The sequence below is a fragment of the Frigoribacterium sp. Leaf164 genome (assembly GCF_001423665.1).
In the GTDB taxonomy this organism is placed as follows: Bacteria; Actinomycetota; Actinomycetes; order Actinomycetales; family Microbacteriaceae; genus Frigoribacterium; species Frigoribacterium endophyticum.
Map to the genome: position 1 here is coordinate 434,057 of NZ_LMOX01000001.1, position 55,245 is coordinate 489,301.

Genomic DNA, 55,245 nt, shown 5'->3' on the forward strand with positions numbered 1-55,245 from the left:
CCGCAGCGCGGCCTGACGTCGAGCGTTCAGGGGCGGGCCGCGCCGCGGGGCCGCTGTCGGCCCGGGCAGGCGCTGCGCCCTGAACCGTCGACGCGCGCCGCGGCCCGGCTCAGCCGTCGTACCGGTCGATCGTCGCCCAGTCGATCTCGACGTGCCCTGCGCCGTCCGGCGGCGTCTCGCCGGCCGCCTCGACCTGCATCACCCAGTGCATCGACGCCGTGGGCAGCGCCTCGCTCGTGGTCGCCCACACGCGGTCGTCGACGAGGTAGTCGATCCGGTCGGGCCGCCACTCGATCGTGTACGTGTGCCAGCCGTCGAAGGAGATGCCGGTGTCGCCGACGAACGAGTTCACCGACGGGTCGCCCGGCGTGTGGTTGTAGCCGTTGACCGTGCCGTCGAGGCGCCCCTCGGGGAAGTCGACCTCGCCGTCGTCCCAGTCGTTGTCGTCGCTCCAGAGCAGGAAGGCCGCGTAGAACCCGGGCACCGCGTCGGCCCGCATCCGCACGCTGAACCGCCCGTGCACCTGCCCGCCCCACTCGCCGCCGACGAGCGGCACCACGGCGGCGCTCGTGACGGCGCCGTCGCCGGCCGACACCGCGAGGTCGAGCACGCCGTCGCGCACCGACACCGCGTCGGCCCGGTAGTCGCCGATGCCCGACGTGTCGGTGAAGCCGTCGTAGGCGACCCAGCTGTCGTCGTACCGACCGGGGAAGCGCCCGGCCGCGACCGGGTGCGCGAAGTCGTCCGAGAAGGTGCGCGTCCAGCCGGGCCCCGAGCTGGCCGGCATCGCCTGGCCGCTGCCGGTCGGCGCGACCGCGCCGACCCCCGTCCCGTCCGCCCCCGTCGACGGCGCAGGCTCGGCCGCGGCCGAGCTCGTCGGCTCCGGGCTCGGCGTGCTGGAGGGGCGGTCGGTCACGTCGGGGTGCCTCCCGGGCGTCGAGGTCGAGGTCGAGGTGGGGCCGCCCGCGTCGTCCGCCTGCCGCGCCGTGCTCGTCGACACGGTGGCCGCGACGGCCACGGCGACGGCGGCGACGAGCAGCCCGACGGCCGCGACGACGCGCCTCGGGCGCGGGGGTCTGCGGGGCACGTCTCAGCTCTCCGGCCGTCCGCGTCGGGGTCGCCGCGAGCAGCTCGCGGCCGGGAGGGCCGTCGACAGCCTCGCCGCCGGGGGCTCCGTGGTCAAGCCGAGCGGCCGTCCTGCCCGCAGAAACGCCCTGATGCCACCCGTTCGAGGGTCGCGGGGCCTCCGGGGTGCCGGGCTACACTCACAGGACCGGCAGGCTACCCGCGCCCGCCGTACCCGAACGACGCCGGCCTCGACCGTGCGTGCCCGCGACCCCTCCGCCCCGCCCCACCCAGGCTCGGCGGGCGAGCACGTCCCTCCCCGCCGACGGCAACCCCTGGAGATCGCTCGTGCCCCGAGTCGTCCCCGTCACCGTGAGCGCGCGCCCCGACGGCGTGCACCCCGAGCTCCCGCGCGACGGAACCCCCCTGCCCGTCCCGACGATGGGCCCTGTGTCGCGCCTCGCGGCCGCCGCGCTCGTCGCCCTCACCCTGCTCGGCCTCGCGGTCGCGCTGGTCGCCGACCTCGTCGTGCTGCGCCAGGCGACCGCCACGGTCTTCCTGCTGCTCGAGCTCGGCGTCGCGCCGGCGCTCCTCGCGCGCCCGCTGCGCGCCTCCCGCTTCACCCTGGTGGCTCTGGTCGGCGGTCTCGTCGCCGCGGTGCTGACCGGCATCACGATGGCGACCCTGCACGTCTGGGTGCCCGTCCCCGCGGCCGTCGTCGTCGCGACCGCCACCGTCGTGATGCTGGTGGTCGCGGTGCGACGCGACCTCCGGGCACTCCGGGACGGGCGCCTCCCGGAGGCCCCGGCCGTCGAGGTGCCTCGGCCCGGCGACCAGGCCCCGGACCCCCGTGCCCTGGACCGACGGGCACTGGACCCCGAGGCCCCCGCCGAGGCGCGGGCCGCGTCGACCGCCCGCCTCCCGCTGGTGCCCCTCGCCACCGTCGCCGGGGTCGCCCTCGTGGTCGTGGCGTCGCTGCTCGTCCGGGGCGACCCGCCCCCCGGCGGCCTGCTCTCGATCGAGGGCCCGCTGTGGTGGGCCGGCCTCGTGCTGCTCGTGGCGGCCGCGGTCGTCGCCGTCGTGTCGCGACGCAGCCCGGCGCTGCCCCTGATGAGCCTGAGCGGCGCCGCGGTGCTGTCGCAGGCGATCGCCTACGGCACCCCGACGATGGTCTCGGCGGCGCGGCACGTCGGCGTGGTCGAGTCGATCCGGGCGAACGGCGGCACGTCGACCGGCGTCGACATCTTCCAGTCGTGGTCGGGGCTGTTCGCGGCCGTGGCCTGGGCCGCCGACGTCGCGGGCCTCCGCGACGTGATGGTGGTCGCGACCTGGTGGCCGGTGATGATCAGCCCGTTGATCACCCTCGCGGCGACCGTCCTCGCGGCGAGGTTCCTGACCGACGACGGCCGCGCCTGGATCGCCGGCGGGCTGTTCGGCCTGACGCTCACGCTCAACACGCTGTACTTCTCGCCCCAGTCGCTCGGCGTCGTGCTCTCGCTGTCGGTCTTCGCACTGGCCCTCAGCGGTCGCCCGCCGATCTCGGGCGCGCGACGTCGGTCGCGCCCCGCGTCGGTCGCGCCGTGGCGCCTCGCCGCCGTGCTGGTGCTGGGCTGTGCCCTCGCCGTCACGCACCAAATCTCGCCGTACCTCACCACGGCGGCGCTGGTCGTGTTCGTCGCGTTCCGGCTGGTCCGCCCGTGGTGGCTGCCGGCGCTGGTGCTGGTGCCCGCCGTGCTGTGGGCGCTGTCGAACGCGTCGGTGCTCGGGGCCTTCCTGCTGCCGACCGCCTTCGGCGACGTGGTGTCGAACGCCGCGCCGCCCGCGCACTCGGCCGCGACCCTGCCCGTGCCGGTCGTCAAGACCCTCGCCTTCGCGCTGCCCGCGGCCGTGCTCGTGCTGCTCGGCCTCGTCGCGCTCGTGACGGTCGTGCTGCGACGGGGCGACCGCCGTGCCTGGGCGCTCGCCGTCGCGGCGGTCAGCCCGGTCAGCCTGGTGGTCGCCACGAACTACGGCGCCGAGGGCATCTTCCGCGTCACGCTGTTCGCCGCGCCGTGGCTGAGCGTGCTCGCGGCGTCGCTGCCCTGGCACCGGCTGCTGCCGCGGCTGGCCCGGTCCTCCGCCCGTGCCCGCCGGCGGGCCGCGGTGGTCGTGACCTCGGTCGCCCTCGTCGTCGTGGTCGGCGTGAACGTCTTCGGCGCGACCGCCCTCGACTGGAACCGGGTCGCGAGCGCCGACACGACGCGCGTCACCTCCCGCTACGAGGAGACCGCGGCCGCCGGCGCCGCGCTGCTCGTGCCCGGCACCGGCAACGCCACCCCCGGGGCCCGCACCGCCCGCTACGACCAGGTGCAGTACCTCACCCGTGAGGCGCTCGGCGGCTGGCCCGACACGTCGTCGTACGACGCGGCCGCCGACGAGGCGCGCCTCACCTCGGGCCTCGAGGCGTGGGACGCGACCGAGCGGTGGGTCCTCGTCTCCGACGTGGTCGGCGCCTACGACGACCGCTACGGCTTCCAGTCGTACGACGACTACACCGAGCTCGCCGCGGCGTTCGCGGCCGACGACCGCTGGGAGGCCGTCATGACGACGCCCACCGCCACCCTCTACCGACTGAGCACGACAGGAGCCGGCGATGAGTGAGCCGACCAGCACGACGGCCCCGAGCCGGGGGGAGTCGCGGGTCGGCACCCGCAGGACGCCCCGGCGCCCGTCCCCCCGCGCCCTCCGCCTCGTGGCCGTCGCCGTCGCCGCGCTGGCCCTCGCGCCGCTGTTCGTCGGGCCGCTGGCCGCGCCGGCCGAGGCCGCGACCACCGGCACCGCCGCCCTGCCCGCCGCCCCGTCGCTGCGGCAGTCCGGCTGCGCGGCCGGCACCACGCTGTCGGTCGTCGCGCACCAGGACGACGACCTGCTCTTCCAGAGCACGGCCCTCGGCACCGACCTCCGTGCCGGGCGCTGCGTCACCACGGTCTACGTCACCGCGGGCGACGCGGGGCGTGCGTCGACCTACTGGCGCGGCCGCGAGGCCGGGGTCCGGGCGGCCTACGCGCAGACGCTCGGCGTGGCCGACACGTGGTCGTCGACGACCGTCTCGCTCGGCGGCCGAGCCGTCGGGCTCTCCCGCCTCGGCGGGTCGTCGAAGGTCCAGATGGTCTTCCTGCACCTCCCCGACGGCGGCCTCGACGGGAAGGGCTTCGCGGCCACCGGCCGGCAGAGCCTGCCCCAGCTGTGGGCGGGCACGCAGTCGCGCCTCAGCACCGTCGACGGGCTCACGAGCTACTCGCTGGGCGAGCTCCGCGCGCAGCTCGTCACGATCATGAAGGGCGTGGCCCCGACCAACGTCGACACCCTCGACCACGTCGGAGCGATCGACGACGGCGACCACCCCGACCACCACGTCGTCGCCTACCTCACCGACGCGGCGCGGCGGCAGCTCACCACCGCTCCCGGCTTCGCCGGCTGGCGGGGCTACGGCCTCTCTCAGCTCCCGGTGAACCTCACCGACGACCAGGTGCGGGCCAAGTCGCTGGCGTTCTTCCGGTACGCGGCCTCCGACGACGGCACCTGCGCGAGCTGGGACGCCTGCTGGGGCCGCCCGGAGTACTCCTGGCTGTCGCGCGAGCAGACGGTCGGCACGCCGACCACGACCGCCCCGGGCGGAGGGCCCGTCACCACGACGCCCGCCCCGACGACCCCGACGACGCCCGCCCCGACGACGCCGACCCCGACCGACCCGGCGACCGACGTGACCGCCGGCGCGGTCGCGACCGCCAGCTCGGAGAACGGCGCCGACGGCCAGACCGCCGCCGCCGCGATCGACGGCGTCGCCGACGGCTACCCGGGCGTCGCCACCGCCGAGTGGGCGACGGTCGGCGGCCGCGCCGGCTCGTGGCTCCAGCTCACCTGGGCCGCGGCCCGCAGCGTCGACTGCTTGGTGCTGAGCGACCGTCCGAACGCCGACGACCAGGTGACGGGCGCGACCCTGACGTTCTCCGACGGCTCGACCGTCACGGTGCCCGCGCTGGCGAACGGGGGAGGCGCCACCACGGTCTCGTTCCCGGCCCGCTCCGTCTCGTCGGTGCGCGTCACGGTGACGGCCGTGTCGTCGACCACCCGGAACGTCGGCCTGGCCGAGGTGCGGGTGCAGTCGACCGCCGCGGCGACCACGACGCCCGCCCCGGCCCCCGCCCCGACCCGTGTCGACGTCACGGCCGGCGCCGTCGCGACGGCGGCGTGGGACGACCCGTCGACGGGCCAGACCGCCGACAAGGCGATCGACGGCGTGGCCGACGGGTACCCGACCGCGCCGACCGCCGAGTGGGTCGCCCCCTGGGGGCGCACCGGCGTCACCCTGACGCTGACCTGGCCGACGGCGGTGACGACCGACCAGGTCGTGCTGCACGACCGGCCCAACGGCTCCGACCAGGTGACCGCCGGCACCCTGACCTTCTCCGACGGGTCGACCGTCGACGTGCCCGCCCTGGCGGACGACGGCTCGGCCACCACGGTGTCGTTCCCGAGCCGCAGCACCACGTCGGTGCGCTTCACCGTCACCGGGGTCAGCGCCAGCACGGGAAACGTGGGCCTGGCCGAGATCCGGGTGCGGGGCACGCGCTAGCCGAGCCGCGGGCGGCGCGGCGCGGCCGGCCGGCCGCCCGCCCGCCTGCCCGCATTCCTGCCCGCCTGCACGACGAGAGGCGCGGTGCCGACCGGCACCGCGCCTCCTCGCTGCCCCCGTCGACCGACGGGCGCCGCCTAGCGGCGGCCGAGCCGCCGCTCGCCGCCCGTGCCGAGCGTGTAGGGCAGGCTGTAGTAGGCGAACAGCTCCTGCTCGCGCTGGGCCTCGAGCTCGCCGTCGGTCTCGATCGACGGCGCCTCCTTCGCGAGCTTCTTGTCGAACTGCACCTTGAGGTGCTTCGGCGCGACCAGCGCGCCGTCGAGCGGCACGAAGACGAGGCGGGTGCGGCCGAGGATGCCGACCTGGACGGCGGCGAACGACGGCACGTCGCTCGACGTGTCGAAGTAGATGCTCTCGAGCGTGCCGATCTTGTCGCCGGTGGGGTCGACGACCGCGAGGCCGACCCAGTCTCGGAGGTTCTCCGGTTCGAACATGGCGTGACCTCTCTGCCGCCCCGGCGTGGTCCGGGGTCGTGCGCCTCCGACGGTACCGGCCCGGACCGCCGTGCGCCCTGCCGAGCGGCGGGTCGCGTCGAGCTCTCAGGAGACGGCGTGGCGTCGTGCCCCGGGTGGCACGATGGGCGCATGTCGCTCCTGAGCCCTCGACACGACGACGCCCGCCCCGACGAGGCCAGCCCCGCCGACGCCCGCCCCGCCGACGCCCACGGCGCCCGGCGCCTGCTCGTCGTCGACGTGGCCGACGGCGGCCGCGACGACCCCGCGTTCGAGGCCGAGCTGCAGCGGCTCACCGCCTCCGTCGTCGCCGCCGCCGAGGCGCTCGGCCTCGTGGTCGACCGCGTGGCCGCCGCGCAGGCCGGCGACGACGAGCTGGGGCGCCGGCTGGCCGCGGCCGACGCCGTCGTGCTCACCGGCGGCGAGGACGTCGACCCGTCGACCTACGACGGCGACGTCGCCGAGCCGCACGGCGGCCAGACCTTCCCCGACGCCGACCGGGCGCAGATCGCCCTGGTGCGCGCGGCCGTGGCGGCGCGCGTGCCGCTGGTCGGCATCTGCCGCGGCATGCAGCTCGTGAACGTCGCCCTCGGCGGCGACCTCGTGCAGCACCTCGACGGCCACGTCGCGGCCGACGTCGACGACAGCATGGTCGACCACGTCGTCAGCGTCGCCGACGACAGCAGCCTCGCCAGCGTGCTCGGGGCCACGACCCTCGACGTGCGCAGCTCGCACCACCAGGCCGTCGCCCGGCCGGGGCGGGGCCTCCGCGTGGTCGCCTGGGCCGCCGACGGCACGCCCGAGGCGATGGAGCACGAGGAGGCGCCCCTCTGGTGCGTGCAGTGGCACCCGGAGGACGCGGGGTCGCGCGGCACCGTCCTCACCGACCTGCTCGTCGCGGCGCGCGACGCCGCCGGGGCCCGCGTCGACCCGGGGCGCGCGCCGGGGGCCCCGCCGGTGCGTGCGCCCAGGGCGTAGCCCGGCCCGCTCGGGGGCCTTGCGGGCGGGGGAGGGGGCCGTGTCACACTGGACGGACAGCGCCCTCGTCGTGGAGCGGCAACACCCCCACACCCGTCAGACCTGACCCGCGACGAGTGCGCAGCGCCCCGGCCCCGGCCCCGGCGCGTCCCGACGCTCGTCGTCGTGCGCCTCCGTGCGGGAGAACGGAGGCCCTCGTGACCGACACCACCACCCGCCCCGCCGACCGGCCCGAGACCGAGCCCGTCCGCGTGCCCTCGACCTACACGGGCTCGATGCGCGTCAGCGACGTCGGCACCGCCGACCTCGCCGCCGAGGCCGCCGCCGCCCGCGGCACCGTCCACGTGCTGACCCCGTCGGCCGTGGTCGGCATCGCCGTGCTCGGCCTGTCGACCTTCCTCGCCATCACCACCGAGCTCATGCCGGTCGGCCTGCTGTCGACGATGAGCGTCGACCTCGGCGTCTCCGAGTCGCGCATGGGCGTCGTCGTCACGGTCTACGCGCTCGCCGTCGCCCTGCTCGCCCTGCCGCTCACCTGGGCCACGGCCCGCGTGCCGCGCAAGGCCGTGCTCGTGACCACGCTCGTCGGCTACACGGCGTCGAACCTCATCGTGGCGCTGGCTCCCTCCTTCGCCGTGGTGTGCGCCGGCCGGGTCGTCGGCGGCGTCGCGCACGCCCTCTTCTTCTCCGTCGCGTCGGCCTACGCGACGCGCATCGTTCCTCCCCGGCTGGCCGGCCGCGCGATCGCGTTCGTCTACTCGGGCAGCTCGCTCGGCTTCGTCATCGGGGTGCCGCTCGCGACGACGGTCGGCGACCACCTCGGCTGGCGGGCCGCCGTCGGGGCCGTGGCCGCCGCCTCCGCGCTGCTCGCCGTCGTCGCGGTGGCGTTCCTGCCCGCGGTGCGGGGCGAGTCGTACCCGCACGTCGGCTCGGTCCGGTCGTGGGCCCGCACCGGGCTGCTCGCCGTGGTCGTCGCCGACCTGCTGCTCTTCGCCGGGCACTACGTGGTCTACACGTACGTCGGGCCGTACCTGGTGACCGCGGGCCTCGGCGACGACGCGGTCGGCACGGCGCTGCTGGTGCTCGGGGCGACCGGCGTGGTCGGGCTGCTGACGGCGGGCGCCTTCGTCGACCGCGCCCCGCGGCAGACGCTGCTCGTCGCCGTGGCGACGATGGCCGTGGCCCTCGCGGCGCTGCCGCTGGTGCACGGCTCGCTCGTCGGCACCTTCGTCGTCGCGGGCGTGTGGGTCGCCGCGAACGGCACGACCGGCACGCTCTTCATGGCGGCGGCGATCCGCGCGGGCGGCGTCAGCCCCGACATCGCGGGCGCGCTCATCAACGCGGGCTCGAACGTCGGCATCGCCGGCGGCGCGGCGCTCGGCGCGCAGCTGACCGGGGTCACCGGCCTCGGCGCGCTGCCGTTCTCGGCGGCGGTGGTCGTCGCCGCGAGCTTCGTCGTGGTGGCGCTGGCCCGCCGCGGCTTCCCCCGTCACGGCCACGCGCAGGAGCAGCTGTCGACGTCGAGCCTCCGCACCATCACCTCGTCGGTCGCGGCCGTGACGGGGTCGGTGCCGGTGGTGCGCGGCACGGCGACGGGCTCCGGCCCGGCCGTCACGGGCGGCCGCCGCCGCTGAGCCCCGGCCCGACCCGCACCGACCCAGCGCAGGGCGACGCCCGCCCCGCCCCGGCCCCGGCCACCCGCCGCAACGGGCCGCAACGCGGCGCAACGCGCCCCCGGCCGGAGGCGCGGTGTGGCATCGTCGTCGACGTGACCGACACCGAGACCCGCCCCAAGCAGCTCATCCTCAACCTGTTCGAGATGAACTGCGTCGGGCACATCACGCACGGCCTCTGGCGCCTGCCCGGCAACCACCGGCGCGAGTACACCGACATGGCGTACTGGATCGAGCTGGCCCGCCTCGCCGAGAGCGGCGGCTTCGACGCCGTCTTCCTCGCCGACGTGCTGGGCACCTACGACGTGTACGGCGACAGCCCCGCCCCGGCGCTGCTCGAGGGCATCCAGGCGCCGGCGAACGACCCGATGCTGGTCGTGCCCGTCATGGCCGCCGTCACCGAGCACCTCGGCTTCGGCGTCACGGCGTCGACGAGCTACGAGCCGCCGTTCGCGTTCGCCCGCCGCATGTCGACCCTCGACCACCTCACCAAGGGGCGGGTCGGCTGGAACGTCGTCACCTCGTACCTGCCGAGCGCCGCCCGCAACTTCGGCCTCGACGACCAGATCCCCAAGGAAGAGAGGTACGCCCGCGCCGCGGAGTACCTCGAGGTGCTCTACGCCCTGTGGGAGGGCTCGTGGGAGGACGACGCCGTCGTCGCCGACCCCGCGGCCGACGGCCTGGCTCCCGGCTCGGGCGTCTACACCGACCCGTCGAAGGTGCACGCGATCGACCACGTGGGCCGGTTCTTCCGGGTCGCCGGCCCGCACCTCAGCGAGCCGTCGCCGCAGCGGACCCCGGTGCTCTTCCTCGCGACGGCGTCGCCCACCGGCGTCGCGCAGGCCGCCCAGCACGCCGAGGTGGTGTTCACCGGCGGCCGGGCCGTGCGTCAGGTGGCCGAGGCGACGCGCGCCGCGGCCGTCGACGCCGGCCGGTCGGCGGACGACGTGTCTTTCATCGTGCAGGCCGGCGTCATCACGGCCGAGACCGAGGAGGCGGTGGCCGAGAAGCTGGCCCTCTACCGGTCGTTCGCGAGCGAGCAGGGCGCGCTCGTGCACCGCAGCGTCCCGTTCGACGCCCCCTCGCACCCGCGCGACCGCACCGTGCGCGAGGCCCTCGAGGCGGAGGGGCGGCTCGACCACCCCGGGGCGGCGGCCCTGCCGCTCGACATCACCGTCGGCCAGCTGGTCGACAGCGTCGACGAGGCCTGGGGCGGCGCGTTCTTCGTGGCCGGCACCCCGACGGTCGTCGCCGACGAGATCGAGCGCTGGCTCGACGAGGAGGGCATCGACGGCATCAACCTCCGCCAGTACCACTCCTTCGACACGCTGCGCGACTTCGTCGAGCTCGTCGTGCCCGAGCTGCGGCGTCGAGGCAGGGTGCGTGAGGCGTACGTGCCGGGCCAGACCCTGCGTGAGCGGTACACCGGGGGCGGCCCGCGCCTCCCCGACTCCCACCCCGCGGCGTCGCACCGCCGCTGAGGGGGCCGTGCCGGAGGCGGTGGTCGCGCCCCGGGGGAGGGCTCGACCCATCGGGCGGGCGCGACCTAGCGGGCGGGCGTGGCCTAGCGGGCGGTCCCGGCCCGGTACCGCGCCGGGGTCGGCGGCACGCGCAGCCAGGCGGTGCGGGTGACGCCGTCGCGCGAGACCCACTCGACGAAGACGGTGCCGAGGGCGGCCAGCTCGTCGAGCTCGCCGGGCGTGGCGATGCCGACGGAGGCGCCGCGGCGGAGGGACGACGCGGTGCGGACGACGTCGTGCGGCAGCTCGACCGACACGCGGCGCGGCGTCTGGCCGCCGATCGCACGGAGCACGAGGCAGGTGCCGAGGGGCACCGCGGGGTCGCTGCCGTCGTTCGGCGACTGCAGGTACGTGAGGTAGAAGCGGGGGGCGCTGCGGCGGCGGAGGGCGACGACGCGCTCGGGCCGGACGGAGGCGGGGTCGACGCGGGGGCGGGTCCGGCCGCGGGCGCCGAGGCGCGCGCCGGTCGCGGTGACGCCGTCGGCGTCGGAGCTGGTGGTGCTCATGCTGGAGGGTCCCCTGGTCGTGGTGGTGCGGCGCCGTCCTGTCGGCGCATGCCAAGGCAACCGCACGGCCGGTGTCCGCGCAACGGAGGACACGGGCCCAGTTGGGGGGACACCTCGGCCCCAGAGAAGGGGGACCGGTCGCCCCGGGCGGACGGAGTGAGCGCTCACGTAGACTGGCCACCGCCATCCGAGCCGAAGGAGTCTCATGCACAACTGGGCCGCCAACGTCGAGTACTCGACGACCGACCTCCGCCGTCCGGCCACCGTCGACGAGCTGCGCGACGTCGTCGCCTCCAGCCGCCGCGTGAAGGCGCTCGGCTCGCGCCACTCGTTCAGCCGCATCGCCGACACCGACGGCGTGCTCGTCTCGACCGAGGCGCTGGGCGTGCCGATCGAGCTCGACGCCGACCGCGACGTCGTCCGCGTCGGCGCGGCCGCCACGCACGCCGTGCTGGCCCGCGAGCTGCAGCGCCACGGCCGGGCCCTGCCCAACCTGGCCTCGCTGCCGCACATCTCCGTCGCCGGCGCCGTCCAGACCGGCACCCACGGCTCGGGCGTCGGCAACCCCGCCCTCTCGGCCTCGGTCAGCGCGGTCGAGATCGTCCGCGCCGACGGCTCGCTCGACGTCGTCCGCCGCGGCGACGAGGCCTTCGAGGCGACGGTCGTCGGCCTCGGCGCCCTCGGCGTCGTGACGGCCCTCGAGCTCGACACCGTGCCGACGTTCGACGTCGTGCAGACCGTCCACCAGGGGCTGCCCTGGGCCGCCGCGCTCGAGCAGCTCGACGCCGTGCTCGCCCACGCCTACAGCGTCAGCCTGTTCACCCGCTACACCGGCGACGTCGTCGAGCAGGTCTGGAGCAAGGCCCGGGTCGACGGCGTCGGCTCGTCGGGCCTCGACCTCCGCGAGCTCGGCGGCCGTCCGGCCGAGGCCGCGCTGCACATGCTGCCCGACACGGCGGCCGACGCGGTGACGCCCCAGCTCGGCGAGCCCGGGCCGTGGCTCGACCGGCTGCCGCACTTCCGCGCGGAGTTCACGCCGAGCGCGGGGGAGGAGATCCAGAGCGAGTACCTGGTGCCCGCCGAGCACGCGGCCGCGGCCGTCGAGGCGCTCCGGGCGATCGGCGACCGGCTCGCGGATGTCATCTTCGTCAGCGAGATCCGCACGGTCGCGCCCGACGCGGCGTGGCTGAGCCCGAGCGGCGGCCGGCAGAGCGTCGCCTTCCACTTCACGTGGCGGCGTCAAGCGGAGGCGGTGCTGGCGGTGCTGCCGCTGGTCGAGGAGGCGCTGGCCGGCTTCGACGCACGACCGCACTGGGGCAAGGTGGCGACCCTCGACCACGAGACGCTGCGCGCCCGCTACCCTCGCCTCGACGACTTCGCGGCGCACGCCGCCGCCGTCGACCCGGAGGGTCGCTTCCGCAACGCCCACCTCGACACCGTCGCCCTCGGAGGACACCGTGCCTGACGTCACCACGACCACCCCCACCACGACCGGCACCACCTTGACCGGCCCCGCCGGCCCGCTGCCCGTCAGCGGCGCGCCCGTCTCGCTCGAGCACGGCCCGTACCGGGCCGAGCTCGCGGCCGTCGGCGCGACCCTCCGCAGCCTCACGCACGACGGCCGCGACCTGGTCGTCCCGTTCGCGGCCGACGTGGTCCGCCCGCTCTACCGCGGGGCGCTGCTCGCGCCGTGGCCGAACCGCATCGTCGACGGCGCCTACGACGAGGCGGGCGAGACCCTGCAGCTGCCGCTCAACGAGGTCGAGCGGGGGCACGCCCTGCACGGGCTGGTCGGCTGGGCCGAGTGGCGCGTGGAGTCGAGCGAGCCGCACCGCGCCTCCCTCGTGACGGAGCTCGCCCCGAGCGACGGCTACCCCTGGCGGCTGGCGCTCCGTGCGACCTACGAGCTCGGCGACGCCGGCCTCACCACGACCGTCGAGGCCACCAACGTCGGCGACGGCGAGGCGCCCTACGGCGTCGCGCCGCACCCGTACCTCGTCGCCGGCGAGGGCCGGGTCGACGACTGGACCCTCACCCTGCCGGCCGACAGCTACCTCGAGGTGACCGACGACCGCCTCGTGCCGACCGGCGTGCACGGGGTGACCGAGCGCGACGGCTTCGACTTCCGCGAGGGGCGCGTCGTCGGCGAGACCTTCGTCGACCACGCCTTCACCGAGCTGGCGCGCACCGGCGACGACCAGGTCGCGACGGCACGGCTGACGGCGGCCGACGGCGGGGGCGTCGAGATGACCTGGGGCCCCGAGCTGCCCTGGGTGCAGGTGCACACGGCCGACCGTCCGGAGCGCGAGAACGACCGCGTCGGCCTCGCCGTCGAGCCGATGACCTGCCCGCCCGACGCCTTCACGAGCGGCATCGACCTGGTGCGCCTCGCTCCGGGTGAGAGCCACGTCGCGAGCTGGACGATCACCGCGATCTGACGTCGGCGGCGCAGGCGCAGGCGCCCGGGCAGCCGGGCACCTGTGCCCGCCGCCCTAGGCGCTGAGCGCCTCGTGGCCGAGCGGCTCGGACTGCCAGGTGACCGCCGACACCGTCCCGGTCGACAGCCGCAGCAGGGCCGCCTCGAGCGCGCGGCGGGTGCGACGCCCGGCCAGCTCGTCGCGCACCACGACGTCGAAGCGGAGCAGGTCGGGCAGCTCCGTGAGCAGCACCGTGCCGGCGTCGGCGAGCTGCACGAGGTACTGCCCCTCGTCGACGCGGGCGGCCGCGTGCTCGGCCAGCAGGCGGCGTGACAGCCAGAACAGGCCGGCGCTGTCGTGCGCGGTGTGGACGGTGGCGGTCACGGCGAGCATGCAGTCATGGTGCCTCGTCATCCGCTCAGGGTCGTGAACGCCGTGTTGCGAACGTGTGAACCATGCCGGATGCGCGGACGACTTGACATCGGACGGATGCTCATTCAGTATTGCCCCGAACCACCCGATGTGAGCGCTCACATGACAGTGATCGAGCACGACGGTTCACTCCGAGACACGTTCTCTGACGAAGAGGTCACCGTGAACACCAGCACCCCTGACGGCTCGCGCGCCACCCCCGCGTCGACCGTCCGCCCCCGCCGCTCGCCCGCGGCGACCGCGCCCGACGCGTCCGCGTCGCCGACCCGCGGCACGGCTCGCCGCGCCTCCGTCACGGCGCTCGACGCCGTCTGACCCCCGACCCCCGACGGGCGCTCACGCACCCCGTCGGCCCGTCCCCGACGCGGCCCCGCCGCCGACCAGGACGCGCTCCACCGGCCAGCCCGGCACGCCCTCCCGCGTGCCTCCCCGGCCGTCCGCACCACCGAGCACCACGCACGAGCACCACCCTTCAGCACCACCTCCACAGCATCACCATCCGTCATCGACGACGCCGTCGAGATGACACGGACACGAAGGAATCACCGTGAAGAACAAGAAGCTCATCGTCGGCATCGTCGCCGCCGGTCTGGCAGTCTCCCTGGCCGGCTGCTCCGGCGGAGCGGGCGGCCGCGGCGCCGACAGCGGCAGCAGCGGCGGCGACACCTCCGGCGCCCTCGTCGGCGTCGCGATGCCGACCAAGGTCTCCGAGCGCTGGATCAAGGACGGCGACGCTGTCAAGAGCGCCCTCGAGGACAAGGGCTACAAGGTCGACCTCGAGTACGCCGACAACAAGATCCCGCAGCAGGTCCAGCAGGTCAGCAACATGATCACCAAGGGCGCCAAGGTGCTCATCGTCGCCTCGATCGACGGCGGCTCGCTGAGCGACCAGCTCGACTCGGCCGCCAAGGCCGGCATCAAGGTCATCTCGTACGACCGTCTGCTGACCGGCAACGAGAACGTCGACTACTACGTCTCGTTCGACAACTACAAGGTCGGCGTCGACCAGGGCACCAGCCTCCTCACGGGCCTCGGCCTCGCCGACGCCGACGGCAAGAAGGTCGACGGCGCCGAGCCCAAGACCATCGAGGTGTTCGCCGGCAGCTCCGACGACAACAACGCCACGTTCTTCTTCAACGGCGCCATGGACACCCTCAAGCCCTACATCGAGGACGGCTCGCTGACCATCGGCTCCGGCCAGGACCAGTTCACCCAGGCCGCCACGCAGCAGTGGGACCCGGCGACCGCCAAGGCCCGCATGCAGAACCTGATCGCGTCGACCTACTCGGGCGGCACCAAGCTCGACGGCGTGCTCTCGCCCTACGACGGCATCTCGATCGGCATCATCTCGGCCCTCGAGGGCGCCGGCTACAGCGACTCCGACCTGCCGATCGTGACCGGCCAGGACGCCGAGGCCGCCTCGGTCAAGTCGATCATCGCCGGCCAGCAGTACTCGACCATCTACAAGGACACCCGTCAGCTCGCTGACCAGTCCGTCACGATGGCCGACGACCTGCTCAAGGGCGACACGCCCGAGACCAACGACGACAAGACGTACGACAACGGCGAGAAGGTCGTCCCGACCTACCTCTTCCAGCCCGTCACCGTCACCAAGGACAACTACAAGGAAGTCCTCGTCGACAGCGGCTACTACACCGAGGCCGACCTCAAGTAGGTCCCTCACCGGAGCGGGGGAGGCGCGGTGCAGCCGCGCCGTGCCTCCCCCGCTCCACAGCCCTGCCCCACCCCATGCACGAAAGAAGGAACACGTGGCGAACACGATCCTCGAGATGCGCGGCATCACGAAGACGTTCCCCGGCGTCAAGGCGCTGCAGGACGTCACGCTGGAGGTCGAGCGCGGCCAGGTCCACGCGATCTGCGGCGAGAACGGCGCCGGCAAGTCGACGCTGATGAAGGTGCTGTCGGGCGTCTACCCGACGGGCTCCTTCGAGGGCCAGATCCTCCTCGACGGCCAGCCCGTCGAGTTCAAGAACATCAACGACTCCGAGGCCGCGGGCGTCGTCATCATCCACCAGGAGCTCGCCCTGAGCCCCTTCCTGTCGATCGCCGAGAACATCTTCCTCGGCAACGAGCAGTCCAAGGGCGGCTTCATCGACTGGAACAAGACCAACCTCGACGCCGCCGGGCTGCTCGCCCGGGTCGGCCTCCGTGACAACCCCATCACGAAGGTCACCGACATCGGCGTCGGCAAGCAGCAGCTCGTCGAGATCGCGAAGGCCCTCTCGAAGAAGGTCAAGCTGCTCATCCTGGACGAGCCCACGGCCGCCCTCAACGACGACGACTCCGCCCACCTGCTCGACCTCATCAAGAGCCTGCAGGGCCAGGGCATCACGTCGATCATCATCAGCCACAAGCTCAACGAGATCAAGGAGATCGCCGACAAGGTCACGATCATCCGCGACGGCAAGACGATCGAGACCCTCGACATGCACGCCGGCGAGGTCTCGGAGGACCGCATCATCAAGGGCATGGTCGGTCGCGACCTCGAGAGCCGCTACCCGGCGCACGAGTCGTCCATCGGCGAGGAGCTCCTCCGCATCGAGGACTGGACGGTGCACCACCCGCTCGACGCGTCGCGCGAGATCATCCACCAGGCGAACCTGAACGTCCGTGCGGGCGAGATCGTCGGCATCGCCGGCCTCATGGGCGCCGGGCGCACCGAGCTCGCGATGAGCGTCTTCGGCAGGAGCTACGGCACCGGCATCTCCGGCACGGTCTACAAGCGGGGCCAGAAGATCGACACGAGCACCGTGACCAAGGCCATCGCGGCCGGCATCGCCTACGCCACCGAGGACCGCAAGAAGTACGGCCTCAACCTGATCGACGACATCACCCGCAACGTCTCGGGGTCGGCCCTGCGCAAGCTCGCCACCGCCGGCTTCGTGAACAGCTCGGAAGAGAGCACCGTCGCCGAGGGGTACCGCAAGAGCATGAACATCAAGGCGCCGAGCGTGGCCGCCCTGACGGGCAAGCTCTCCGGCGGCAATCAGCAGAAGGTCGTGCTGTCGAAGTGGATGTACACCGACCCCGACGTGCTCATCCTCGACGAGCCCACCCGCGGCATCGACGTCGGTGCGAAGTACGAGATCTACTCGATCATCAACCAGCTCGCCGACTCCGGCAAGGGCGTGATCGTCATCTCGAGCGAGCTGCCCGAGCTGCTCGGCATCTGCGACCGCGTCTACACCCTCTCGGAGGGCCGCATCACGGCCGACGTGCCGATCGCCGAGGCGACCCCCGAGTTCCTCCTGAAGTACATGACCCTCGAACGAGAGAGCCCCGTCCATGAGCGCGCCTAGCCCCACCCAGGCCACCGACCCGAAGCCCACGGGCGGGTCGCCCTCCTCCCGTCAGCCGCAGTCCGGCTCCGGCGGCAACCCCCTCGTCGGTGCGGTCTCGTACCTCGGCGGGCAGCTGCGCCAGATCGGCCTGTTCATCGCGCTGATCGTGATCGTGCTGTTCTTCCAGATCACGACCAACGGCATCACCCTCGCGCCGATCAACGTCTCGAACCTGGTCGTCCAGAACAGCTACATCCTGATCCTCGCCATCGGCATGGTGATGGTGATCATCGCCGGCCACATCGACCTGTCGGTCGGCTCCATCGTCGCCTTCACGGGCGCCATGGCCGGGGTCATGATCACGCAGTGGGGCCTGCCCTGGCCCGTCGCCGTGGTGCTCTGCCTCGTGCTCGGCGCCCTCGTCGGCGCCTGGCAGGGCTTCTGGATCGCCTACTTCGGCATCCCGGCCTTCATCGTCACGCTGGCGGGCATGCTCGCCTTCCGCGGCGCGGCGCAGATCGCCCTGCAGACCAAGCAGATCTCGCCCTTCCCCCAGGGGTTCCGCGACATCGGCTCGGGCTTCCTGCCGGCCTTCGGCACGACGGGCTACGAGCCCCTGACGCTGATCCTCGGCGCCATCGCCGCCGTCGCCCTGATCGGCACGGGCCTCCGCGGTCGTGCCACGCGTCGCAAGTACCAGCTCGAGGACGAGCCCTTCCTGTGGTTCGTCACGAAGATGGTCTTCACCGTCGCCCTCGTCATGTACATCGGGTTCCTCCTCGCCAGCTACTCGGGCACCCCGATCGTGCTGGTCGTGCTCGCCGTCCTGGTCGTCGTCTACTCGACGGTGATGAAGAACTCGGTCTTCGGCCGCCACGTCTACGCCATCGGAGGCAACCTCCACGCCGCCGAGCTGTCGGGCGTCAAGACCAAGCGCGTCACCTTCCTGCTGTTCGTCAACATGGGCGTCATCTCGGCCCTCGCCGGCCTGGTCTTCACGGGCCAGCTCAACCTCGCCAGCGGCAACGCGGGCAACGGGTTCGAGCTCGACGCCATCGCGGCCGTCTTCATCGGCGGCGCGGCGGTCACGGGCGGCATCGGCACGGTCACCGGCGCCATCGTCGGCGGCCTGATCATCGGCATCCTGAACAACGGCATGTCGATCCTCGGCGTCGGCAGCGAGTACCAGTCGCTCATCAAGGGCCTGGTGCTGCTCGCCGCGGTCGCGTTCGACGTCTTCAACAAGCGTCGCGCCGCGTCCTCCCGCAAGTAGGAGGCGAGACGTCGACCGGTCGGTCGGTCGACGACACGAGGAGGCGCGGGTCGAGATCGACCCGCGCCTCCGGCGTCCCCGCAGGGGTCGCCTCCCCGCAGCACGGCCGGGCACCCGCCCGGCTCCCGGCCCTCGTTCCCTAGGATCGTCTCCGTGCCCACCCTCTTCGACGTCGCCAGGGCTGCCGGCGTCTCGCACCAGACGGTGTCCCGTGTCGTCAACGGCGACCCCACCGTCCGCCCGGTCACGAAGGCCAAGGTCGACGCCGCCGTCGAGGCCCTCGGCTACCGCCCGAGCCTCGCCGCCCGGGCCCTCGCCAGCCGCAAGACGCGCTCGATCGGGCTGATCAGCACCGGGTTCCCGTTCTACGGGCCGTCCAGCACGATGCACGGCTTCAACGGCGCCGCGCGGCGCGCCGGCTACCAGGTGTCGATGGCGACGCTCGACAGCGACGACGCCGACGGGGTCCGCCAGGCGGTCGACGCGCTCGTGGGCCAGGCCGTCGCCGCGGTGGTGCTGATCGCCCCCGACGCCGAGGCGCTCGACGTGCTGCGCTCGGCCGACGTGACGGTGCCGCTCGTCACGGCCGACAGCGTCGCCGACGACGGTCATCACCCGGTCTCCATCGACCAGGCGGCCGGCGCCGAGCGGGCGGTCGAGCACCTCGCGTCGCTCGGCCACCGGGCGGTCGCCCACGTCGCCGGCCCCGACGCCTGGATGGACGGCCGCGACCGCGAGCGCGGCTGGCGCGACGCCTGCGCGCGGCTCGGCCTCGACGCCTCGGTGCTGCTCCGCGGCGACTGGACCCCCGCCTCCGGCCACGCCCTGGGGCGCGAGCTCGCCCGGCGCGACGACGTCACCGCGGTGTTCTGCGCCAACGACCAGATGGCGCTCGGCGTCGTGCACGCGCTCACGGAGGCCGGCGTCCGCGTGCCCGGCGACGTGAGCATCGTCGGGTTCGACGACATCCCCGAGGCGGAGCACTTCCTCCCGCCGCTGACCACCGTCCGCCAGGACTTCGAGGCCCTCGGCCGCCGCATCATGGACACGGTCGAGGCCGTGCTCGGCGGCGACGAGACGCCCGTCGCCCCGATGGCCCCCGAGCTCGTCGTGCGGCTCTCGACCGCGCCTCCCCGGCACTAGCCGACCCGCGCCTCCGACCGGGGGCGCGATTGCACGCGTGAGCGCTCACGTGGCACAATGTGAGCGCTCACTTTCACCACCATGACAAGGATGTTCCATGGCAGCGACCCCTGACCACGCCGACTCCCACGTCGTCGGCGTCGACTTCGGCACCCTGAGCGGACGGGCCGTCGTCGTACGGGTCTCCGACGGCGCCGAGCTCGGCAGCGCGACGTTCGAGTACCCCCACGCGGTCGTCGACCGCACCCTGCCCGGCACCGGCGAGCGCCTGCCCGCCGAGTGGGCCCTGCAGGTGCCGAGCGACTACGTCGACGTGCTGAAGAACGCCGTCCCGGAGGCCCTCGCCGCCTCGGGCGTCGACCCGGCCAGCGTCGTCGGCATCGGCACCGACTTCACCGCCTGCACGATGGTGCCGACCACCGCCGACGGCACCCCGCTCAACGAGCTGCCCGAGTTCGCCGGCCGCCCGCACGCCTACGTCAAGCTGTGGCGCCACCACGCCGCGCAGGGCCAGGCCGACCGCATCAACGAGCTCGCCCGCGAGCGCGGCGAGTCGTGGCTGCCCCGCTACGGCGGGCTCATCTCGAGCGAGTGGGAGTTCGCCAAGGGCCTCCAGCTGCTCGAGGAGGACCCGGAGGTCTACGCCGCGACCGAGCACTGGGTGGAGGCCGCCGACTGGATCATCTGGCAGCTCAGCGGGCGCTACGTCCGCAACGCCTGCACCGCCGGCTACAAGGGCATCCTCCAGGACGGCGAGTACCCGAGCCGCGAGTTCCTCGCCGCGCTGAACCCCGACTTCGCCGACTTCGCCGAGTCGAAGGTCGCCCACGAGATCGGGGCGCTCGGCTCCGCGGCCGGCACGCTGACGGCCGAGGCCGCCGGCTGGACGGGCCTGCCCGAGGGCATCGCCGTCGCGGTCGGCAACGTCGACGCGCACGTCACGGCCCCCGCCGCCAAGGCGACGCAGCCCGGCCAGATGGTCGCCATCATGGGCACGAGCACCTGCCACGTCATGAACGGCTCCGAGCTCGCCGAGGTCCCCGGCATGTGCGGCGTCGTGGACGGCGGCATCACCGAGGGCTTCTACGGCTACGAGGCCGGCCAGTCGGGCGTGGGAGACATCTTCGCCTGGTACGTCCGCAACCAGGTGCCGCAGTCGGCCGTGGACGCGGCCGAGGCCGCCGGCAAGAGCGTGCACCAGCACCTCACCGACCTCGCCTACGAGCAGCCCGTCGGGGCGCACGGCCTCGTCGCCCTCGACTGGCACAGCGGCAACCGCTCGGTGCTCGTCGACCACGAGCTCTCCGGCGTCATCGTCGGCCAGACGCTCAGCACCACGCCGGAGGAGGGCTACCGCGCCCTGCTCGAGGCCACGGCCTACGGCACGCGTCGCATCGTCGAGGCGTTCAACGACTCCGGCGTGCCCGTCACCGAGTTCATCGCCGCGGGCGGCCTGCTGAAGAACCGCCACCTGATGCAGACCTACAGCGACGTGCTCCGCCTGCCGATCTCGACCATCCGCAGCGAGCAGGGCCCCGCGCTCGGCTCCGCCATCCACGCCGCCGTCGCGGCCGGGGCCTACCCCGACACGCGCGTCGCCGGCGAGGCCATGGGCAGCGTCGACCGGGCCACCTACACGCCCGACCCCGACGCGGCCGACGCGTACGACGCGCTGTACGCGGAGTACCTGCTGCTGCACGACTGGTTCGGGCGCGGCGGCAACGACGTCATGCACCGTCTCAAGGCGATCCGCCGCGACGCGCTCGGCTCGGGCCGGGCGGCGACCGACGCCGTCGACCCGGCCCGCGCCTCCGGCGAGTCCGAGGCCCCGGCCGTCGAGGGGGCGAGCGCATGACCTTCATCGACCGCGCCACCGAGTCGGCCATCGACGAGACCCGCCGGGCCGTCTGCGACCTGCACGCCGAGCTGACCCGCTACGGCCTCGTCGTCTGGACGGGCGGCAACGTGTCGCAGCGCGTGCCCGGCACGAACCTCTTCGTCATCAAGCCGAGCGGGGTCGACTACGACGACCTCACGCCCGAGAACCAGATCCTCTGCCACCTCGACGGCACCGTCGTCGCCGGCAGCCCGGGCAGCGACCGCAGCCCGTCGAGCGACACCGCGGCGCACGCCTACGTGTACCGCCACATGCCGAAGGTCGGGGGAGTGGTGCACACGCACTCCACCTACGCCACGGCCTGGGCGGCCCGCGGCGAGGCGATCCCGTGCGTCATCACGGCGATGGCCGACGAGTTCGGCGGCGAGATCCCGATCGGGCCGTTCGCGATCATCGGCGACGAGTCGATCGGCGAGGGCATCGTGCAGACGCTCGAGGGCCACCGCAGCCGCGCGGTGCTGATGCAGAACCACGGCGTCTTCACCATCGGCAAGGACGCCCGCGACGCCGTCAAGGCCGCCGTCATGACGGAGGACGTCGCCCGCACCATCCACCTCTCGCGCCAGCTCGGCGCACCCCTGCCCATCCCGGCCGAGAGCATCGACGCTCTCTTCGACCGGTACCAGAACGTGTACGGCCAGAAGCCCTCAGGAGACCTGTCATGACCAGCCCCACCCCGAACACCGTCGACCCCGTCGCCTTCCTCGCCTCGAAGCAGGTCTGGTTCCTCACCGGCAGCCAGGGCCTCTACGGAGAAGACACGCTCCGCCAGGTCGCCGAGCAGTCGAGGGCCATCGCCGACGAGCTCGCCGCCGCCTCCGACGTGCCCGTCGAGCTGGTCTGGAAGCCCGTGCTCACCGACGCCGAGTCGATCAAGCGCACGATGCTCGAGGCCAACCTCGACGACAGCGTCATCGGCGTCACCACCTGGATGCACACCTTCAGCCCGGCCAAGATGTGGATCGGCGGCCTCGACGCCCTCCGCAAGCCGCTGCTGCACCTCCACACGCAGGCGAACGTCGAGCTGCCCTGGGGCGAGATCGACTTCGACTTCATGAACCTCAACCAGGCCGCGCACGGCGACCGCGAGTTCGGCTACGTGCAGACCCGCCTCGGCGTCGCCCGCAAGACCGTGGTCGGCCACGTCAGCGACCCCCGCGTGCAGCACCAGGTGGGCACGTGGATGCGCGCCGCGGCCGGGGCCGCCGCGATGCGCTCGCTCAAGCTGGCGCGCTTCGGCGACAACATGCGCTTCGTCGCCGTCACCGAGGGCGACAAGACCGAGGCCGAGCTGGCGTTCGGCGTGCAGGTCAACACCTGGGGCGTCAACGAGCTGGCCGAGGCCGTCGCGGCCGCCCCGGAGCAGGCCGTCGACGACCTCGTCGCCCTGTACGAGCGCGACTACGACCTCGCCCCCGAGCTGCGCGCCGACGGCGCCCGCCACCAGTCGCTGCGCGACGGCGCCGCCATCGAGCTGGGGCTGCGCTCCTTCCTCGAGGCCGGCGGCTTCAGCGCCTTCACGACCAACTTCGAGGACCTCGGCGCGCTGAAGCAGCTCCCGGGCCTCGCGGTGCAGCGCCTCATGGCCGAGGGCTACGGCTTCGGCGCCGAGGGCGACTGGAAGACCGCGGTGCTCGTGCGCGCCGCCGCCGTGATGGGCGCCGGCCTGCCGGGCGGCGCCTCCCTCATGGAGGACTACACGTACCACCTCGTGCCCGGTGCCGAGAAGATCCTCGGCGCCCACATGCTCGAGGTGAGCCCGACGCTCACCGCGGGCCGCGCCTCCCTCGAGGTGCACGAGCTCGGCATCGGCGGCAAGGACGACCCGGTGCGCCTGGTCTTCACGGCCGACCCGGGCGAGGCCGTCGTCGTCGCCATGAGCGACGTCCGCGACCGGTTCCGCCTGACGGTCAACGTGGTCGACGTGGTCGCCCCCGACGCCGACCTGCCGAACCTGCCCGTCGGCCGCGCCGTGTGGGAGCCCCGCCCGTCGTTCGCCGTGTCGGCCGAGGCCTGGCTCACCGCCGGCGCCGCGCACCACACGGTGATGTCGACGGCCGTCGGCCTGGAGGCGTTCGAGGACCTCGCGCGCATCCTCGAGACCGAGCTGCTGATCATCGACGAGCACACCACGATGCGCGAGTTCAGCCGCGAGGTGCGCTGGAACGCCGCGTACCACCGCCTGGCGCGCGGGCTCTAGGCGCCATCGGGCCGGAGGCGGTCCGCACCTCCCTGAACGGGGTGCGGGCCGCCTCCTCGGCGTCCGGGCGTCGGGAACACGACCCGCGCCTCCGTGGTTGAGCCCACCATGACCGTTCCCCTCTCGATCCTCGACCTCGCTCCGATCGCCCCCGGCGAGACCGCCCGCGACAGCTTCGCCGCCTCGGTCGCCCTCGCCCAGCAGGCCGAGGCGAGCGGGTACCGACGCGTCTGGTACGCCGAGCACCACAACATGTCGTCGATCGCGTCGAGCGCGACGTCCGTCCTGATCGCCCACGTGGCGAGCCAGACCTCGACCATCCGCCTCGGGTCGGGCGGGGTCATGCTGCCGAACCACTCGCCCCTCACCATCGCCGAGCAGTTCGGCACGCTCGAGACCCTGCACCCGGGGCGCATCGACCTCGGGCTCGGCCGGGCCCCCGGCAGCGACCAGGCCACGTTCCGCGCGCTGCGCCGCGACCCCGCGTCGTCCGAGCGCTTCCCCCAGGACGTCCTCGAGCTGCAGGCGTTCCTCGCGGGGGAGTCCCGCGTGCCCGGCGTCAGCGCGACGCCCGGGGCCGGCACGGCGGTGCCGCTCTACATCCTCGGCTCGTCGCTCTTCGGCGCCCAGCTGGCCGCGGCGCTGGGCCTGCCCTACGCGTTCGCGTCGCACTTCGCCCCCGACGCCCTGCACCAGGCGGTCGCGACCTACCGCCGGGAGTTCCAGCCGTCGGACCAGCTCGACCAGCCGTACGTGCTCGCCGGCGTCAACGCCATCGCCTCCGACGACGCCGACGACGCCCAGCGCCAGTTCGCCGAGATGAAGCGGGCCCGCCTGATGATGCTGCTCCGCCAGAGCGGCCAGGTCACCGTCGACCGCACCTTCAGCGACGACGAGCTCGACCACCTGCTCCGCACGCCGGCCGGTGGCCACGTCGCGAGCATGACGACCTACACGGGCGTCGGCACCGGCGACGAGGTGGCCGACTACGTGAGCCGGTTCGCGCACAGCGCCGACGCCGACGAGGTCATCGTGGCGCACGCGTCGCTCCGCACCTCCGACCGGCTGCGGTCGGTGGCGCTGCTCGCCGAGTCGACGGCGCGGGTCCCCGCCTAGACGGTCGCGCCGCGGGGCCCGCTCAGGCGGTCGCCCCGCGCGTGCCCGCCCCGGCGGCGGCGCCGCGGGCGCCCGCCCCGGCGGTCAGGGCGCGACGTACAGCCAGAGCAGCACCGCGGCCACCGGCTGCAGCACGAGGCTGGTGCCGAGCAGGCTGCGGCGCAGCCACGGCCGCTCGCCGATCGCGCGCGTGCCGAGCAGCGGCGTCAGCGGCATCAGCAGGCGGAACAGGCTCTGCTGCGGCAGGAACACCGCGAGCAGGTAGAGGCCGAAGCTCACGACGAAGCCGTGCACCTCGTGGCCGAGCTGTGCCGTCGACCCTCGGCTGAGCCACCAGGCCGCGAGGGCGATGATCAGCAGCACCAGGGCGATGCCGGCGACCCCGAGCCACCGCCCCGCGAGCATGAACCACGGCGTGAGCGGCACGAAGTCGGGGCGCCCGACGTAGTCGACCCACCAGGCCATCTCGGTCTGCAGGTAGGCGTCCGGCTCGCCCGTGGCGAGGTGGGCCACGACCGGCCAGGCGAGCCCGGCCGCGGCGACGACGAGCCCCGCGACGACGATGCGCGTCAGCTCCCGCCGGTCGAGCGACGCGCGCTCGGTGCGCCAGCGCACGACGAGGTGGATCGCGAGGGCGAGCGCGAGCGCGAGCGCCCCCGGCCGGGTGAACGCCGCCACCACGCCGCAGAGCAGCACGAGCTGGTACTGGCGGCGCTGCAGCGCGAGCACGCCGGAGAAGAGCAGGAAGAGCGACAGGCTCTCGGCGTAGCCGACGCTGAGCACGTACGACAGCGGGCCGAAGCAGAAGAGCAGCACGGCCCAGAACGCGCTCCGGTGCCCGACGCGGGGCTCGAGGAGGCGGTGCAGCACGATGACGGCACCGGCGCCGGCGGCCGTGGCGATCAGCACCGAGGCGACCGCGAAGCTCATCCCGGTGGCGACCATCAGCAGGTGGCACAGGGTCGGGAAGACGGGCAGGAACGCCCACTCGTTGGGCAGCACCTCGCCCGCCGCGTCGGTGGGCAGCGTGCCCGGGTAGCCGTGCAGGGCGATGGTGCGGTACCGGTCGCTGTCCCACGAGACGGTGAAGTCCAGGAACGACCGCTCGCTGCCGGGCGTGACGAAGGCCGCCCCGGTCAGGGTCGCGACCTCGTAGACCACGAACAGGATGGTCGTCGAGAAGACGCGCGACACGAGGTACAGGGCCAGCAGCCCGGGCCAGCGGCCGGAGAAGCGGCCCGCCAGGTCGAGGGCCGGCCAGCGGAGCGACCTGCGCCGGAGGTCGACGGAGGGGCCGGAGGCGGTGGTCGCCTCGCCGCTCATCGCGCGTTCCGTCGGGGGGTCATCCCGACGACGCTACCAAGAGGGAGGCGCGACCGCCTGGTCCAGATGTCGTCACGGAGCCCGACGACCGTGCACCATGGGACGATGCCCCTGCCCTCGCTCGCCGCCCTCGGCATCGATGCCGTCACCGCCGACGTCTACGAGTTCGTGCTGTCGAGCGGCGACACGGTCGACGTCGGCACGATCTCGGCCGTCCGCGCGCTCGACGTGGCGACCGTGGTCACGGCCCTCGAGCAGCTGCGCAACCTCGGCCTCGTGCACCGCACGGCCGACGGGACGGTCGCGGCCGACGGCACGAGCACCGCCGGCTACGGGGCCGTCGACCCCCGCGTCGCCGTCTCGGCGCTCGTCGCGGCGCGCGACGAGCAGCTCGCCGACGCCCGCACCGCGGTGACCGACCTCGGGGCGCTCTTCGACGACGGCCGCCGCCAGGCAGACCCGTCGGGCTCGACCACCGTCCTGACCGGGCACGCCGCCGTGGGCGACTGGTACTCGCGCCTCCAGCACCGGGCGCGCCACGAGTTCCTGGCCTTCGACCGCCCGCCCTACGTCGTCGCGACGAACGAGTCCGTCGAGCGGGGCGCCCTCGGCCGCGGCGTCCGCTGGCGGGCCATCTACACGGTGGCCAGCTTCACGGGCGACGGCAGCCTCCAGGGCATCCACCGGCTCGGCGCCCACGGCGAGGAGGCGCGGGTCACCCACGACCTGCCGGTCAAGCTGGCGGTGGCCGACCGGGCCGTCGCCCTCGTCTCCGTGGGCCCCCTCGACGACCCGACCGCGCCTCCCGAGGCCCTCGTCACGGAGTCGCCGGCCCTGATCGCGGCGCTCTGCGACCTGTTCGAGTCGCGCTGGCGCACCGCGCTGCCCGTGCCCGCCCTGCCGACGGCCTCGGTCGACGGCTCGCCCGACTGGGCCGAGGTCGCCGCCCGGCTCGCGGCCGCGACGAGCGGCGACGAGGGCGCGGTGCTCGAGGGCGTCCCGACGGCGTCGCGCCCGCCGACCGTCGACGAGCGCGACCTGCTCGCGCTCGTCGCCGCCGGCGCGACCGACGAGGTCATCGCCGCGCAGCTCAGGGTCTCGCCGCGCACCCTGCGGCGGCGCCTCCGTGACCTCTTCGACGAGCTCGGCGCGAGCAACAGGTTCCACGCCGGCGTCGAGGCGGCGCGGCGCGGCTGGGTCTGACGAGGCTCGGATGGTACGCCCCGCCCCGCCCCGACAGCCCTCGTCCAGCCTCCTCCCCGGGCTCGCCCAGCAGCGTCGCCAGGGGGTCACGAGGCGGACACCGGGCGTACCCCGTCCCGTTGCGCGGAGGTAAACATCGTGGCCGAGTGAGGTCACTGGCCTGCTCCGGCCAGGTCCCCCCGTAGTGGGGTCGGCGCATTCTCAGGTAACTCTTACGGGAGACCGCGGCACGGGCCGCGGCATGCGAAAGGCACCCGTGATCAGATCGTCCGGCCGTCGACGGCCGTTGTACCCCACCGCCCTGCTCGTGACCGGCCTCGTCGCCGCCGGGGCGATCGCGCTCCCGGCGACCGCCGCGTCCGCCGCCGACGGGCCCGTCGTCGTGAGCGACTCGGAGTTCACCGACGGCAGCTACGTCGTCACGCTCCGCGACCCGGCGGTCACCGCCTACGACGGCGGGAAGTCCGGCTTCGCCGCGACCGCGACGCCCGACGAGGGGGTCGACCTCACCGACCCGGCGACGTCGAAGTACGTCGAGCACCTGCAGAGCGAGCAGGAGGCGGTGGCCGGCTCGGTCGGCGTCACCCCCGTCGCGACGTACCAGGTCACCACCAACGGCTTCGCGGCCGACCTCACGGCGGCCCAGGCGAAGCAGCTCGTCGGGTCGTCGAAGGTCGCCGCCGTCGTCAAGAACGAGATCCTGCACACGACGGCCGTTCCGTCGACCGACTACCTCGGCCTCTCCGGCGCCGACGGCGTCTGGGGCACGCAGGGCACCGGCGAGGGCGTCGTCGTCGGCGTCATCGACACCGGCATCGCCCCCGAGAACCCCTCCTTCGCCGGCGACGCGCTGACCGCGACGCCGAGCGACACCGTGCCCTACACGACCGCGGCGGGCATCTCCTACGAGAAGTCCGACGGCGGCACCTTCACCGGCGTCTGCCAGCGCGGTCAGCAGTTCGACGAGACCGACTGCAGCACGAAGATCGTCGGGGCGCGCTACTTCCTCGCCGGCTTCGGCGAGGACCGCATCGAGACCGCCCAGAACGGCGAGTACGTCTCGCCCCGCGACGGCGACAGCCACGGCTCGCACACGGCCAGCACGGCCGCCGGCAACGCCGACGTGCCCGTGACGATCAACGGCCGCGACTTCGGCGACATCTCCGGCGTCGCCCCCGACGCCAAGGTCGCCGCCTACAAGGTCTGCTGGACGGGCAAGGTCTCGGCGGAGGTCGCCGACGGCTGCGCCACGGCCGACCTGCTGAGCGCCATCGACGCGGCCACCGCCGACAACGTCGACGTCATCAACTACTCGATCGGCGGCGGCAGCGCCACGTCGACGAACTCGCTCACGGACCAGGCGTTCTACAACGCGGCCGCGGCGGGCATCTTCGTGGCGGCCTCGGCCGGCAACTCGGGCCCCGGCGCGTCGACCCTCGACAACGCCGCTCCGTGGATCACCACGGTCGCCGCCAGCACCATCCCGAGCTACGACGCCACCGCGTCGGTGACCGGGCCCGACGGCGTGGTCACGAACTACCTCGGCGGCTCGACCTCGCTGTCGACCGACCCGGCCGGCGTGACCGGCCGCTTCGTCGACGCGCTGTCGTCCGGCCTGCCCGGCGTCGACCGGACCGACCTGTCGTACTGCACCGGAGGCACCCTCGACCCGGCGCTCGTCACGGGCACCATCGTGCTCTGCGACCGCGGCGTCACCGACCGCACGGCCAAGTCGGCCGAGGTGCAGCGCGCCGGCGGCATCGGCATGGTCCTGGTCAACAAGACCCCGAGCTCGGTCGACGTCGACGCCCACGTCGTCCCGACCGTGCACGTCGACGCCGGCGCCGGCAACGTGAACTACACCGCGCTGCACGCCGCCGCCGCCCCCGGCACCTCGACCGTCACCCTCCTCGACGGCAACCCGACCGGCCAGCCCGAGCCCGCCACGCCGCAGGTCGCCGGCTTCTCGTCGCGCGGCCCGGTCGAGGCCGACGGCGGCAACGTGCTGAAGCCCGACGTCGCCGCCCCCGGCGTCGCCATCCTCGCCGCCGGCGCGAACGCGGAGGGCGCCGCGGCGACCTACGAGTTCCTCTCCGGCACGTCGATGTCGTCGCCCCACGTGGCCGGCCTCGCGGCGCTCTACCTCTCGGTGACGCCCACCGCGACTCCCATGGAGGTGAAGTCGGCCATGATGACCACCGCCGGCGACACCGTCGACACCACGGGCGCGCCCTCGCAGGACGTCTTCGCCCAGGGCGCCGGCCAGGTGCAGCCCGCCGACATGTTCGACGCCGGCCTGCTCTACCTGAGCGGCGTGGCCGACTGGGACAGCTACATCGCCACCCTCGGCAGCGCCGAGGGCTCGCAGCTCAACCAGGCCTCCATCGCCGTCGGCGCGCTGCTCAACTCCACGACGGTGACCCGCACCGTGACGTCGACCGGGGCAGGCACGTACACCGCCCAGCCCGTGTCGCTGCCCGGTGTGGCCACCACCGTCTCGCCCTCGACCCTGTCGTTCACGGGTGCCGGCCAGACCGCCTCGTACGAGGTGACCTTCTCCCGCACCACCGCCGCGTACGACCAGTACACGACGGGCTACCTGACCTGGACGGACGGAGGCGCCCACACGGTGCGCAGCCCGCTCGCGGTCCGCCCCGTGGCCGTCGACGTGCCGAGCGACATCACCGGCACCGGCGTCACCGGCAGCGCGGAGGCGCCCATCACCTCGGGCGGCGACCAGACCCTGGCCCTGTCGGCCGAGGGCCTGGTGAAGGGCGAGCGGACGAGCGGCAGCGGCACGGTCGGCGACTTCGACTACGTCGACGTCACCATCCCGGCCGACACGCAGTTCGTGCGCTACGAGCTGACGGCCGGCGGAGCGGACGCCCCCGCGGTCGACGAGCCCGTCGACTTCGACCTGACGCTCTACGAGCTCGACGCGACGGGCACCCCCGTGGCGATCACCGCGACCTCCGCGACCTCGGCCGCGGACGAGCAGATCGACATCACGGAGCCCGAGGCCGGCAGCTACCTGCTCGAGGTCGCGTACTACTCGGGCGGTGAGACGATGACCTACGACCTCGACGCCTACACGCTGATCCCGTCGGCGTACACCGGGTCGTTCGCGGTCTCGCCGACCACCCTGACGCTGGCCTCGAACCAGGAGGCCGTCGTCACGGCGTCGTGGACGGGCCTCGAGCCGGAGTCGCAGTACCTCGGCCGCATCGTCTACGGGGCCACCGGTCGCGTCACCTACGTGACGGTCGACTCCGGCCCCGCGGTCACCGCGCCCGTCGACCCGGGCACGCCCGCCCCGGCGCCCGGCGACCCCGGTGCCGGCGCCCCCGGCACGGGTGCTCCCGGCGCCGGCGGAGCGGGCGGCACGGGCGGCGGGAACGCCGCGCCGGCCGCGAGCGACCTGGCCTTCACTGGCCAGGACGTCGCCCCGATGATCGCCGCGGGCGTGGCCCTGCTGCTCGCCGGCCTCGCGGCCGCCGTGATCGGACGACGCCGCCTGCGCAGCGTCGCCGTGACGGAGCGCACGCCGGAGGCGTAGCGGCCCGACGGCCTACGGCCTCACGGCCTGACGGCCAGACGCGACTGGAGGCGGTCCGCAGCTCCCTGGGGGAGGTGCGGGCCGCCTCCGTCGTGTGTCGGGTCGACCACGCTGTCCTCCGCGCGCAGCCTGCACCTGATGGAAACATCGAGGGACTAGGTTCGTCACTCGTGGACGACGAGACCGGCAACACGATGCGCGTGGTGAGCTACAACCTGCGCGAGCACACCGCCAAGCACGAGATCCAGGCCCTCGCGGAGGACCACACGGCCGACGTGCTGTGCCTCCAGGAAGCCGACACGAACGACATCCCCGAGGCGTTCGGCGCGTACACGCTCGCCGCGTCGACGCGCAACAACCGGCTGGGGCTCGCGGCCTACTACCGCGCCGAGCGCTTCGAGCTGCTCGGCACCAACGTCTACGCGCTGAAGAAGTCGATGCACGACCGCGTCATGTCGCCCGCGCACGAGCGCCTGCTGGCCATGCACCTGCACGACCGCCTGTCGGGGCAGGACGTCCTGATCGGCTCGTTCCACGCGGCGCCGCTCACCGCGACGAACGGCCTCCGCAAGAAGCAGGTCGAGTCGGCGCACCAGCTGATGCGCGCGCTCGCCCCCGGCGTGCCGATGCTCATGGTCGGCGACTTCAACTACCCGTGGTTCCACGGGGGGCTGAAGAAGCGCATCGAGCGCGACGGCTTCACGCTGACCCGCAGCAGCACGCCGACGTACCTGGGCTACCGCTACGTGAAGGGCCACTTCGACTTCGCGACGAGCTACGACCTCACGATCGAGGACGTCGTCACGCTGCCGGCCGGGGTCAGCGACCACCGGCCGATCCTCGTGCGCGCGCGGGGGCTGGCGACCGCCTGACCCGCCGCGCCCGCACGCACGACGCCGCCCGCCCCGATCTCGTCGGGGCGGGCGGCGTCGTGTCGGCCGGGGGCCGTGGTCGGTGCCCCCTCGGGGGCGTGACCGGCGTGCGGGAGGCGCGGGGCGACTCCCGCAGGAGCGGCTAGGCCGCCAGCGCGAGCGCGCCGGTGCTCACGGCGTACGCCTGCACGATGGTGCGGCTCGGCTCGCGGCGCCAGCTGCGGCCGGGGATGACCCAGCCCTGGGCGCCCTCGACCGTGACGGCCGAGCCGACGCGGACGGCGTCGGTGACGACGTCGGCCCAGGCGCGGACGACGAACTCGGCGCCGCGGTCGTCGACGACGACGAACTCGACGAGGCGGGGGGTGGACGGGGAGGGCTCGGTGGTGACCGTGCCCGAGACGGTGATGATGTTCTCGTTCATGATGTGTTTCTCTCGGTGCTCTTGCTCTGTGGCACGCAGCGCGGGGCGTGCGTGGTCCGCCGTTCTCGGCGGGTCGGACGGTGCGTCCGCAGGTCGGTGACCTGGTCGGGCCTCGCTCTCGAGCGACGGACCGGTGAGTAGGCGGGCTGGTGAGGCCCGGACCGGTGGTGCTCGTGAGGCTGTTCGATCCGGCCTGCGTGTGGACGACAGGCCGTGGATCGGGGACGATCTGAGAGGATCATCGCCAAGCGACTCATGACTGTACCACGATGCGACCGAGAGAACCAGGGGCGTTGGCCGGGACGCCGTCGGGCGCGAGTGGTTGCCTGGTGTGCATGACCACGATCCCCACCATCACCCTGAACAACGGCGTCGAGATCCCCCAGCTCGGCTTCGGCGTCTACCAGATCGAGCCCGACGAGACGAAGGACGCGACGCTCGCCGCCCTCGAGGTCGGCTACCGCCACATCGACACGGCCGAGATGTACGGCAACGAGGCCGGCGTCGGCGAGGCCCTCCGCGCCTCCGGCCTCGACCGCTCCGAGGTGTTCGTCACCTCCAAGCTCAACAACGGCTTCCACCGCCGCGACGACGCGCTGAAGGCGTTCGACGGCACCCTCGACGCCCTCGGCAGCGACTACGTCGACCTCTTCCTCATCCACTGGCCCCTGCCGACCACCGACGTCGACTACCTCGAGACCTGGAAGGCCCTCGAGGAGATCCACGCGACCGGCCGCGCCAAGGCCATCGGCGTCTCGAACTTCCAGCAGGCCCACCTGCAGCGCCTGCTCGACGAGTCCGACGTCGTGCCGGCCGTCAACCAGATCGAGGTGCACCCGTACCTCACGAACGACTCGCTGCGCCTCTTCGGCGTCGAGCACGGCATCCACACCGAGGCCTGGTCGCCCATCGCCCAGGGCAAGGTGCTCGACGACCCGACCCTCGTCGAGATCGCGGAGCGCGTCGGCAAGTCGACCGCGCAGGTCACCCTGCGCTGGCACGTGCAGCGCGGCGACATCGTCTTCCCGAAGTCGGTCACGCGCAAGCGCGTGGAGGAGAACTTCGCGCTCTTCGACTTCGAGCTGAGCGACGCCGACGTGGCCGCGATCACCGACCTCGACAAGGGCGAGCGCACGGGCCCCGACCCCGACACGTTCGACTACATCCCGTCCTGATCCCGCCCGGGGCCCGCGACCGCGGGCCCCTCGCGGCGTCGATCGCACCAGCGCCGACCGGGCGCGGCACCCGTGCCGCACCCGGTCGGCGCTAGTACGCTCGTCGTCTCCGCCGCTGCCGGACCGGGCCGCGGCAGGTCGCCGAAGGAGAACCGTCGAAGTGCGTCACGTCGTGGGGGGCCTGCGCCTCCTTGCCGCCGCCGTGGGCCTCGTCGCGCTCGTGGGCAACTTCGTCTACGTGCTCGGCTTCTCGACCTTCACGTCGTTCAACTACTTCAGCTACTTCACGCAGCAGAGCAACATGTCGAACGTCGTCGTGCTCGTCGGCTCGGGCGTGGCCGCCCTCCGCGGGCGGTCGGAGTCGCCGCTCTTCGTCTCCGTCCACGCGCTCGTCACGACCTACGTCATCGTGTCGGGCATCGTCTACGGCATCATCGTCGCCGAGTCGCTGGCCAACGGCTACGCGATCGGCGTGCCCTGGTCGAGCCAGGTGCTGCACTTCTGGATCCCCAGCTACGTGCTCGTCGACTGGGTGCTGGCCCCGGGGCGCAGCCGCATCAGCTGGAAGGTGCTCGGCGTCGTCCTCGTCTACCCGGTCGTCTGGGGCGTGGCCACGATCGTCCGCGGCGCCGACGTCGGCTGGTACCCCTACTTCTTCCTCGATCCGGCGCAGGTCTCGTGGCCCGGCGAGTTCCTGATGTACAACGCCATCGCGCTCGGCACGATCGTCGGGGTGCTGACCGGGCTGATCGCGCTCAGCCACCTGCGGCCCCGCGGCCCGCTGGCCGGCACCGCGCCTCCGCCCGGGCACGCCGACCAGCCCGGGGGTGGGCCCGCCTCAAGTGCGGCCGATCCGACCGGGGCCGCCCGAGCTCAGGAGGCGGGGGTCTCGTCGGGCGTCGTGGTCTCGCCCGGCTCGGTGCCGGCGCCGTCGCCGGCCGGGTCGTCGAGCAGGTCGAGGTAGGGCTGCAGGCTCGCCATCGCCTGGGCGACGGCGTCGTCGTCGTCGAGCTCGAGGGTCGCCAGGGCGGCGTCGCCGCCCGTGAGGGCGACGAGCACCGGCTCGCCCGTGACCGGCTCGAGGTTGAGGAAGACGCGCCAGCGGGCCGTGTCGTCGGCGACGACCCAGACGGTGGCCGTGGTCGACCAGAACGCGCGCTCGAAGCGCAGCCAGAGCACCTCCTGGTGGCCGACGCCCAGGGCGTCGATCGCGTCGAGGTGCTGCTGCGGGAGCTCCGGCGAGAACTCGACCGACGCCTCCTTCAGCACCCCCAGCGGGACGGTGACGACGGCGCGGTCGGCGGAGAGCGACTCACCGGTGGCCGTCCGCAGGCCGACGCCCTCGTCGCCGTGGCGGATGCGCACGACGTTGCTGTCGCGCAGCACGTCGAGGCCCCGCAGCTGGGCCGTGACGAACGACGAGAAGCCGCCCGTGACGAGGGCGGCGTCCGCGGGCAGGACGAGCTCGGAGACGCCGGAGGCGCTGCCGGCGTCGAGCTCGCGGGCGGCGAGGGCCGAGGCACCCGCGCCGAAGCGGACCGGCAGCACCTCGTCGACCACGACGGCGAGCCGGTCGGCGTCGGAGACTCCCGAGGCGTCGGGCTCGGCCGACACCTGGTCGGCCCCGGAGCCGGCCAGCGCCTCCGCGAGGGTGGGGGAGCCGGCGCGGCCGACCGCCCACTCGGCGGCCCGGGCGAGGGCGGAGGCGGTCGTCGCGTCGAGCACGGGGCCGTCGGTGACGAGGGCGGCCCCGTCGGCGGCCCGGGCCTCGACGGTGGGCTCGAGCCGGGTCAGGGCCACCCCGCCGAGGGCCAGGGCCGCGCGGAGGGCGACGGCCGCGTCGCCGAGGGGGACGCCGGCGCCGAGCTCGACGGGGAAGGGCCAGTCGTCGCCGTCGACGCTGTGGACGCGGCCCCCGACGCGGTCCCGGGCCTCGATCACGACGACCTCGAAGCCGCGGTCGGCCAGGCTGCGCGCGGCCGTCGCCCCGGCGACGCCGGCGCCGACCACGGCGATGCGCTCGCCCGGCTGCGCGACGTCGGCCACGGCGTCGGCGACCTCGAACCCGCTCGCCCGCGCCCCGGAGACCGTGCCGGGCGACACCGACGCCGTGGCCTCGCCGGCGAGGAAGACGCGGTCGCCGAGGGGCTCGCGGAGCGTCCGCCGGCTGTCGGGGCCGGCGTCGGGGGTGAGGTGGCTCGTGGCGCCGAGGGCGTACGGGTCGCGGGCCCAGTCGCTGCGCCGGAAGGCCACCGGGCCCACGCCCTCGGGCAGCGGGGTCGGCGTGGGCGTCGGGGTCGCCGTGGGGGTGGGGGTCGCCGTCGGCGGCGGGGCGTCGGTCGTGCAGGCGGCCAGCAGGAGCACGGCCCCGGAGACCGAGCCCGTTAGGAACGCGCGACGACTGATGCCCATGGTGCGTCCATCATCGCAGCGACGGGCGGCCGTGTCGCGCTCCACGGGCGCGTCGCGTCCGTCGAGCGCGTCGAGCGTTCAGGAGCGGCCGGTGTGAGCGGCCCGTCGCGGGGCGCCCCGCGCGGCTGCCTCCTGAACCGTCGACGCCGGGGCGGCGCGCTGACGCGCCGGGGCGCTCAGGCGTCGACGGCCTCGAGGAAGGTCCGCAGCAGGTCGGTCACCTGGTCGACCGGCTGCAGCGACGACGCGTGGTCCTGGCCGACGAGCTCGTAGAACGCGGCCTCGGGCATGCGGCGTGCGGCGTCCTGCGACTCGCGGTGCCGCTCGACGTCGCGGGTGCCCGCGAGCAGCAGCGTCGGCACCGTGACCGAGTCGAGCTGCTCGGCCGTGAGGCCGCCGCCCGTCTCGGCGGCGGTGAAGAACGCCGCCAGCGCCTCCGGGTCGTCCTGGCGGAAGGCGAGCCGGGTACCGGGGTCGAGCGGGCGGCCCATCGCGAGCTCCCACCCGGCGATGAACGAGTCCATGCCCCCGGTCGTGAGCCGCTCGTGCCAGTCGGGCGTGAAGGTCGCCCCGATGTTGCCGTTCATCGGCGCCCAGCTGCCCCCGATCGTCGTCAGGGTGCGGAGCAGCTCGGGCTCGTGGGCCGCGATCGACAGCCCGACCCGGGCGCCGAACGAGTAGCCGACGTAGTGCACCGGCGCGAGCCCGGTGGCGTCGAGCACGGCGGCGACGTCGCCGCGGTGGTGGGCCATCGAGTAGGCGGCAGGGTCGTGGGGCCCGCCGCTCCGGCCGTGGCCCCGCAGGTCGAGGGCGACGACCGTGAAGTCGCGCTCGAGGTCGCGGAGGTAGCCGAGCCCGCGCCAGCTGCCCTTCGACAGGCCCGAGCCGTGCACGAGCAGCAGCGGGGCGCCGTCGCCGGCCACCTCGTAGGCGATCGCGGTGCCGTCGACGGGGTTGTGGGCCTCAGAACGCATCCGGCCAGTCTGGCAGGGAGGCGCCTCCGCGTGCCCGGACCGGTCCGTTCGTGCCCGGATCGCCCCGGTCCCGGTCCCGGTCCCGACTCCGGTCGTGCGGAGCGAGCGCGGGAGGCGCGGGGCGGCCACGATGGACGCCATGGTCCACGGATGGTCGGCAGAGCAGGTCAGGGCGGCCGAGGCGCCGCACCTCGAGGCGGGCGAGCCGCTGATGCAGCGCGCGAGCGACGGCCTGGCGGAGGCGGTGCGCGGTCTGCTGCGCGACTCCGGCCGGTGGCCCGCCCCCGTGGTGCTGCTCGTCGGCAGCGGGTCGAACGGGGGCGACGCTCTCTTCGCCGGGGCGGCGCTCGCGGCCGACGGCTGCGCGGTCACCGTGGTGCCGACCGGACCCCGGGTGCACGAGGCCGGCCTCGCGGCGGCCACCGGGGCCGGTGCCGTCACGGACGACCCGGCGGCGTGGGCCACGCCCGAGGCCGCCCGTCGGCGACTGCACGAGACGGGCGCCGCGGTGCTGCTCGACGGCCTCGTCGGCACGGGCACGAGCGCCGATCCCGCGCTGCGCGGCCGGGCGCGCGACGTCGTCGAGGCCCTGCTGCCCTCGCTCCGCGAGCCGGGCGCGCCCACCGTGGTCGCGGTCGACGTGCCCAGCGGCGTCGGCCCCGACGACGGCAGCGTGCCCGATTCCGCCGTGCTCCCGGCGACCCTGACGGTCACCTTCGGCGGCCACAAGGCCGGGCTGCTGCTCGAGCCGGCGGCCGGCCTCGCGGGGGAGGTCGTGCTGGTCGACATCGGCCTGCTGCCCGACCTCGCCCGGATGACGCCGCTCGTCACGCGCTGACGAGCGGCGCCGGCCTCACGACCCGGCCCGGCCTCACGACCGGCCCGGCCTCACGACCGGGGCTTCACCACCGACAGGGGGCTGGTGATCGCCTCGAGCGACTTCCGTTCGGCGGCCACGCCGAAGACGAACGCGATGACGCCGCCGACCAGCATGATGCCCGCGCCGAGGAAGTAGCCGAAGGTCAGCGGCCCCCGGTCGGTGCCGTCGCCGATCAGGGCGCCGTAGAGCGTCGGGGCGACCGCGCCCGCGATCTGGCCGAGCGCGAAGAAGTAGCCGATGACCTGGCCGCGCAGCTCGAGCGGGAAGATCTCGCTCACCGTGAGGTACGCCGAGGAGGCGCCCGCCGACGCGAAGAAGAACGACACGCACCAGAAGACCGTCTGGGTCGTCGCGCTCAGCACGTCCATGTGGAAGAGCACGGCCGACACGGCCAGCACCACGGCCGAGACGCCGTAGGTGAGGAAGATCATCTGCCGGCGGCCCCAGGTGTCGAAGAGGTGGCCGAGCAGCAGCGGGCCGAGCAGGTTGCCGATCGCGAACGGGAAGAAGAAGTACTGCGTCGACGCCGGGTCGGTGCCGTAGAAGTTCTGCAGCACCAGGGCGTAGGTGAAGAAGATCGCGTTGTAGAGGAACGACTGCGTGATCATCATCGTCGCGGCGACGAGGGTGCGCTTCGGGTAGTCCTTCACCAGGGTGCGGAAGATCACGCTGAACGGGATCCGGCCGTCGCCGGCGATCTCGAGCGCCTGGTCGTCGCTGACGGGCTCCAGGTGCCGGCCCTCCGCCTCCACCCGCTTCTCGATGTCGGTGACGGTGGCCTCGGCCTCCTCCTCGCGGCCGTGGGTCATCAGCCAGCGCGGGCTCTCGGGGATGTGCCGGCGCAGGTAGATGATGATCAGCCCGAGCACCGGGCCGATGAAGAAGCCGATGCGCCAGCCGACGTCCTCGGCGAAGTAGTCGGTGTTCAGCAGGAAGAGGTTGGCGGCCGAGCCGAGGGCCGCACCGCCCCAGTACGTGCCGTTGATCGCGATGTCGACGCGGCCGCGGTAGCGCGACGGGATGATCTCGTCGATGGCCGAGTTGATCGCGGCGTACTCGCCGCCGATGCCCATGCCGGCGATGAAGCGGAACACGGCCAGGAAGGCGAAGTTCGGCGAGAGCCCGGCGAGTCCGCTGGCGACGAGGTAGATCGCCAGCGTGAGGATGAAGAGCTTCTTGCGGCCGAGCGTGTCGCTCATGCGCCCGAAGATCAGGGCACCGGCGACCTGGCCGAGCAGGTAGATCGTGCCGAGGTAGCCGACCTGCGCAGCCGTGAGGCCGAGGTCGGCCTGGAAGCCGGCGGAGGCGACGATCTGGATCTCGAGGCCGTCGAGCACCCACGAGAAGCCGAGGCCGACGACGATCGTCCAGTGGAAGCGGGTCCACGGCAGCCGGTCCATCCGGGCCGGGACGAGGCTGCGCCGGGGAGCCCCGGTCGCCCCCTCGGCGGTGGTGGGCGTGTTCGACATGGGTGCCTCCCCGGGTGCTGCGCTCGACGTGCGGAGCGGCCGCGGCGCAGGTGCCGTCGGCCGGTCGGGGAGTGCAGGCGCTGCAGGAGTGCAGCCTCTGCACGGGCCGCGACCGGTCGAAGCTACTCCCCGCCCGGGGCCGGTGACCGGTGCCCCGGAGGGGCTCGCGGCGGAGGCGTCGAGCGTTCAGGGCGACCCGGCTCGGCGGGGCGCCGACGACCCCCCGGACGCCGCTGACGCCTGAACGCTCGACACGGGGTCGGCGCGCAGGCGTCAGGGGGCGGAGCCGGGGAGGCGGCGCCGGCCGGGGGAGGCAGCGGGCCGGGCGTGGCCGCGGGCCGGGGAGGTGCGGTGTCCGCCCCGAGGAGGGTCGGCTAGTGCGCGACCACCTTCTCGGCGCCCTCGACCACCGGCGGCCGGCGGACGAAGAACGAGCCGACCACGGCGAACACCGAGATGACCGCGCCGACGAGGAAGGCCGCCCGCACGCCGCTGCTGGCGGCGGCGACGTCGCCCGCGCCGCCGGAGGCGGCCGTGGTCGCGGCGAGGGTCATCACGGTGACGAACACGGCCGTGCCGGCGGCGCCGGCGACCTGCTGCACCGTGCCGACGACCGCGCTGCCGTGCGAGTACAGACGCCCCGGCAGCGAGCCGAGGCCCGACGTGAAGAGCGGCGTGAACATGAGGGCGAGGCCGATGCTCAGCGCGACGTGCGCCCCGAGCACCATCGGGATCGGCGTCGACTCGGAGACCGTCGACAAGAACCACAGCACGGCGCTGACCAGGGCGGTGCCGGGCACGAGCAGGACGGTCGGGCCGTACTTGTCGAAGAGGCGGCCGACGATCGGCGACAGGAGGCCCTGGACGAGCCCGCCCGGCAGGAGCAGCAGGCCGGTCGCGAGGGGGTCGAGGCCGTGCACGTTCTGGAGGTAGATCGGCAGGACGATCAGCGTGCCGAACAGGGCGATCATGCCGATGCCGAGCACGAGGGTCGACATCGTGAAGGTGCGGGAGGCGAAGGTGCGGAGGTCGAGGAGCGCCGTGTCGGTGCGCTGCAGCGCGCGCTGGCGCAGCACGAACGCGACGAGGGCCACGACGCCGACCGCGAGCGGGACCCACGCCGGCACGGCGGCCTCGGCGCCCTCGCCGAAGGTGCTGAGGCCGTAGACGACGCCGCCGAAGGCGAACGCGGAGAGGATGACCGACAGCACGTCGAGGGGCACCTTGGTGGGCGTCGTCACGTTCTTGACGCGGACGGCCCCGAGGGCGAGCGCCGCGAGGGCGATCGGCAGCACCAGGATGAACATGAAGCGCCACTCGAGGACGCTGAGGATGAGGCCGGAGATGGTCGGGCCGATGGCCGGGGCGACCGAGATGACGATCGAGATGTTCCCCATCGTGCGGCCGCGGGTCGCCGGCGGCACGAGGGTCAGGACGGTCGTCATGAGCAGCGGCATCATGATCGCCGTGCCCGACGCCTGCACCACGCGGCCGATCAGCAGCACGCTGAAGCCGGGCGCGATCGCCGAGATGGCGGTGCCGAGGCTGAACAGGCTCATCGCGGTGATGAAGACGGGGCGTGTGTCGAAGCGCTGGAGCAGGAAGCCCGTGATCGGGATGACGACGGCCATCGTCAGCATGAAGCCGGTGGTCAGCCACTGGCCGGCCGTGACCGTGATGTCGAGGTCGCGCGTGAGGCTGGGCAGCGCGACGCCCATGATCGTCTCGTTGAGGATGACGACGAAGGCCGAGACGAGCAGCAGGCCGATGACCAGCTTGTTGCGGGCGGCGGTCGCCGCGTCGGGGCCGTCGTCGGCGCCGGCCGCGCCGGCGGGGGCGGCGGTCGTGGGGCGGGCGGTGTCGCTCGTCATGGCGGTGCTCCTGGGGAACGAGGGCGGATGGCGGGAGGCGACCTCACCGTCGAGACGCTCCAGGGAGAAGGCCCCGCCCGCCTGGATCATTCCCGCGGATCGCCCCTGGATGTGCCGGGAGCCCGCGAGCCGCCCCGAGGGGCGGCCGGCGGGCTCCGAGGCCGAGCGGTGACGGCGGCGGCGTCAGACGTCGCGGCGCTTCACCGCGGCGACCGCGACGACGAACAGGGCGACGACCCAGCCGGCGAGCACGCCGAGAGCCTGCCACGGCGTCAGCACCACGGCGTCGTCGACCGTCGGCGGGGTCAGCATCGACGACCCCTCGACCTGGTACTCGAAGACCCGGGTCGCGGCCTGGGGCGGGGTGAACTCGTAGAGCGTGTAGATCCACGGCTCGGAGATCACGGCCATGCCGATCGTGAAGATGATCGGCAGCACGAAGACCAGGCCGATCGACGCCGCGATGCCGCCGGCCCCGTTGCGGATGACCGCGCCCAGCCCGAACGAGATCATCGCGATCATCGCGACGCTGGCGGCGGCGCCGACCAGCGACCACCACAGGCCGGTGTCGCCGAGGTCGAGCTCGATGCCCGTCGACGACGAGAGCAGGGGCGTGCAGACGAGCGCGGCGACGACCAGGGCGAGGCCGGAGACGACGAAGGTGCTGACGCCGACGATCAGCACCTTGGCCACGAGCGCGGGCGTTCGCCGGGGCACGGCGGTGAAGGTCGAGCGGATCATGCCCGTGCCGTACTCGCCGGTGATGACGAGGGCGCCGAGCACCGCGGCGACGAGCTGGGCGAAGGCGACGCCGATCGTGATGACCTGCACGCCGAGCGCCTGCTGCTGCTCGGCCGTGGCCTCCATGCCCTCGAAGCCGCTGGCGACGGAGGCGAACAGCGCGCCGAACCCGACGACGATCACGACGATGACGGCGAAGCACCACGCGGTCGAGCGGAGGCTGCGGAGCTTGATCCACTCGGAGGCGACGACGTGGGCGAAGGTCACGCCGGGCCCGACCGAGTGGCCGTGGGCGGAGCGTCGGGTGGGGGCGGCGGCGGTCATCGCGAGGCTCCGGGGGTCGTGGCGGCCTTCTCGGCCGCGGCGGGGGAGGCGGGGGTCGCGGCGGCGGCGCCGCCCGCGTGGTACTCGACGGAGTCCTGGGTGAGCGACATGTAGGCCTCCTCCAGCGAGCGCACCACCGGGGTCAGCTCGTGCAGGACGATGCCGCGCGAGGCGGCGAGCTCGCCGACCCGGGCCGCGGTGACGCCGGGCAGCTCGAGCGAGCCGTCGTCGGCCGTGACCGGCTCGACGCCGTGCTCGGCGCGGACGAGCTCGACGAGCTGGGGCAGGTGCGGGCTGCGCACGCGCACCCCGTCGCCCGAGGCCTGGGCGATCACCTCGCTGACGGGGGCGTCGGCGAGCACGCGGCCGCGGCCGAGCACGATGAGGTGGTCGGCGGTCTGGGCCATCTCGCTCATCAGGTGCGACGAGAGGAAGACCGTGCGCCCCTCGGCGGCGAGGTGGCGGGCCAGGGTGCGGACCCAGACGACCCCCTCGGGGTCGAGGCCGTTGACCGGCTCGTCGAAGATCAGGGTGGCCGGGTCGCCGAGCAGCGCCGCGGCGATGCCGAGACGCTGGCCCATGCCGAGCGAGAAGCCTCCGACGCGCTTCTTCGCGACGGGCTCCAGCCCCGTGAGGGCGATGACCTCCGCGACGCGCGAGCGGCCGATGCCGTGGGTCGCGGCCATCGCGTGGAGGTGCTCGGAGGCGCTGCGCCCGCGGTGCACGGCCTTCGCGTCGAGCAGCACGCCCACCTCGCGGAGGGGAGCCCGGTGCTCGGCGTAGGGGCGGCCGTTCACCGTCACCGAGCCGGAGCTGGGGCGGTCGAGGCCGACCACCATGCGCATCGTCGTCGACTTGCCCGCGCCGTTCGGCCCGAGGAAGCCGGTCACGATGCCCGGCCTCACGGTGAACGACACGTCGTCGAGGGCGACCTTCTGGCCGTACCTCTTGGTCAGGTGCCGAGCTTCGATCATGTGGTGGGTTCCTCCCCGGGGCCGTTCGGCGCCGCAGCGCCGCCCCCGCGCGGTCGCACGGCGGTCCTCGACCGACGATAGGGCCGCGGGCGCCCCGGCGGCATCCGCCGACCGGACGAGGCGGAGCGGGCCCGGCTGCGCTGCGCGGGGGAGGACCGGTCGTGCCCGCCGACCTTGTTACAGTCCTCCGGTGACGACCGACGCGCTCCTCGCCTCCCTGCCCGCCGCCTCCGGGGGGTTCCTCCTCTTCGACCCCGAGGCGCTGCTGCCCGCCCTCGGGCCGTGGGCGCTCGCCGGCATCTCGCTGATGATCTTCATCGAGTCGGGCGTGCTCTTCCCCTTCCTGCCCGGCGACTCCCTCCTGTTCACGGCCGGCCTGCTGCACGAGCCGCTCGGCCTCGAGGTGTGGGTGATCGCGCTCTGCGCGTTCGTCGCGGCCTTCCTGGGCGACCAGGTCGGCTTCTTCCTCGGCCACACCTTCGGGCGCCGGTGGTTCCGCCCCGACGCACGCGTGCTGAAGACCGCGCACCTCGAGAAGGCCGAGGCGTTCTTCGCCAGGTACGGCGGCGTCTCGCTCATCCTCGGCCGGTTCGTGCCGATCGTCCGCACCTACGTGCCCCTGGCCGCCGGCACCGCGGGCTACACCTACCGCAAGTTCGTCGTCTTCAACGTCGTCGGCGCCTTCCTCTGGGCGGTCGGCATGGTCGTGCTCGGCTCGCTGCTCGGCGGGGTGCCGATCATCCGCGACCACGTCGACGTCTGGGCGATCGTCCTCGTGGTCGTGTCGGTGATGCCGATCGTCGTCACCGTGCTGCGCAAGGCCCTGGCCGGCCGACGCGACCGGGCCGCCGCCGCGAAGGGCCTCTGAGGCCGTGACGGCGGGCGCGACGCGGGCGAGCGAGGCCGCGGCCGGCCTCGTCGACCGGCACCGCGCCTCCGGCCGGCGCCGCACCGTCGTCGGGCTGGCGGGCGAGCCCGGCGCGGGCAAGAGCACCCTCGCGGCCCAGCTCGTCGTCGCGCTCGGGGCCGCGGGGCTGAGCGCCGTCGTCGTGCCGATGGACGGCTTCCACCTCGCGAACGTCGAGCTCGACCGCCTCGGGCGTCGCGACCGCAAGGGCGCCCCCGACACGTTCGACGCCGACGGATACGTCGCGCTGCTGCGGCGTCTCGCGGCGCCGGGGCCGCGCCCGGTCTGGGCGCCCGACTTCGATCGCGACCTCGAGGAGGCGGTGGCCGGCTCGATCGCCGTCGCGCCCGAGGTCGAGGTGGTCGTCACCGAGGGCAACTACCTCCTCGTGGACGCCGAGCCGTGGACGGCGGCCCGCGCGGCCCTGCACGAGACGTGGTTCGTCGAGGTCGACCCGGCGGAGCGCCTGCGGCGGCTCGTCGCCCGCCACGTGCGCTTCGGCAAGGACGAGGAGGCAGCGCTCGCGTGGGCGACCGGCCCCGACGAGGGCAACGCCCGGCTGGTGCGCGCCGGGCGGGCCTCTGCCGACCTGGTCGTCGTCGCGGACGCCGGTGCGGGTCCGGGCCCGGGACCGGGGCACGGCCTGCGCCCGGAGCCCGGCGTCGGGGGCCTCTCGTAGGCTGGGCGCATCATGCGACTGCTCCTGATCCGACACGGCCAGACCCCCGACAACGTCATCGGCGCCCTCGGCACCACCGCGCCCGGCGCCCGCCTGACCGACCTGGGCCTGCGCCAGGCGGAGGCCCTGCCGGCCGCGCTCGCGGCGGAGACGATCGGCGCGCTGTTCGTCAGCACGCTCGTGCGCACCCAGCTGACGGCGGCGCCCCTGGCCGCGGCGCGGGGCCTCGAGCGCGTCGTGCTCGACGGCCTCCGCGAGGTCGTCGCGGGCGACCTCGAGATGCGCGCCGACCCCGCTGCGGGTGCCGCCTACATGGGCACGGTCGCCCGGTGGGTCGTCGGCGACCGCGACGCGCGGATGCCCGGGGCCGAGAGCGGCCACGAGTTCCTGGCCCGCTACGACGCGGCGATCGAGCGCGCGACGGCCGACGGCCACGACACGGTGGCCGTGGTGAGCCACGGCGCGGCCGTGCGCGGCTGGGTCGGCTGCCGGGTGGCGGGGGCGGGCGGCACGTTCGTCCGTGACCACGACCTCTCGAACACGGGCGTGGTCGTCGTCGAGGGCAGCACGACCGACGGCTTCCGCCTCGTCTCGTGGGAGGGCACGCCCCTCGGCGGTGCCGACCTCGACGACCCGACGGCCGACGACCCGACGGGCGAGGCCCCGGCCGACGTCGTCGACGCCGCTGCGCGGCCGTAGGGCGGGGGTCGCCTAGGCGACGACCACCTCGTCCTCCTCCGTCACGGGCGCGAGCTCGTCGGCCAGCCGCGTGCGGCGGACGCTGCCGAGGTGCACGAGCCCGGCGACGAGCAGGCCGGCGACCAGCCAGAGGGCGAGCACGAGCACGTCACGGCCGACGCCCTGGTCGGCGAAGTAGACGACGGTCTGCGTCGCGTGCAGCCACGCGGCGCCGTTCCAGAAGCTGCTCAGCGCGGCGAAGAACGGCGGCACCAGGCCGGCGGCGAACACCCCGCCCGAGCTGGTGAAGTTGAGCATCACGAAGAGCATCGTGAGCACGGGCGTGGTCCAGTGCCGGAGCAGCGGGTGCAGGCCGACGCCGATGACGACGATCGTCGAGACGTACAGCCAGCTGAGGAGCCACAGCTGGCCGAGGGCGTGGTCGACGATGCCGTAGACCGGCCCGACGACGAGGGTGCCGATCGCGGCGACGACGGCGGCGGTCGCGACCGCGACGCCGAGGCGCGCGGCCAGGCCCGTGCGGGCCGCTGCGACGACCGCCGAGATCGCGGCCGCGCTCGCGTACCCGCCGACGCTGAGGGCGACGAGCAGGAAGAAGAGGCCCTGCCCGGTGGGGTCGCCCTCGCTCGAGGGCACGACGTCCTCGACCTGCAGCGGCAGCTGCTGCTGGTACGCCACGGGCAGGAAGACCTTCTGCACGACGGACGCCGTCGTGTCGCTCGCGGCGCTCGAGACGAAGAGGGTGGCGTCGTCGGTGGTCGCCTCGTAGGCGGCGACGACCTCCCGGTCGGCGACGAGGCCCCGGGCGGCGCCCTCGTCGGCGACCGTGCGGACGTCGAGGGCGTCGGGCGCCCGGTCGTTGAGGGTCTGGGCGAAGACCTCGGCCTCGGCGCTGGTGCCCACGACGGCGACCGGCAGGTGGTGGGGCGCGGGGTGGCCGAACGCGCCGAGGTACGCCAGCGCCATCCCCGCGGCGAGGAAGAGGGGGATGAGGAGGTGCAGGCCGAGCCCTCGCCAGAACCGGGGGTCGAGCCGCGGGCGGCGGCCGGCCGCCGGGGCGGCGCTCGCCGTCGGAGCGGTCGTGGTCGAGGGGGAGTGTTTGTGTTGCACCATGCAACACACTCTAGCCCTCGAGCGCGCGCGGTGCCAGCTCGTCGTGCCCGGGCTCGCCCTCGTAGGCTCGGGGCGTGCAAGCCGACGACCAGACCACCGGCATCGACGCCGTCTACGCCGAGCTCGAGCGGGTCTCCCGCCGGGCGGTGGCGCGAGCCCGTGCCCGCAGCGCCCCCCTCTCGTTCGTCGAGCACTCGCTCGTGACCTTCATCGCCTCGCACCCGGGCTGTCGGGCGATCGACATCGCCGCCGACTTCTCGCTGAACCGGTCGACCGTCTCGCGTCAGCTCGCGGGCCTGGTCGAGCTCGGGCTCGTGACGACGGTGGGCGAGGAGGCGCCGGCCGGGTCGGCGGAGACGCGCCGCGGCCAGGTGCTCGCGCTCACCCCCCGCGGCGACGAGCTGCTCGCACGCTCCGTCGACGCCAACCGCGCCGCCCTCGCCGAGCGCCTGGACGGCTGGCGGGCGGACGAGGTGGAGCAGCTCGCCGCGTCGCTGCACCGTCTCAACACCGCCTTCGGCGACGGCGCCCCCGGGGGACAAGACGCGGTGCCGGTGTGACTCGTGTGACTCGTGAGGCCCCCTGTGCACCCTCAACTGGGGACAGATCCATCCACAGGCATCGGGCCCGACGGGTTTACCCTCGCCGGTCGCGCACCTAGGGTGGAGGAGTTCCCCGGCCGGGAGGACGCGCCCACGAGGTGCGGAGACCGGCGTCCCTCCTGCAGTTAGGTACCGCCTCCGTGAGCCACGCCGTCTCCGTCCCGTCTGCCCGCAGCGCCCTCGTCGCTGTCACGACGCTCCTGGTGGCCCTCGCCATCGTCGTCGCGGGCGTGGTGGTCGGTGGCTCGCCCGCTCGGGCGGCGTCGTACCCCAGCTGGGACGACGTGACGGCGGCCCGCGCGAACGAGAGCACGAAGCAGGCGCAGATCACCGAGCTCCAGGGCCTGCTGAGCGGGCTCCAGACCGCCGCCGCCGACGCGCAGGCCGAGGCCGACCGCCTCGGCGCCGCCTTCCAGGCCGCGCAGGAGTCCGTCGACGCCGAGGCCGCCAAGCTCGCCGAGCTCGAGGCCCAGGTCGCCGAGAAGAAGGCCGTCGCCGACGAGAGCCAGAAGCGCGCCGGCCAGGTCGCCGCGCAGCTCGCCCGGACGGGCGGCGGAGACGTCTCGACCCAGCTCGCCGCCGACGCCCAGGGCGCCGACGACCTCCTGTACCGCCTCGGCGCCATGAGCAAGATCACCGAGCAGGCCGAGGGCATCCGTGCCCAGGCCGTCGCCGACCGCAACGTCGTCCAGTCGCTGACCGACCAGGCGGGCGTCGCCAAGAAGGCGCTCGACGGCCTGCGCGACGCCGCCGAGACCTCCATGTCGGAGGCCCAGGCCGCGTCCGACGCCGCCGCCGCGGCCGTCACCGCCCAGCAGGAGAACGAGGGTCGCCTCCAGGCCCAGCTCGCCGCGCTCCAGTCGGAGACCGCGGTCACCGAGCAGCAGTACCAGGCCGGGGTGGAGGCCGAGAAGGCCCGCCTGGCCGCCGAGGAGGCCGCACGTCAGGCCGAGGCCGCGCGTCAGGCCGAGGCCCTCCGCCAGCAGCGCGCCGCGGCGGCTGCGGCGGCCGCCGCCGCGGCGGCTGCGAGGCCGGCCCCGGCCCCCGNNNNGCACGTCCGCTCCCGCCCCCGCTCCGTCCCCGTCGGGCGGCGCCTGGGTCCGCCCGAGCGGCGGCGGCATCTCGAGCGGCTACGGCATGCGCGTCAACCCCGTCACCGGCATCTACACGAACCACGACGGCATCGACCTCGCCCCGGGCTGCGGATCGCCGATCTACGCGGCGTCGTCCGGCACCGTCGACTACGCCGGCTCGTACGGCGGCTACGGCAACTACGTGCGCATCGCCCACGGTGGCGGCCTCAGCACGGCGTACGGCCACATCGTCAACGGCGGCATCCGGGTCTCGAAGGGCCAGTCGGTCGTCGCCGGCCAGCTGATCGCCCTCGTCGGCTCGACCGGCAACTCGACCGGCTGCCACCTGCACTTCGAGACGCGCGTCTCGGGCGCCTCGACGAACCCGGTGCCCTTCATGGCGGCGCGGGGCGTCAGCCTCCGCTAGCGGGCCTCGGCTCCGATCGAGGGCCTCGGCACCGGCCTGGGGTGCAGAGCAGACCGCGGGCGCGGAGCAGACCCCGGGCGGAGTGGCAAGATCGACAGGTGTCGAACGCTGCCGCCCTGCCCCCCGTCCACCTCGAGCACGTCGACTGGCACGACCCCCGCGCCGTCGAGCTCCGCGCCCGGATGGACGCCGAGATGTCGGCGGTCTACAGCGCGGGCCGCGAGCCCGACCCCGACGACGTCGTGGCCGCGCGGGACGCCGCTCTCCTCGTGCACCCCGAGAAGGTCCGCGCCACCCTCCTCGTGGTGGACCCCGACGGCACGGCCCTCGGCCACGCCGCCCTCTACGACCGGGGCGGCGAGTGGGAGGTCAAGCGCGTCATCGTCGACCGTGAGCAGCGCGGCCGGGGCATCGGGCGCCTCCTGATGGCCGGCGTCGAGGCCGACGCCCGCGCGGCGGGCGCCCCGCGGATGATCCTGCAGACCGGCGACCGCCAGCCCGACGCGGTGGCGCTGTACGAGAAGACCGGCTGGACGGGCATCCCCACCTACGAGCCCTACGTCACGACCATCCCGCAGTCGATCTGCTTCGAGAAGGTGCTCGTCGGGGCGGAGCAGCACGCCGGTTAGGGTGGGCACCGTGATCACGCGACTCGACGCCGCCCTCCGCCTCGACATCCCGCTCGAGATGGCCGCCCGGCACGGCATCCCCGCCCGCCTCACGGTCGACGAGCTGCTCGAGCTCGAGAAGTCGCCGCCGGGCTGGCTGGTGCAGTCCCGAGCGAACCGCACGGGCAAGCCCGTCTGGGTCGACCTGTCGTGCGTCGTCTGCGGCTACCACGAGGCCGCGCGACCGAAGAAGTGGTGGCCCGAGTGGACGCACCTCAGCTGTGACGACCACCACGCCGACGAGCTGCCGGCCCCGGCCGAGGGCGTCGTCCGCACCGAGGTCGACGGCGTCGGCAGCCGCTTCGTGGCGGTCGTCGACGTCGAGCTGAGCCGCTAGGCGCCGTAGCCGACCGACGCCGGCGGAGCGATGCCCGCGACGACGTGCACGGCCGCCTGCCGGGCGTCGTCGGCGAGGAGCTGTCGCTGCAGGTGCTGGTCGTGCCACCGGGCGAGCTCGCGCGGGGTCACGTCGTCGACGTCGTCGGCGACCGTGTAGCGGAAGGCCGCGACCTCGCCGTCGACGGCGACGGTCCGTCGCTCGCCGAGCTCGGTGCCGTCCGCCGCGTCGACGAAGACCTCACGGCCCGGGTCGTCGGAGGCGGGCAGCACGACGTCGACCCGGGGGTGTGCCGCCCCGGCGGCGGGACCCTCGACCCCCGTGCCGAGCCGCGCCTCGACGAGGCGGGCCGAGTCCCCGACGCGGGCCGACTCCGCGCGGCGCGCCGCCTCCGTGGCGGCGGGGCGGGTCTCGTCGTGCCCCGCGGCGACGTCGTCGACGACCCGTCGCACGTCGTCGTCGATGCGGTCGCCCTGCTGCTCCAGCGCGGCGGCGGCGGCGCGCAGCCAGGCCTCGACGGCGCGGGTCTCGTCGACGGACCAGCCCGTGGGCTCGGCCGAGCTGACGGAGAAGTCCGCCGCGTCGATCGACCACTCCCAGGCGAGCAGCGCCCGCGTGAAGGCGGAGGGGGAGGGCAGCACGGCGAGGGTGCCCCGCCGGAGGCCGGGCGCCCAGTGCAGCTCGGGGTCGGTGAACAGGTGCTGCACGGCGGCGGCCTCGGGCAGGGCCGCCGTAGCGGGCACCGCGAACCAGGCCCGGATCGCCCGCCACGACGACGACCGCCGGGGGAGGGCGTCGTGGTCGCGCGGCACGAGCACGGACAGCGGTCGGCCGCCCTCGTCACGCCCCGCGGGGTCGCGCACGGCGGGGTCGAGGTCAGCGGGGTCGAGGTCGGGCACGGAGGTCGATGATGCCACGCGGGGCCCGGAGGCGCGGGGCGGGTCAGAAGGTCAGCTGATCGACCGAGGTGAGCGGCACCCAGCCGGGGCGCAGCCCCTCCGGTGGCTGGACGGTCGGCACGGTCTGCAGGGAGTCGGCCTCGGCGAGCTGCGCGATCTCGAGCCCCGTGAGGGCGGCGATGTCGCGGACGGGCACCTGGAAGGTGCGGTACTCGCCCAGGGGCGGCGGGTCGCCAGCCTCGTGGGCCCGGGCGAAGGCGGCCTCGAGGTCGACGCCGTCGAGCTCGGGCCCCTGGTCGAGCAGGTAGCCCGCGGTGCGGAGCGCGGCACCGCCCCGGGTCGCCCAGGCCGCGATCTTGAAGAAGCTGCGGGGGATGCGCACCCCGCGGTAGGGCGCGTCGTCGTCGAGCAGCACCGGCCCGGTGAAGACGGTCAGGCGCTGCCGGTGCACCTGGGCGTACTGCAGCACCTGGTCCTCCAGGCCGAGCCAGAGCTCGGCCGACTGGTTGAAGTCGGCGGCCTGGGGCGCGGCGTTCGTGTACGAGAACGTGTCGCGGTTCGCGCGGGAGGCGACGGCGGGCGAGCCCCAGACCGGGTCGCGTCGGCGGACGAGGTGGCCGCGGTCGAGGTCGTTGCGGGCGTAGACCTCGGGGCCGCACTGCTCGTCGGCGGGCACGCGCTCGTCGAGGTGCCAGTCGTCGCCCCGCTCGAGGTCGATCAGCGAGCCCCCGTCGACGTTGACCGCGGTCAGCGCCGCCAGGCGCCGGGCCGGGTCGAGCAGCACGGTGAAGTGCGCGTAGGGCAGCTCGCGGACGACGCGGCCGCCGGTGTCGGGCAGCGGGACGCCCACGCCGAGGAAGTCGGGGTCGTAGCCCGTGGCCGAGGCGGCCTCGGGCCCGTCCGGGTCGAGGCCGGCGAGGTCGGTGTCGACGGGCCCTGCGGCGTCGCGGTTGCCGGTGCCGGTGCCGGTGCCGCCTGCCCCGTCCAGCCCCTCACGTGCGTCCTGGTCGCCTGTGGTCGTCATCCGCGCCTCCTGCCGGTGGGGCCCTCGGCCCCTCGCGGGTCATGGTGCACCCGGCCGCCGACATCCGCCCGGGGGTCGCGGCGCCCGGGCGGACGACGGAGGAGGCGCGGCGCAGCGGCTGCTGCACCGCGCCTCCCCGGGGTGGCGCGTGCCCGGCACCGGCCGGGCCGCTGTCGCTAGTCGGCCAGGATGGCGTACAGGGCGCGACGGGTCTCGTCGAGCTTCGCCGTCGCGGCCGCCCGCTGGGCGTCGGTGACGCCGGTGCGGAACTGCTGGACCGCGCCGAAGAGCTTGCCGAGGCTCTCGCGGAACTCGTCCGAGCCCTCGGCGTCGCCGGCCGTGGCGGCCCAGGCGGCCTCGATGGCGTCGGCCTGCTCCGCGACGTACGCACGGCCGGACTCGGTCAGCGAGTACTCGCCCTTGGCGTCGGTGGCGGTCTCGACGCCGTCGACGATGAAGCCCTCGTCGACGAGCTGCTGCAGGGTCGGGTACACCGAGCCGGGGCTCGGCTTCCAGACGCCGTCGGTGCGCTCGGCGATGGCCTTGATCAGGCCGTAGCCGTTCGACGGGGCGTCGGCCAGGAGCGACAGGATGGCGAGGCGGACGTCGCCGCGGCGGGCGCGCCCCCGGCCGCCGCGGTGCGGGCCGCCGGGGCCGGGGAAGCCCGGACCGCCGAAGCCGGGGAACCCGAAGCCGGGGAAGCCCGGCCCGGGGCGGCCGGAGCGGCCGAAGGGGCGGCCGAAGCGCGCTCCGCCCGCGAGCGGGTCGTGCGAGCGGCGGTCGTGGTCGTGGTGCTGGTCGTGGTCGTGGTGCTGTGCCATGGGGGCACGTCCTTCCGGTCAGGGGTCTCGACCGGGCGGAGGCCGCGGGCGGTGTCGCCGGGCGGCTCGGGGTCGAGTGTCGCGGACCATTCCGCGATGTGTCGAAGATATGTCGCTGACAGTCGTTCGTCAACCCCTGACGACACATCCACAGCCCGGAGGACGAGGGAGGCGCGCCCCCGGTGCGGGGACGCGCCTCCTCGGTGCTGCGCCGGGCTCAGCTCGCGGGGGCGACGCCGAAGGCGGTGGCGAGCTTCTCGATCTTCTGCGCCCGGCCGAGGCGGGGCAGGTCGCTGCCGTCGCGGATGACCCGGCCCCGGCCCTCGAAGTCGGCGAGGAAGTCCTGGGCCCAGGCGACGTCGGAGGGCGTCGGGCTGATGACCTCGTTGATCACGGGGAGCTGCTCGACGTCGAGGCAGAGCTTGCCGGTGAGGCCGAGCGCGACCGCGACGCCCGCCTGCTCGCGGAGCACCGGGTGGCTGCTGCCGACGGTCGGGCCGTCGATCGGGCCGGGCAGGCCGCCGATGCGGCTCGCGACCACGAGGCGCGAGCGCGGGTAGGCCATGGCGAGGTCGTCGGCGCTCGTGCCGGTGTCGCGGCGGTAGTCGCCGCTGCCGAAGGCGAGGCGGAAGGCGCCGCGGGCCTTGGCGATCGACGGGCTCTCCTCGATGCCGAGGGCCGACTCGACCAGTGCGAGCACCCGCACCGCGCCTCCCAGCCGGTCGAAGGTCTCGGTGACGTGCTCGGGCGCCTCCGTCTTGGCGAGCATGACGCCCTGCAGGCCGGGCAGGCCGAGGAGGGCGTCGACGTCGTCCGACCAGAAGTCGGTGGAGCGGTCGTTGATGCGCACCCAGGCCTCGCCGCCGTCGCGGAGCCACGCGACGACGTCGTCGCGGGCGGCCGGCTTGCGGGCCGGGTCGACGGCGTCCTCGATGTCGAGCACCATCTGGTCGGCCCGCGACGCCGCCGCGGGGGTGAAGCGGTCGGGCGCCGTGCCGGGCACGAGCAGCCAGCTGCGGGCGATGTCGGCCGGGGGCTTCGGGCGACGTCGCCCGTCGGGGCGGGAGGACGGTTCGCCGCCGGGGGTCGGTGCTGCGGTCGCGGTGTCTGCGGGCGCGGTGTCTGCGGTCTCGGTCATGGGACGTCCTCGTCTCGGTCGGCGGCCGGTGGTCGCGTCAGGCGGTCGCTCCCACGGTACCGGTCCGCCCCCCGAGGGCGGGGCGTCCCGGCTTCTGGGAGGAGACGGGCGTACCGTTCAGCGAGATCACAGGCGTCCGACGCCCGCACCCCCGCGACGTCGTCGATGCCGGTACCTGAGCACGAGTCCCCGAACACGAGGAGCGCACCATGACCGACGAACGATCCCCCCGGGCCGACGGCACCGACGACCACGCCGAGGGACGCGTCGACGAGGGCCGCCCCGAGGCCGGGGCCCCCGCCGTCGACTTCGGCGGCCCGGCCGAGCCGGCCCGCGACCCCGCCGACGACCAGCGTCGCGAGCAGCACGGCGAGCACGCGTCGGCCCCCGCCGTCGACTTCGGCGGCCCCGCCGAGCCCGCCCGCGACCCCGCCGACCACGAGCACGACGGCTCCGACTCCGCGACGCGGGCCCTGCCGGTCACCGGTGACGAGCCCGGCCGCCACGACGACGGCGTCGAGCCGCGGGGCGAGCTCTTCCCGCCCGCCGCGTCGCTCGCCGACGACCAGGCGACCCCGACGACCGCCGACGGCTCCGTCGCGGCCGCCGAGGTGCCGGGAGGCGACCAGGGTCGCCGCGTCGACGCCGGCGACGGCCGCGGAACGACCATCGACGGCGACGCGAGCGTCGACCCCGAGCGGATCGAGGCCGAGCGCCGTGACGGTGTCGACCGCGACGGCGAGACGGAGGTCATCGCACCGCTGAGCAGCGACGATCGCGACCACGACGCTCGCCACGACGCCGTCGGCGACGCCGACCGCCGCGACGACGCCGACCGCCGCGACGACGCGACCGTCCCCCCGGTCGTGGCCCCCGTCGCCCCCGGCGCGCGCGCCTGGTCGGCCGGGTCGTCCTCCGACGACGACGGCCCGCGTCGTCCGCTCCACGACGACGAGGCTCTCCGTGCCGCCGAGGCCGCCCGTGCCGAGCCGGTCCGCGACTCCTCCGACCGCGACCGCGACCGCGACGCCGACCGCGACCGCGACTCTCGCGACGGCGCCGTGGCCGTCGGTGCCGGAGCCGCCGCCGCGGCGGGCGCCGGTGCCGCCGCCGCCCACGCCCGCTCCGACGACGGCCGGATCGGCGACGCCCGCACGACCCCCGCCCCCGCGGCGGGCCGCACCCCGACCGGAGCGGTCGAGCGCGACCGCACCGGCGGCTACCCGACCACCGACGACGGCGACATCGACCGCGTCGGCCTCCGCCGCGACCTCCTCGCCGAGCAGAAGGAGGAGTTCGGCGGCATGCGCTTCGGCGCGGGCCTGCTGGGCTGGTTCGCCGCGACCGGCCTCGGCGTGGTGCTGTTCTCGATCCTCGCGTCGATCACGGCGGCCGTCGTCGTCGGCTCGTCGCCCAGCGCCTCGCCGCTGGCGCTGCAGCAGACGCTGGCAGACCAGGGCCCGGTGCTCTCGCTCGTCGTCGGCATCGGCGTGCTCGTCATCGTCTTCGTGGGCTACCTCGTCGGCGGATACACGGCCTCTCGCGTGGCCCGCTTCTCGGGTCTCAAGCAGGGGCTCGCGACCTGGCTCTGGGGCCTCGTCATCACGATCGTCACCTCGGTCGTCGTCGGCGTCGTCGCCGTCCAGGCGGGCGACCAGAGCTCTCCGAACTCCATGGTGCCGACGGTCGACGACCTGACCTCGATGTCGGTCGAGAGCCTGATCTTCCTCGGCCTGGTGCTCGTCCTGAGCCTTCTGGGCGCGCTCCTCGGGGGCGTCCTCGGGCAGCGCTGGCACCGCCGCGTCGACCGCTTCATCCCCGAGCACCAGGTCTGACCGACCGGTGCCCCGCACGACCCCACCACAGAGACAAGGAACCACCATGCGCCACCTCGACCGCTCCTCCCTCGTCCGGACGACGCTCGGCGTCGTCGCCGCCGGGGCCCTGGCCTTCACGCTCGTCGCGTGCTCGTCGACCTCCGACTCGGAGAGCAACAACACGGCCCCGACCC

At 74.3% G+C, this 55,245-nt stretch carries 48 protein-coding genes; 31 read left to right on the forward strand and 17 right to left on the reverse strand.

The window, feature by feature from the left end; genetic code table 11:
• Positions 1-109: 109 nt before the first annotated feature.
• A complete protein-coding gene (locus ASF82_RS01955; RefSeq protein WP_056052715.1) occupies positions 110-1,087 on the reverse strand; it encodes a glycoside hydrolase family 16 protein in 978 nt (325 codons plus the stop codon).
• 326 nt (positions 1,088-1,413) lie between these two features.
• On the opposite strand from ASF82_RS01955, the gene ASF82_RS01960 reads away from it, so the two are divergent.
• Both ASF82_RS01960 and ASF82_RS01965 read left to right on the forward strand, forming a co-directional pair.
• Entirely contained in the window at positions 1,414-3,705 is a 2,292-nt protein-coding gene (locus tag ASF82_RS01960) for a hypothetical protein (RefSeq protein ID WP_056052718.1), read from the forward strand.
• Positions 3,698-5,680 (forward strand): PIG-L family deacetylase, encoded by a 1,983-nt coding sequence (locus tag ASF82_RS01965; protein ID WP_082514230.1) that lies wholly within the window; start codon positions 3,698-3,700, stop codon positions 5,678-5,680. Before ASF82_RS01960 ends, ASF82_RS01965 begins: the two co-directional genes overlap by 8 nt.
• 137 nt (positions 5,681-5,817) lie before the next feature.
• Here the strand turns inward: ASF82_RS01965 and ASF82_RS01970 are convergent, their stop codons facing one another.
• On the reverse strand, positions 5,818-6,174 hold the full coding sequence (locus ASF82_RS01970) for a PRC-barrel domain-containing protein (RefSeq protein ID WP_056052725.1): 357 nt from the start codon (positions 6,172-6,174) through the stop codon (positions 5,818-5,820).
• 150 nt (positions 6,175-6,324) lie between these two features.
• Here ASF82_RS01970 and ASF82_RS01975 point away from each other — a divergent pair, with 150 nt between their 5' ends.
• From ASF82_RS01975 to ASF82_RS01985, 3 genes are all read left to right on the forward strand, one after another.
• Positions 6,325-7,170, forward strand: a complete 846-nt coding sequence (locus ASF82_RS01975; RefSeq protein ID WP_082514231.1) for a gamma-glutamyl-gamma-aminobutyrate hydrolase family protein — start codon at positions 6,325-6,327, stop codon at positions 7,168-7,170.
• A 197-nt stretch (positions 7,171-7,367) separates the two neighbouring features.
• Positions 7,368-8,804, forward strand: a complete 1,437-nt coding sequence (locus ASF82_RS01980) for an MFS transporter (protein WP_056052728.1) — start codon at positions 7,368-7,370, stop codon at positions 8,802-8,804.
• Positions 8,805-8,938: 134 nt separating this feature from the next.
• Positions 8,939-10,324: an NtaA/DmoA family FMN-dependent monooxygenase gene (locus tag ASF82_RS01985; protein ID WP_235491136.1), complete on the forward strand. Its 1,386-nt coding sequence runs from the start codon at positions 8,939-8,941 to the stop codon at positions 10,322-10,324.
• Positions 10,325-10,407: 83 nt separating this feature from the next.
• On the opposite strand, the gene ASF82_RS01990 is transcribed toward ASF82_RS01985, so the two are convergent.
• On the reverse strand, positions 10,408-10,869 hold the full coding sequence (locus ASF82_RS01990; RefSeq protein WP_056052731.1) for a hypothetical protein: 462 nt from the start codon (positions 10,867-10,869) through the stop codon (positions 10,408-10,410).
• 205 nt (positions 10,870-11,074) lie between these two features.
• On the opposite strand from ASF82_RS01990, the gene ASF82_RS01995 reads away from it, so the two are divergent.
• Both ASF82_RS01995 and ASF82_RS02000 read left to right on the forward strand, forming a co-directional pair.
• Positions 11,075-12,334, forward strand: coding sequence for a D-arabinono-1,4-lactone oxidase (locus ASF82_RS01995; protein WP_056052735.1), 1,260 nt, complete (start codon positions 11,075-11,077; stop codon positions 12,332-12,334).
• Positions 12,327-13,307 carry an aldose 1-epimerase family protein gene (locus ASF82_RS02000; protein WP_235491137.1) on the forward strand — a complete coding sequence of 327 codons (981 nt, stop codon included), beginning with the start codon at positions 12,327-12,329 and terminating at the stop codon, positions 13,305-13,307. The genes ASF82_RS01995 and ASF82_RS02000 overlap by 8 nt, the downstream gene beginning before the upstream one ends.
• 54 nt (positions 13,308-13,361) lie before the next feature.
• Here the strand turns inward: ASF82_RS02000 and ASF82_RS02005 are convergent, their stop codons facing one another.
• Entirely contained in the window at positions 13,362-13,679 is a 318-nt protein-coding gene (locus tag ASF82_RS02005) for a hypothetical protein (protein ID WP_056052739.1), read from the reverse strand.
• Between the two features lie 201 nt (positions 13,680-13,880).
• Between ASF82_RS02005 and ASF82_RS02010 the strand changes: the two genes are divergently transcribed.
• From ASF82_RS02010 to ASF82_RS02050, 9 genes are all read left to right on the forward strand, one after another.
• The gene (locus tag ASF82_RS02010) at positions 13,881-14,033 is read left to right on the forward strand and encodes a hypothetical protein (RefSeq protein WP_156369887.1); all 153 of its coding nucleotides are present in this window, start codon (positions 13,881-13,883) and stop codon (positions 14,031-14,033) included.
• Between the two features lie 232 nt (positions 14,034-14,265).
• The gene (gene chvE, locus ASF82_RS02015; protein WP_056052745.1) at positions 14,266-15,393 is read left to right on the forward strand and encodes a multiple monosaccharide ABC transporter substrate-binding protein; all 1,128 of its coding nucleotides are present in this window, start codon (positions 14,266-14,268) and stop codon (positions 15,391-15,393) included.
• A 94-nt stretch (positions 15,394-15,487) separates the two neighbouring features.
• Positions 15,488-17,038 (forward strand): multiple monosaccharide ABC transporter ATP-binding protein, encoded by a 1,551-nt coding sequence (mmsA, locus tag ASF82_RS02020; protein ID WP_156369888.1) that lies wholly within the window; start codon positions 15,488-15,490, stop codon positions 17,036-17,038.
• On the forward strand, positions 17,025-18,293 hold the full coding sequence (gene mmsB, locus ASF82_RS02025; RefSeq protein WP_082514232.1) for a multiple monosaccharide ABC transporter permease: 1,269 nt from the start codon (positions 17,025-17,027) through the stop codon (positions 18,291-18,293). The genes mmsA and mmsB overlap by 14 nt, the downstream gene beginning before the upstream one ends.
• Before the next feature lie 153 nt (positions 18,294-18,446).
• Positions 18,447-19,436 carry a LacI family DNA-binding transcriptional regulator gene (locus ASF82_RS02030; RefSeq protein WP_056052749.1) on the forward strand — a complete coding sequence of 330 codons (990 nt, stop codon included), beginning with the start codon at positions 18,447-18,449 and terminating at the stop codon, positions 19,434-19,436.
• Between the two features lie 97 nt (positions 19,437-19,533).
• Positions 19,534-21,291 carry a ribulokinase gene (gene araB, locus ASF82_RS02035; RefSeq protein WP_056052751.1) on the forward strand — a complete coding sequence of 586 codons (1,758 nt, stop codon included), beginning with the start codon at positions 19,534-19,536 and terminating at the stop codon, positions 21,289-21,291.
• Positions 21,288-21,998, forward strand: coding sequence for an L-ribulose-5-phosphate 4-epimerase (locus ASF82_RS02040; protein ID WP_056052756.1), 711 nt, complete (start codon positions 21,288-21,290; stop codon positions 21,996-21,998). The genes araB and ASF82_RS02040 overlap by 4 nt, the downstream gene beginning before the upstream one ends.
• Entirely contained in the window at positions 21,995-23,533 is a 1,539-nt protein-coding gene (araA, locus tag ASF82_RS02045) for an L-arabinose isomerase (RefSeq protein ID WP_056052759.1), read from the forward strand. Before ASF82_RS02040 ends, araA begins: the two co-directional genes overlap by 4 nt.
• 108 nt (positions 23,534-23,641) lie before the next feature.
• Entirely contained in the window at positions 23,642-24,649 is a 1,008-nt protein-coding gene (locus ASF82_RS02050) for an LLM class flavin-dependent oxidoreductase (protein WP_056052763.1), read from the forward strand.
• A gap of 84 nt (positions 24,650-24,733) precedes the next feature.
• Here the strand turns inward: ASF82_RS02050 and ASF82_RS02055 are convergent, their stop codons facing one another.
• Positions 24,734-25,972: a mannosyltransferase family protein gene (locus ASF82_RS02055; protein WP_156369889.1), complete on the reverse strand. Its 1,239-nt coding sequence runs from the start codon at positions 25,970-25,972 to the stop codon at positions 24,734-24,736.
• Between the two features lie 105 nt (positions 25,973-26,077).
• Between ASF82_RS02055 and ASF82_RS02060 the strand changes: the two genes are divergently transcribed.
• The 3 genes from ASF82_RS02060 (at position 26,078) to ASF82_RS02070 (ending at position 31,603) form a co-directional block, all read left to right on the forward strand.
• A complete protein-coding gene (locus ASF82_RS02060) occupies positions 26,078-27,175 on the forward strand; it encodes a LuxR C-terminal-related transcriptional regulator (protein WP_056052768.1) in 1,098 nt (365 codons plus the stop codon).
• 256 nt (positions 27,176-27,431) lie between these two features.
• Complete coding sequence (locus ASF82_RS02065) at positions 27,432-30,731, forward strand: S8 family serine peptidase (protein WP_156369890.1); 3,300 nt, start codon at positions 27,432-27,434, stop codon at positions 30,729-30,731.
• A gap of 170 nt (positions 30,732-30,901) precedes the next feature.
• Positions 30,902-31,603 carry an endonuclease/exonuclease/phosphatase family protein gene (locus ASF82_RS02070; RefSeq protein ID WP_369814241.1) on the forward strand — a complete coding sequence of 234 codons (702 nt, stop codon included), beginning with the start codon at positions 30,902-30,904 and terminating at the stop codon, positions 31,601-31,603.
• 142 nt (positions 31,604-31,745) lie between these two features.
• Here ASF82_RS02070 and ASF82_RS02075 read toward each other — a convergent pair whose 3' ends face one another.
• Complete coding sequence (locus tag ASF82_RS02075) at positions 31,746-32,027, reverse strand: hypothetical protein (RefSeq protein WP_056052773.1); 282 nt, start codon at positions 32,025-32,027, stop codon at positions 31,746-31,748.
• Between the two features lie 335 nt (positions 32,028-32,362).
• Here ASF82_RS02075 and ASF82_RS02080 point away from each other — a divergent pair, with 335 nt between their 5' ends.
• Complete coding sequence (locus ASF82_RS02080) at positions 32,363-33,202, forward strand: aldo/keto reductase (RefSeq protein ID WP_056052777.1); 840 nt, start codon at positions 32,363-32,365, stop codon at positions 33,200-33,202.
• Positions 33,203-33,362: 160 nt separating this feature from the next.
• Positions 33,363-34,166: a Pr6Pr family membrane protein gene (locus ASF82_RS02085; RefSeq protein WP_056052780.1), complete on the forward strand. Its 804-nt coding sequence runs from the start codon at positions 33,363-33,365 to the stop codon at positions 34,164-34,166.
• Here the strand turns inward: ASF82_RS02085 and ASF82_RS02090 are convergent.
• Positions 34,076-35,614 carry an FAD-dependent oxidoreductase gene (locus ASF82_RS02090; RefSeq protein ID WP_056052784.1) on the reverse strand — a complete coding sequence of 513 codons (1,539 nt, stop codon included), beginning with the start codon at positions 35,612-35,614 and terminating at the stop codon, positions 34,076-34,078. The two genes, ASF82_RS02085 and ASF82_RS02090, sit on opposite strands and share 91 nt — an antisense overlap.
• A 176-nt stretch (positions 35,615-35,790) precedes the next feature.
• Complete coding sequence (locus tag ASF82_RS02095; protein WP_056052787.1) at positions 35,791-36,588, reverse strand: alpha/beta fold hydrolase; 798 nt, start codon at positions 36,586-36,588, stop codon at positions 35,791-35,793.
• 139 nt (positions 36,589-36,727) lie between these two features.
• Between ASF82_RS02095 and ASF82_RS02100 the strand changes: the two genes are divergently transcribed.
• A complete protein-coding gene (locus tag ASF82_RS02100; RefSeq protein ID WP_235491138.1) occupies positions 36,728-37,426 on the forward strand; it encodes an NAD(P)H-hydrate epimerase in 699 nt (232 codons plus the stop codon).
• A gap of 50 nt (positions 37,427-37,476) precedes the next feature.
• On the opposite strand, the gene ASF82_RS02105 is transcribed toward ASF82_RS02100, so the two are convergent.
• From ASF82_RS02105 to ASF82_RS02125, 4 genes are all read right to left on the reverse strand, one after another.
• A complete protein-coding gene (locus ASF82_RS02105; RefSeq protein ID WP_156369959.1) occupies positions 37,477-38,868 on the reverse strand; it encodes an MFS transporter in 1,392 nt (463 codons plus the stop codon).
• A gap of 443 nt (positions 38,869-39,311) precedes the next feature.
• Positions 39,312-40,808: a DHA2 family efflux MFS transporter permease subunit gene (locus tag ASF82_RS02110; protein ID WP_056052796.1), complete on the reverse strand. Its 1,497-nt coding sequence runs from the start codon at positions 40,806-40,808 to the stop codon at positions 39,312-39,314.
• Positions 40,809-40,991: 183 nt separating this feature from the next.
• Positions 40,992-41,873 (reverse strand): ABC transporter permease subunit, encoded by an 882-nt coding sequence (locus tag ASF82_RS02120; RefSeq protein ID WP_056052801.1) that lies wholly within the window; start codon positions 41,871-41,873, stop codon positions 40,992-40,994.
• The gene (locus ASF82_RS02125) at positions 41,870-42,847 is read right to left on the reverse strand and encodes an ABC transporter ATP-binding protein (protein ID WP_056052803.1); all 978 of its coding nucleotides are present in this window, start codon (positions 42,845-42,847) and stop codon (positions 41,870-41,872) included. The genes ASF82_RS02120 and ASF82_RS02125 overlap by 4 nt, the downstream gene beginning before the upstream one ends.
• Positions 42,848-43,037: 190 nt before the next feature.
• Here ASF82_RS02125 and ASF82_RS15085 point away from each other — a divergent pair, with 190 nt between their 5' ends.
• From ASF82_RS15085 to ASF82_RS02140, 3 genes are read left to right on the forward strand one after another with little or no spacing between them, the layout of a single operon-like run.
• Positions 43,038-43,715 carry a DedA family protein gene (locus tag ASF82_RS15085; protein ID WP_235491139.1) on the forward strand — a complete coding sequence of 226 codons (678 nt, stop codon included), beginning with the start codon at positions 43,038-43,040 and terminating at the stop codon, positions 43,713-43,715.
• A 4-nt stretch (positions 43,716-43,719) separates the two neighbouring features.
• Positions 43,720-44,433: a nucleoside/nucleotide kinase family protein gene (locus ASF82_RS02135; protein WP_082514237.1), complete on the forward strand. Its 714-nt coding sequence runs from the start codon at positions 43,720-43,722 to the stop codon at positions 44,431-44,433.
• A 12-nt stretch (positions 44,434-44,445) separates the two neighbouring features.
• On the forward strand, positions 44,446-45,132 hold the full coding sequence (locus tag ASF82_RS02140) for a histidine phosphatase family protein (protein ID WP_056052806.1): 687 nt from the start codon (positions 44,446-44,448) through the stop codon (positions 45,130-45,132).
• A 12-nt stretch (positions 45,133-45,144) separates the two neighbouring features.
• Here ASF82_RS02140 and ASF82_RS02145 read toward each other — a convergent pair whose 3' ends face one another.
• Positions 45,145-46,245 (reverse strand): hypothetical protein, encoded by a 1,101-nt coding sequence (locus tag ASF82_RS02145; protein ID WP_156369891.1) that lies wholly within the window; start codon positions 46,243-46,245, stop codon positions 45,145-45,147.
• 74 nt (positions 46,246-46,319) lie between these two features.
• Here ASF82_RS02145 and ASF82_RS02150 point away from each other — a divergent pair, with 74 nt between their 5' ends.
• From ASF82_RS02150 to ASF82_RS02170, 5 genes are all read left to right on the forward strand, one after another.
• Positions 46,320-46,805: a MarR family winged helix-turn-helix transcriptional regulator gene (locus ASF82_RS02150; RefSeq protein ID WP_056052810.1), complete on the forward strand. Its 486-nt coding sequence runs from the start codon at positions 46,320-46,322 to the stop codon at positions 46,803-46,805.
• A 182-nt stretch (positions 46,806-46,987) separates the two neighbouring features.
• The coding region (locus tag ASF82_RS15995; RefSeq protein ID WP_369814242.1) for a coiled-coil domain-containing protein at positions 46,988-47,894 on the forward strand (907 nt) is incomplete at its 3' end.
• Positions 47,895-47,984: 90 nt separating this feature from the next.
• Positions 47,985-48,347 carry a M23 family metallopeptidase gene (locus ASF82_RS02160; RefSeq protein WP_056052816.1) on the forward strand — a complete coding sequence of 121 codons (363 nt, stop codon included), beginning with the start codon at positions 47,985-47,987 and terminating at the stop codon, positions 48,345-48,347.
• Positions 48,348-48,445: 98 nt separating this feature from the next.
• The gene (locus ASF82_RS02165) at positions 48,446-48,976 is read left to right on the forward strand and encodes a GNAT family N-acetyltransferase (RefSeq protein ID WP_056052819.1); all 531 of its coding nucleotides are present in this window, start codon (positions 48,446-48,448) and stop codon (positions 48,974-48,976) included.
• A 10-nt stretch (positions 48,977-48,986) separates the two neighbouring features.
• On the forward strand, positions 48,987-49,352 hold the full coding sequence (locus tag ASF82_RS02170) for a hypothetical protein (protein ID WP_056055618.1): 366 nt from the start codon (positions 48,987-48,989) through the stop codon (positions 49,350-49,352).
• Here the strand turns inward: ASF82_RS02170 and ASF82_RS02175 are convergent.
• From ASF82_RS02175 to ASF82_RS02190, 4 genes are all read right to left on the reverse strand, one after another.
• On the reverse strand, positions 49,349-50,251 hold the full coding sequence (locus ASF82_RS02175) for a hypothetical protein (RefSeq protein ID WP_056052822.1): 903 nt from the start codon (positions 50,249-50,251) through the stop codon (positions 49,349-49,351). The genes ASF82_RS02170 and ASF82_RS02175 overlap by 4 nt on opposite strands.
• Positions 50,252-50,294: 43 nt before the next feature.
• Entirely contained in the window at positions 50,295-51,275 is a 981-nt protein-coding gene (locus tag ASF82_RS02180; RefSeq protein WP_082514238.1) for a DNA/RNA non-specific endonuclease, read from the reverse strand.
• 176 nt (positions 51,276-51,451) lie between these two features.
• Positions 51,452-52,096 (reverse strand): PadR family transcriptional regulator, encoded by a 645-nt coding sequence (locus tag ASF82_RS02185; RefSeq protein ID WP_056052825.1) that lies wholly within the window; start codon positions 52,094-52,096, stop codon positions 51,452-51,454.
• A gap of 217 nt (positions 52,097-52,313) precedes the next feature.
• The gene (locus ASF82_RS02190; RefSeq protein WP_082514239.1) at positions 52,314-53,234 is read right to left on the reverse strand and encodes a CoA ester lyase; all 921 of its coding nucleotides are present in this window, start codon (positions 53,232-53,234) and stop codon (positions 52,314-52,316) included.
• A 209-nt stretch (positions 53,235-53,443) separates the two neighbouring features.
• On the opposite strand from ASF82_RS02190, the gene ASF82_RS02195 reads away from it, so the two are divergent.
• On the forward strand, positions 53,444-55,069 hold the full coding sequence (locus ASF82_RS02195; protein ID WP_056052827.1) for a hypothetical protein: 1,626 nt from the start codon (positions 53,444-53,446) through the stop codon (positions 55,067-55,069).
• The last annotated feature ends 176 nt before the right edge of the window (positions 55,070-55,245 follow it).

What these genes read in the sequence shown, in the direction of transcription:
- ASF82_RS01965 (WP_082514230.1), top strand. Translation starts at nt 3,698, where the DNA reads ATGAGTGAGCCGACCAGCACGACGGCCCCGAGCCGGGGGGAGTCGCGG.
- ASF82_RS01970 (WP_056052725.1), bottom strand. Translation starts at nt 6,174, where the DNA reads ATGTTCGAACCGGAGAACCTCCGAGACTGGGTCGGCCTCGCGGTCGTC.
- ASF82_RS01975 (WP_082514231.1), top strand. Translation starts at nt 6,325, where the DNA reads ATGTCGCTCCTGAGCCCTCGACACGACGACGCCCGCCCCGACGAGGCC.
- ASF82_RS01990 (WP_056052731.1), bottom strand. Translation starts at nt 10,869, where the DNA reads ATGAGCACCACCAGCTCCGACGCCGACGGCGTCACCGCGACCGGCGCG.
- ASF82_RS01995 (WP_056052735.1), top strand. Translation starts at nt 11,075, where the DNA reads ATGCACAACTGGGCCGCCAACGTCGAGTACTCGACGACCGACCTCCGC.
- ASF82_RS02005 (WP_056052739.1), bottom strand. Translation starts at nt 13,679, where the DNA reads ATGCTCGCCGTGACCGCCACCGTCCACACCGCGCACGACAGCGCCGGC.
- mmsB (WP_082514232.1), top strand. Translation starts at nt 17,025, where the DNA reads ATGAGCGCGCCTAGCCCCACCCAGGCCACCGACCCGAAGCCCACGGGC.
- araB (WP_056052751.1), top strand. Translation starts at nt 19,534, where the DNA reads ATGGCAGCGACCCCTGACCACGCCGACTCCCACGTCGTCGGCGTCGAC.
- ASF82_RS02040 (WP_056052756.1), top strand. Translation starts at nt 21,288, where the DNA reads ATGACCTTCATCGACCGCGCCACCGAGTCGGCCATCGACGAGACCCGC.
- araA (WP_056052759.1), top strand. Translation starts at nt 21,995, where the DNA reads ATGACCAGCCCCACCCCGAACACCGTCGACCCCGTCGCCTTCCTCGCC.
- ASF82_RS02050 (WP_056052763.1), top strand. Translation starts at nt 23,642, where the DNA reads ATGACCGTTCCCCTCTCGATCCTCGACCTCGCTCCGATCGCCCCCGGC.
- ASF82_RS02055 (WP_156369889.1), bottom strand. Translation starts at nt 25,972, where the DNA reads ATGAGCGGCGAGGCGACCACCGCCTCCGGCCCCTCCGTCGACCTCCGG.
- ASF82_RS02060 (WP_056052768.1), top strand. Translation starts at nt 26,078, where the DNA reads ATGCCCCTGCCCTCGCTCGCCGCCCTCGGCATCGATGCCGTCACCGCC.
- ASF82_RS02075 (WP_056052773.1), bottom strand. Translation starts at nt 32,027, where the DNA reads ATGAACGAGAACATCATCACCGTCTCGGGCACGGTCACCACCGAGCCC.
- ASF82_RS02080 (WP_056052777.1), top strand. Translation starts at nt 32,363, where the DNA reads ATGACCACGATCCCCACCATCACCCTGAACAACGGCGTCGAGATCCCC.
- ASF82_RS02090 (WP_056052784.1), bottom strand. Translation starts at nt 35,614, where the DNA reads ATGGGCATCAGTCGTCGCGCGTTCCTAACGGGCTCGGTCTCCGGGGCC.
- ASF82_RS02095 (WP_056052787.1), bottom strand. Translation starts at nt 36,588, where the DNA reads ATGCGTTCTGAGGCCCACAACCCCGTCGACGGCACCGCGATCGCCTAC.
- ASF82_RS02100 (WP_235491138.1), top strand. Translation starts at nt 36,728, where the DNA reads ATGGTCCACGGATGGTCGGCAGAGCAGGTCAGGGCGGCCGAGGCGCCG.
- ASF82_RS02105 (WP_156369959.1), bottom strand. Translation starts at nt 38,868, where the DNA reads ATGGACCGGCTGCCGTGGACCCGCTTCCACTGGACGATCGTCGTCGGC.
- ASF82_RS02110 (WP_056052796.1), bottom strand. Translation starts at nt 40,808, where the DNA reads ATGACGAGCGACACCGCCCGCCCCACGACCGCCGCCCCCGCCGGCGCG.
- ASF82_RS02120 (WP_056052801.1), bottom strand. Translation starts at nt 41,873, where the DNA reads ATGACCGCCGCCGCCCCCACCCGACGCTCCGCCCACGGCCACTCGGTC.
- ASF82_RS02125 (WP_056052803.1), bottom strand. Translation starts at nt 42,847, where the DNA reads ATGATCGAAGCTCGGCACCTGACCAAGAGGTACGGCCAGAAGGTCGCC.
- ASF82_RS02140 (WP_056052806.1), top strand. Translation starts at nt 44,446, where the DNA reads ATGCGACTGCTCCTGATCCGACACGGCCAGACCCCCGACAACGTCATC.
- ASF82_RS02145 (WP_156369891.1), bottom strand. Translation starts at nt 46,245, where the DNA reads ATGGTGCAACACAAACACTCCCCCTCGACCACGACCGCTCCGACGGCG.
- ASF82_RS02160 (WP_056052816.1), top strand. Translation starts at nt 47,985, where the DNA reads ATGCGCGTCAACCCCGTCACCGGCATCTACACGAACCACGACGGCATC.
- ASF82_RS02180 (WP_082514238.1), bottom strand. Translation starts at nt 51,275, where the DNA reads ATGACGACCACAGGCGACCAGGACGCACGTGAGGGGCTGGACGGGGCA.
- ASF82_RS02185 (WP_056052825.1), bottom strand. Translation starts at nt 52,096, where the DNA reads ATGGCACAGCACCACGACCACGACCAGCACCACGACCACGACCGCCGC.
- ASF82_RS02190 (WP_082514239.1), bottom strand. Translation starts at nt 53,234, where the DNA reads ATGACCGAGACCGCAGACACCGCGCCCGCAGACACCGCGACCGCAGCA.
- ASF82_RS02195 (WP_056052827.1), top strand. Translation starts at nt 53,444, where the DNA reads ATGACCGACGAACGATCCCCCCGGGCCGACGGCACCGACGACCACGCC.